This is a genomic window from Amycolatopsis sp. NPDC004169 (genome assembly GCF_040610315.1).
Lineage (GTDB): Bacteria > Actinomycetota > Actinomycetes > Mycobacteriales > Pseudonocardiaceae > Amycolatopsis.
Window position 1 is genome coordinate 172,435 of the sequence record NZ_JBEXMD010000010.1, and the last position, 57,671, is coordinate 230,105.

Here is a 57,671-nt window from a genome sequence, read left to right on the forward strand (position 1 = left end):
CATCGTCGAGTTCCTCACCCAGAGCCTCGGCAACGGCATCATCACCGTGCACCACGCAGCTCAGCCCGAGATCGACGTCGACGGCGACACCGCGACCGGGCGGTGGTCGTTCACCGACAAGGTCATCGTGCCCGAGCACAAGGTGATCATCGAAGGCGCCGCCTTCTACGAGGACACCTACCGCCGCGAGGGCGACGGCGCCTGGCGGATGTCGCACATCGGGTACGTCCGGACCTACGAGACGCTGACGAGCTTCGACGGCATCCCGGGCTTCAAACTGCTCGCGAACCGCTGGGCTGTCCCGGCATGATCGAGAACGAGTTCTCGTTGACCCGGTCGTTCGCCGACGCCATCGTCGAGGCCGAAAAGCTGATCGCCGGAGCACCGCCGGCGCAGACCGAGCAGGGTCTCCTGGAGGGCTACGACTACCTCGCGGGCAGCATCCGGGCGTCGCTGCAGATGGCCTGGGCCTACCAGCGCGACTTCCCGTACTTCACCGCGTCCACCGGGCCGTACACGAAGATGGGCCTGGACAACCCGGACACGCTGTACTTCAACGCGAACATCCGGGCCGACCGCGAGTACCTCGTCACCGGGGTCCGGGGGACCACCGCCGACCTGAGCTTCCAGATCCTCAACGGCGACTACTCGCCGGTGGAGGTGCCCGACAGCCTCGCCGCGTTCGACGACCGGGCGATCGAAATCGACGAAGACGGCCGGTTCGAGCTGCGCTTCGGCCCCGCTCGCGACAACCCGCCGCCGAACTACTTCGTCCTCGGCGAGGGCTCGTCGATGCTCGTCGTGCGTGAGGTCTACAGCGACTGGGCCACCGAACGGCGGGGAGAAATCCGGATCCAGTGCGTCGACACGGCGGGCCAGGCGCCGCCGGTGCCGGACCGGTCCGGGCTGGCCAAGCGCTACGGCGTCACCGGCAAGATCCTGCTCAGCCGGCTGAAGACGTTCCTGGCCTTCCCGAAGTGGTTCTACGACGACCTGCCGGTGAACACGCTGACCGAGCCGCGCTCGACGCCGGGCGGGCTGACCACCCAGTTCTCCTCGGCCGGGCACTACGAACTCGGCCCCGAAGAGGCGATGATCGTCACCGTGCCGCGCTGCGCGGACGCGCCCTACCAGGGCATCCAGCTCGGCAGCCTCTGGTACGTCTCGCTCGACTACATCAACCACCAGACGAGCCTCACCGCCGACCAGGCCCGTGTCGACCCCGACGGCAAGATCCGGTTCGTGCTCGCCGAACGCGACCCCGGCCTGGCGAACTGGCTCGAACTCACCGGCCACGACCGCGGGTACCTGCAGATCCGCTGGCAGCGGCTGGCCCGCGACCTCGGCCCGGAAGACGGCCCGGTCGTCGAGGTGGTCAAGGCCGACGAGCTGCCCGACCGGCTGCCCCACTACGAGGACGCGCGGGTGACGCCGGAGCAGTGGGCGGCGCGGATCGCGGCCCGGCAGGACGCCGTGGCCGCCCGGATGCTGGGGTGAGCGTGGAGAACGTGTTGCAGGGCAAGGTGGTCGTCGTCTCGGGCATCGGGCCCGGGCTGGGCCGGTCGATCGCCGTGCGCAGTGCGCAGGCGGGCGCGGACGTCGTGCTCGCCGCGCGCACCGAGTCGCGGCTGAGCGAGGTCGCGAAGGAGGTGACCGACCTCGGCCGCCGGGCGGTCGCGGTCCGCACCGACATCGACGACGCGGACTCCGCCGAGAACCTGGTGCGTGCGGCGGTCGAGGCGTTCGGCCGGGTGGACGCGGTGGTGCACAACGCCTTCGCCGTCCCGCCACTGACCGATCTGGCCACTGTGGACTTCGACGCCGTCCGCGCGGGGTTCGAAACCGCGGCGATCTCCGTGCTCCGGCTGACCCGGCTCTTCCTGCCCGCGCTCAAGGAGAGCAAGGGCTCGCTGGTGATGATCAACTCGGCGGTGCTGCGGCATTCCCGGCGGACGTTCGGTGCCTACAAGATGGCGAAGTCGGCACTGCTGTCGCTGTCCCAGAGCCTGGCCAGCGAGCTGGGCCCGGACGGCGTGCGCGTCAACACCGTGGCGCCCGGGTACATCTGGGGGCCCAACCTCAAGTGGTACTTCGCCTACCTGGCCAAGGAGCGCGGCATCACGCCCGAAGACGTCTACGCCGAGACAGCGTCCACAATAGACCTTCGCAAGCTGCCCGAGCCCGACGAGATCGCCGACGCGGTGGTGTTCCTCGCCTCGCCGATGGCGCGCGCGATCACCGGGCAGTGCCTCGACGTCAACGGCGGCGAGTACCACCACTAGGAGGTTCCATGCTCCCCGGCCGCGAAGACGTGGGCACCGTCGAGGACCTGCACGCGTCGGCGTCGAAGCTCACCGGGCTCGACGACTTCGGTGCCGACGAGTACGTCGAAGGCCTGCGCGTGCTGCTGGAGTCCTACGAAGGGGACGCGGAACTGACGCCGTACGGCAACAAGGTGCACCGGGCGTTCCTGCGCGGTGCTTTGGTGGCGCGGCTGCTGAGTGAAGCTTCGTGGAAGCAGAACCCGGCGTACGCGGACGTCCGCATCGAGCGGCCGATCTTCGTCACCGGCCTGCCCCGCACCGGTACGACGGCGCTGCACCGGCTGCTCGCCGAGGACCCCGCGCACCAGGGCCTCGAGGTGTGGCTCGCCGAGGTCCCGCAGCCGCGGCCGCCGCGCTCGTCGTGGGCGGGCAACCCGATCTTCCAGGGCATCCAGGCCGGGTATGAACGCCACCACGTCGAGCACCCGGAGTTCATGGGCGTGCACCACATGTCCGCCGACCAGGTGGAGGAGTGCTGGCAGCTGCTGCGCCAGTCGATGCGGTCGGTCTCCTTCGAGTGCCTGGCGCACCTGCCGCGCTATTCGCGCTGGCTGGCCAAGCAGGACTGGACGGACGCGTACGCGCGGCACAAGCGCAACCTGCAGCTGATCGGGCTGCCCGACGCGGGCAAGCGGTGGGTGCTCAAGAACCCGAGTCACCTGTTCGCCCTGGACGCGCTGATGGCGAACTACCCGGACGCCCTGGTGATCCAGACCCACCGGGCGCCGCGCACGATCATGGCGTCGATGTGCAGCCTGGCCGAGAAGGCCGCGGACGGCTGGTCGGACAAGTTCCGCGGCGAGGTGATCGGCCGCGGTCAGCTGGACCTGTGGGCGCGCGGAGCGGACGAGTTCGGCTGGGCCCGGGAGCGGCACAACCCCGCGCAGTTCCACGACGTCCGGTACGAGGACTTCGTCGCGGACCCGATCGGCACGGTGTCCAGTGTGTACGACCACTTCGGACTGGAGTTCACCCCCGAAGCCCGCGCGGCCATGACGGCGGTGCACGAGGTGAGCCGGACCGGGGACCGGAAACCGGTGCACCGCTACAGCTTGGCGGACTTCGGCCTGACACCCGAAGAGGTCGACGAGCGGTTCGCGAGCTACCTCACGTCCCTGCCGTGATCAGCTCGACGACTTCGGTCATCGACGGGCCGGCGGCCATCTCGGCGGCCAGTTCGCGCGCGCGTTCGCGGTAACGCGGGTCGGTCAGCACCTCGCCGACGGCTCGCCGCAGCGTCCGCGGTGCGGCCTTCGCGCGGGCGTGGCCGATCCCGGCCCCGGACCAGGTGACCCGGGCGGCGACCTCGCGCTTGTCCTCGCTGGCCCCGATCACGACCAGTGGCACCCCGTAGCGGAGGGCGTGGTTGACCCCGCCGTAGCCGCCGTTGCTGACCACGGCGGCGCAGCGGGGGAGCAGCTCGTCGTACGGGAGGAAATCGGCGACCCGCACGTTGTCCGGCAGCGGGCCCGGCCGCAGCGGCGTCCCGCACGTCGTCGCGACGACCAGGACGTCCTCGCCCGCCAGCGCGTCGATGGCCGGCTCGACGAGCCGGCCGAGGTCGTCGTTCGCGACCGTCCCCTGGGTCACGTGCACCACCGGACGGCCGCCGTCCAGGTCGGCCCACCACGGCGGCAGCGGGTGCTCGCTCGCCGCGCTGACCGTCGTCGGCCCGATGAAGTGCAGGGGAGCGCCCGGCCGCGGGTACTCGAAGCCGGGGCAGGTCATCTGGAGCACGCCGTCGCTGTGCAGGGGCCAGTCCGTGAAGAGCATGCCGGGGTCGCCGAGGAGGTCTTTCGCCAGGTCCTGCGCCGGCCCGGTCACCCACGGCACGAGCGCCTTGAAGATCGCGCCGCTGACCGGGTGGCCGGGCGCGGCGGTCGGGACCGGCGGCAGGAACGGCAGGAAGCCGAGGGTGAGCAGGCGTGGCCGGGCTGTGCGCCGGACCAGGGCCAGCCCGGCCATCATCAGCGGATCGCACAGCACGACGTCGGCCGGGTGCTCGTCGAGGACGCGCAGCTGCGCGGGCATGGCGCGGACGAAGTGGGTCAGCTCGAACCGGGCGAGCTTCAGCCCGCTCAGCCCGGCGCGGCCGGGGATCGAGCCGTTCAGGTCGGTCTCGTCGAAGTCGGCCTCCGCCGGCAGCACGCCGACGGTCGCCCCCAGCTCCTCGAACGCTTCCCAGTAGCGCGCGCCGGTGACGACGGTGACCTCGTGCCCGGCGTCGACGAGGGCTGCGACGACCGGCTTGGTCGGCCCGACGTGACCGCGCGCGGGCTGCACGCCGACGAGGACGCGGGTCATGGCTCTCCTTTTGACCGATACGCTGTACCATCCAATTGATGACGATACCCGAAGGCGGGCGGCGCCGGTACGCGTCGCCGGTGCGCGAGGCCCGGGCGCGCCGCACCCGGGCGCACGTGGTGGCGACGGCGGGGAAGCTGTTCGCCGCGCGGGGTTACGCGGGCACGAGCATGCGGCAGATCGCGGCGGAGGCGGGGGTGAGCCTGGAGACGGTGACGCAGACGGGCCGCAAGCCGCAGCTGCTGCTGGCCGCGTTCCGGGCCGGCTTCGCGGGCGATCCGGACGCGAGGAACCTGGACGCGCTGGCGGGCCCGGCCGGCCCGGCGGACCTGCCCTCGGTGGTGCCACGGGTGGCCGAGGGGATCCGCGGATCGCTGCCGATCTGGCGCGCGTTCACGACGGCGGCCGCGGCGGACGCGGAGGTGGCGGCGGTCCGCGCGGAGCTGGTGGTGGTGCGCCGGGCGGAGATCGCGGAGCGGCTCTCGGCGGCGGGCCTGGCCTCGGGAGGTTCGCTCGGGCGCTTGGCCGACGCGATCGGCTTGATCATGTCCCACGAGGCGTACGACCACCTGACGGCGGTGTGCGGCTGGCCGCACGAGGACTACGTCACCTGGGCGGCCTCGGCGATCCGGGCGCAGCTGGCCCTCGGCTGGTCAGCCGGCGGCGGCCTGTAACCCGCGGCTTCCGATGCCGCGCAGCACCTCCACCCGGTCCGAGCCGGGCCGGCTGAGCACCCAGCTCGACCCCGGCACCGCCTTCGCGCGCTTCTTCAACGGCGCCAGCAGCCGCGAAACCTCGTGGTACGACCCGATCGCCCCGCTCGCGCAGACCAGCGTCGCCAGCGACACCGTCACCGGCAGGCCGTCGGCCGACCAGGCCCGGTCCAGCAGTGCGCCCGCCACCGTCGCGATCTCGTCGACGTCGCACACCACCAGGAAGTCGTCGCCGCCGACGTGGCTCACCCGCATCCGCCGCAGTTCGCCCGCCTGTTCCGTCAGGGCCGCGCCCAGCTCGCGGATCAGGTTGTCGCCCGCCGCGAAGCCGGCGGTGTCGTTGACCGCCTTGAAGCCGTCGATGTCCAGCCAGGCCGCCACGAACGGCTCGCCGATGGTGATCCGGCGGGCCACGTCGCGGGCGACCGTGTCGCTGCCCGGCAGGCGCGTCAGCGGGTTCAGCGCCGCGGCGGCCTCGACCTTCGCCTCGGCCACCCCGCGGACCACCTCGGTCACCAGCACCACGCCGAGGCAGCGGCCGAGCTCGTCCACCACCACGACGTCGTCGCCGGTGCGGCCCCAGTCCGCGTCGGTGACCAGCTCCAGGAACTCCATCGCGCCGGCGCGGGCCTCGATCGTGTGCGGGGTGTCCGCGAGCCGGGCCGCCGGGCGCTTCGCGTGCAGCGCGTGCCCGTACGGCCCGGTGACCGCGACCAGGAACCGGGTCCGGTCGACCGACCAGCGCGGCCGGTTCAGCTCGTCCACCCCGACGACGCCGCTCGGCGCGTCGGCCGCGGCCAGCACCGCGCGGACTTCGTCGCAGGTCGCCGTTTCCGGCAGGGTCGTCGCCGGGCGGAGGAAGTCGCCGACGCACGGTGCCGGCGCCCCGGTCGAGGGACGGGCGCGGGTGAGCAGCGCCGGCGCGGGCCCGGCCGCGGTCGGCGGCGCGAGCAGGTGCCCCTGCGCGATCCGGACGCCGAGGCCGCGGACGGCGTCGAGCTGGGCGCCGGTCTCCACGCCGGTCGCGACGAGCCGGGTGCCGGTGCGGTTCGTGTAGTGCAGCAGCGCCTCGACCACGGCGACCGACGCCGGGTCGTCCGGCAGGCCGCGCAGCACGGTCCGGTCGAGCTTCACCAGGTCGATCGGCGCCTCGACCAGCAGGCCCAGCGGCAGGTCGCCGCGGCCGAGGCCGTCGAGCGCGATCCGGAAGCCGAGCTCGGTGAGCTCCCGCATCCCCGCGAGCGCGCGGCCGGCGGGCAGCGGCGCGAACGGCGGCCCGATCTCCAGGACGACGTCACGGGTGCGGCGGCCCGCGTCACCGAGGGCTTCGAGGAGGTCCTCGTACATCGACGGCGGTGCGGCCAGGGTGCGGGCGGACAGGTTCAGGTGCAGGGGGAGCGCCGTCGGCTGTTCGGCGTCCTGCCGGACGGCGGCGACCGCGAGCCCGAGGTCGGCCTCGGCGAGCCTGCCGTCGCGGCGGGCCTGCGCGAGCAGCTCGGGGACGGTTCCGCGGCCGGGCTTGGCCAGCGCCTCGTGCGCCACGACGCCTCCGGTGTGGAGGCTGTACAGCGGCTGGAAGGCGAAGCGGACCGCGCGTGGCGACTTCACGGCCCCGATCGTCGCGGGTCTCGCGGCGAAGGGGAACCGATGTCGACTGATGTTCACCGTCGGTTACCCCCATCGGCGCAACTGTTTCAGTGTTGACTTATATAAGTCAGTGCTTGTAACTTGGCCGGGTGCACGCGTTCGACGTCCTCGGCGACCCGGTCCGCCGCCGGATCCTCGAGCTGCTGGCCGACGGCGAACGCGCCGCCGGCGCGGTGACCGAGGTGATCCGGGCCGAGTTCGGCATCTCGCAGCCCGCGGTGTCGCAGCACCTGAAGGTGTTGCGGGACAACGGCTTCGCGGTCGTCCGCCAGGACGGGACGAGGCGGCTGTATGCGGTTGGGCACGCCCCGCTGCGCGACGTCGACGTCTGGCTCGACCGGTTCCGCCGGTACTGGACGCCACCGCTGGACGCGCTGGCCACCGAAATCGCCCGCGGCAAGCGTGCCCGGCGCCTCGATGAAGGAGAACGTTCGTGATCGACGTCAGCCACCAGATCAGCGCTGTCCGCCGGACACTCGGTGACCGGGTGCTCGAGGGGAAGGAGGCCCGCGTCCTCACCATCAGCCAGGTCTACGACACCGACGTCGAAGACCTGTGGGACGCGGTGACGAACCCCGAGCGCATCCCGCGCTGGTTCCTGCCGGTGAGCGGGGAGCTGAAGGTCGGCGGGAAGTACCAGCTGGAGGGCAACGCGGGCGGCACGGTCGAGCGCTGCGACCCGCCGAAGAGCTTCGCCGCGACGTGGGAGTTCGGCGGCAACGTCAGCTGGATCGAGGTCCGCCTGAAGCCGGAGGGAACGGGCACGCGGTTCGAACTGGAGCACGTGGCGCACGTCGACGACCGCTGGGACGAGTTCGGCCCGGGCGCGGTCGGCATCGGCTGGGACAGCGCGCTGGTCGGCCTGGTCCTGCACCTGTCCGCACCGGGCACGACCGTCGACCCGGAGGCGGCGATGGCCTGGATGATGTCGCCGGAGGGAATCCGCTTCATGACGGCGTCGAGCGAGGCCTGGTACGAGGCGGACGTCGCCGCGGGCGCGGACCCGGCCCAGGCCCGCGCGGCGGCGGACCGCACGCTGAAGGCGTACACGACCCCGCCGCAGGCCTGACCCCGCCGTGTCGTCCTCCCGATCACGCGTGATGCCCCCTCAATCACCTGTGATGCCCGCTCAATCACGCGTGATGCCCGCTCAATCACGCGAGATGCCTCCCTGATCACCGGCGTGGCCCCTCGCCGCACGGTCCGCGGCGGAAGAGGCAGCGTGCGTCGCGGGGCATCACGCGTGACCGAAGGGGCATCACGTGTGATTGGAGAGGCATCACTCGTGATTGGAGGGGCGACACGGTCAGCGGTCGGTGTACTTGACCGCGGTCAGGGTGATCACCGTGTCGGGCGGGACCTCGGTGCCCGCGGCCGGGTCCTGGCCCGTCTGGCGCCAGTTGCGGTCGATCACCAGCGCGCGGCCCTGGCCGGTGCCGTCGACCTCGCGCAGGTTGTAGAGGCCGGCTCGCTGCATCGCGTTCTGGGCGTCCTGGTGGTTCATGCCGGAGACGTCCGGGACCTTGATGAGTCTCGCCGAAGCCGAGGGCGGAGCCGGGGTCGAGGTCGTCGTGGCGGGTGGGGCGCCGCAGGCGGCCGTGGCGAACGCGAGCGCGGTCAGGGCTGTGACCATCCGTCGGGACATGCCCCTGAAGTACCCACGCGCCCGGCCGCCGTTCAGGTGAACCTGCGGATAAGGTCGGGCGCATGGATCAGGAGACCGACCCGCGGGCCGCGCGGCGCGATCCCGTGGCGAACGTCGGCGGGTTCACCGACCTGGCGACCAGCCCGTTCCGGATCGACCGCGACCGGATCGCCGCGTCGCCGTTCTTCGCGCGGCTCGGCGGTGTCACGCAGGTCGTCAGCGCCGGCGGGGCCGGGCTGCTGCACAACCGCCTCACCCACAGCCTCAAGGTCGCGCAGGTCGCCCGCGCGATCGCCGAGCGGATCACCGGCGGGCCCGACGCCGGACTGGCCGACAAGCTCGGCGGCTGCGACCCCGACGTCGCCGAGGCCGCCGCGCTCGCCCACGACCTCGGGCACCCGCCGTTCGGGCACCTCGGCGAGCAGACGCTCGACCGGATCGCCCGCCACCGCTTCGGCCTCGCCGACGGCTTCGAGGGCAACGCGCAGACCTTCCGGATCATCACCACGACCGACGTCCGCGGGCCGTCGGCGATCGGGCTGGACCTGACCGCCGCGGTGCGGGCCGCCGTGCTCAAGTACCCGTGGCTGCGGCTGCACCACCCCGCGCCGCACCCGTCGGAGCTGGCCGTGCCGCCGCGCGGGGCCGCCGAGCCGGGCGACCTGCCGGGCACCGGCGCGGCCAAGTTCTCCGCCTACGCCACCGAACTCGACGACTTCGAGCAGGCGCGCGCGGCCTTCGCGGGCCGCGTCGAGGGCTGGCAGCAGACAGTCGAAGCGTCCGTGATGGACACCGCCGACGACATCGCCTACGCCATCCACGACCTGCAGGACTTCCACCGCATCGGGGTCCTGCAGCACGCGCCGGTCGCCGCCGAGCTGGGGCAGTGGCTGGAGCACGCGGGGGAGCTGGCGTCGCTGGACGACGAGACGCTGAACGCGGACCTGCGCCGCCCGGGCCGGTCCCTGGAGCGCCTGCGCCGCCGGATGCACGCCAAGGACGCGTGGATCGTCGACGACGACGCCTTCGCCGCGGCGGTCGCGCGGGTGCGCGCGGAGCTGGTCGACGGCCTGCTGGCGGGCGAGTTCGACGGTTCGATCGAGGCCGAGCAGGCGACGGCGGCGTTCTCCGCGAACTGGACGGCCCGCCTGGTCGACGGCGTGTTCCTGCTGGCGGCACCGTCCACCCGCACCGGGCACGTGTCGCTGCGGCCGGCCCAGTGGCACGAGGTCCAGGTGCTCAAGTTCGTGCACCGCCGGTTCGTTCTCCTGCGGCCGGACCTCGCGCTGCACCAGCGCGGCCAGGCGGGCGTGGTGTCGAGCCTGGTCGACGCGCTCGACGCGTGGCTGCTCGACCGCGACGAGGTGTCCCGCCTGCCCCGCCGGCTGCACGACCTGGTCGAGCTGGCCCGCGCGGAGTACGCCGGGCTGGCCCGCACGGCACCGGAACTGCTGGTGGGCGCGACGGGCGAGCCGGTGACGGGGCCGGACGCGGTGCGCGGGCTGGCCCGCGGCCGGGCGGTGGTCGACTTCGTGGCTTCGCTGACGGACAAGCAGGCGGTGACGCTGCTGGACGCGCTGTCCGGCCGGGCCGCGCAGCCGTGGTCGGATTCGTTCGTGCTCTGACCGGGCGCGCGGCCGAGGGGCCGGGACGGCGAGCCGCTGACCGGTGCGGGCGGGCCGCCCGCACGGCGTGCGTCTCAGCCGGGCGGCCGCGCGGCCGTCGTCGGGTTCCGTCCTCTGGGCGCGGTAACGCGCTTCCCCCGCCACCCCGCCGATTGCACGCCCGTGTGTTGCTTGTGGACATCCCACTCCGTGGTCGGGGTGGCGGGCAATCATTTGTCCGGTGCGTGTCCGGTGACCGGTTCACCGCTGCGCTGAACGGCCTACGACATCCGGCCCCTTCGGGAAATTATCCGTCCTTTGTCACTCGAACGGCTGATGTTTACGGAGAACTCGCGGTACTTAGCTGGATCCAGCCGGTGATCACCGGCGTCGGTCAGCGTGAGTCGGGGCACGCGCCTGGAGAATCGGAGGGCGCGCATGCGTCGTACCCGTTCCACGAGATCGAGATCCACTGTGTTCACCGCCTCAGCCGCGGCACTGCTCGCCGCGCTGGGGCTCGTTTCCCCGCCCGTCGCGGGGGCCGCACCCGCGTCCGGTCCGGACGCGTTCAGTGAAACCGCTCAGCAGCAGATCGCCGCGCTGCAGGCGGTCAAGGCGGGCCGCACCGCCACCGAGTCCAAACTGGACAGCAAGCTGCTCGTCGCCGAAAAGGGCGTGGGGAAGCAGCTGAACGCACTGCAGTCGGGGGTCACCGTCTCCGCCGCCGGGACCGTCCTGGTCGACCTCCGCGTGAGCAAGGTCTCGCCGGACCTGCTCGCCGGGCTCACCAAGGCCGGTGCGGGCATCCGCGCCGTGTCCGACCGCTACGCCAGCGTGCGCGCCGAGGTGCCGCTGGACAAGGTCGCCGAGATCGCCGCGCGCGGCGACGTCAAGCGCGTCGAACAGGCCGACCAGGCGATGACCGCCCGGGAACTGGCCACGCCGGCGACGACGCCGGAAAAGACCGAGACCAAGCAGCAGAAGGCCGACCGCATCGCCGGTGAGCTGCAAAAGGCCGTCAGCGCCAAGAGCCAGCGCAGCGCCGCCGCTGTCGCGCCGCTGGTCAGCGAAGGCGACCGCGCCCACAACGCCGACATCGCCCGCCAGCAGTTCGGCGTCACCGGCGTCGGCGTCAAGGCGTGCGCCCTGTCCGACGGCGTCGACTCCCTCGCCGCTTCGCAGGCCAAGGGCGAACTGCCCCCGGACGTCGACGTCATCGCCGGTCAGGAGGGCGAGGGCGACGAGGGCACCGCGATGCTCGAGATCATCCACGACCTCGCGCCCCGCGCCGCGCTCGGCTTCGCGTCGGCGTTCAACTCGGACGCCAGCTTCGCCGACAACATCCGCAAGCTGCGCTTCGAGTCGCACTGCGACGTCATCGTCGACGACGTCATCTACTTCAAGGAATCGCCGTTCCAGGACTGGATCATCGCCCAGGCCGTGAACGATGTGACCGCCGACGGCGCGCTGTACTTCTCGTCCGCGGGCAACGAAGGCAACGTCGCCAGCGGCACCGCCGCGCACTGGGAAGGCGACTTCGTCGACTCCGGCAAGTCGGTCGGCAAGTTCGCCGGCACCGCGCACAACTTCGCCGGCGCCGCGGGCACGCAGATCTACGAGCCGATCTCGAACGCGTCCTCCGCCGGTGTCCCGGTGACGCTGCACTGGTCGGACCCGCTCGGCGCGTCCGCGAACGACTACGACCTCTACCTGCTCAACTCCGCGGGCGCGGTCGTCAGCTACAGCCAGGACGTCCAGACCGGCACCCAGGACCCGTACGAGCGGGTCACCACGCCCTCCTTCGGCGGCACCGGGCTGCGCCTGGCCATCGTCAAGTTCTCCGGCCAGAACCGCTACCTGTCGCTTTCGGCGCTGCGCGGCCGCTTCTCCGACTCGGCCGACGGCCTCAAGGCCTACAACACCCCGGGTGTGACGGTCGGCCACTCGGCCGCGCGGGACGCCTTCAGCGTCGCGGCGGCCCCGGCGGCCAAGGCGTTCGGCCGGGCCCTCGAACCGGGCGACCCGGCCAACCCGGCGGGCCCGTACCCGGGCGCGTTCAGCGGCGCCACCAAGGCCGAGCGGTTCACCTCCGACGGCCCGCGCCGCGTGTTCTACGAGGCGAACGGCACGCCGATCACCCCGGGCAACGTGTCCTCGACCGGTGGTGAGGTCCGGAACAAGCCGGAGATCACCGCGGCCGACGGCGTGCAGACCAGCGTGAGCGGGTTCAACCCGTTCTTCGGTACCTCGGCCGCCGCTCCGCACGCGGCCGCCATCGCCGCGCTCGTGCTGTCCGGCAACCCCGGCCTGCCGCCGTCCGAGGTCCGGGAAGCGCTGATCAACACCGCGATCGACATCGAAACCCCGGGCCGCGACAACTTCACCGGGTCCGGCGTCATCCTCGCGGACAAGGTGCTGGCCTACACCGGCGCCAGCCCGCAGCCCCTCGCGGTGGCCAAGCAGCCGACGGTCACCCCGGCCGACGGCGGCTCGGCGCTCGACCCGGGCGACACCGCCAAGGTGACGCTGCCGGTGACCAACGACGGTGACGGCACCGCGGTGTCCACCAGCGTCGTGCTCACCAGCCCGACCCCGGGTGTCACGGTGGCGCCGCGGTCGAAGTCCTACGGCACCATCAGCCCGGGACAGACCGGCGTCAACGACTTCACCATCACCGTCCCGGCGACGCAGCAGCTCGGCGCGCCGGTGGTGCTGAACGCCCGCGTCACCTTCGCCGGGGCGCACTCGCCGACGACGACGTCGTTCTCGCTGCCGGTCGGCACCCCGTCGCCGGTCGCGCAGGACTTCGCCTACGCCGGCGAGCCGGTGGCGATCCCGGACAACAGCCCGGTCGGGGCGTCGGTGACCATCCCGGTCACCGGGGTCGGCCGCGCGTCCAAGGTGTCCTTCTCCGTGGACGGCACCACGTGCAGCACCGATCCGACCTCGACGGCGGTGGGGCTCAACCACTCGTACGTCGGTGACCTGATCGGCACGCTGACCGCGCCGTCCGGGGCGAAGGCCACGGTGTTCCAGCGCAACGGCGGTTCGGGCAAGAACCTGTGCAAGGTCGTCTTCGCCGACAACGCAGCCGCCGCGTTCAGCACGGTGACCTCGGCCAACGCGCCGTTCACCGGCTCGTGGCGGCCGACGCAGGCCCTGACCGGCAACCTCACCGGTGCGGCCGTCGACGGCGCGTGGACGTTCTTCGTGGTCGACGCGGCCGGCGGCGACGCCGGGTTCATCCGCTCGGTCGCCCTGCACATCAACGGGTTCGTGCAGCCCCCGGCGGCCGGCGCGCCGTCGAACGTCCGGGGCGTGACCAACAACGGCCCGGTGCACCCGCTGTAACCGGACACGATCGGTACGGGGCCGTCGCGGTGATCGCGGCGGCCCCGTACCGTTTCCCCGTGAAGCCGAAGGAAGCCGCGGGCGGCGGCCGCACCGTCGAGGTGCCGCCCGAGCGGCTGGCGGGGTTCTTCGCCCGGTTCGCCGAGCGGCACGGCGGCACCACCGCCACCGAAGCGACACCGGACCGGGTGAGCGTGACCGCGGCCGACGGCACCACCGCGACCGCCGCCGTCCCGTTCGGGCCCCTCGCCGAGCCGTCCGTCGACGCGCTCGTCGCGCACGCGCTCCGGCCGCGGCGGATCGCACTGGTGCTCGTGCGGCGCGGCGGCCACAGCGTCGGCATCGCGCGCGGCGGCCGGATCGAGGTCTCGCGCACCGACCGGCACCTCGTCCAGGGCCGCTCGGCGGCCGGTGGCTGGTCGCAGCAGCGGTTCGCCCGGCGGCGCGCGGGCCAGGCCAGGCACGCGCTCCAGGACGCGGCGAAGGACGTCTTCGAAGTGCTCGTCCCGCGGTTGTCCGAAGTGGACGCCGTCGTGCTCGGCGGCGACCGGCGGGCCCTCGACGAGCTGCGCGACGACCGCCGGCTGGCGCCGCTGTTCGCCCGCGCGGAACCCCGGGTGCTCGACGTCGGCGAACCGAGCCGGGCCGTGCTCGAGGAGGCCGCCGTCCGCGCGCTGTCCGTGCAGGTCACGCTGCGCGACGGGTGAAACCGCACACGTCCGGAAAATCCCGTGGACGACGGCCCGTACACTGGGCTTCGTGGATATCCAGCTGGAGTGACGCCGCGGCCCGAGCGGGCCGCCTGCCGCTGTCCTCCGTACGCCCCCTTTCCACGGGAGTTCCCCTTGATCACGGCCACCGGCCTTGAGCTGCGCGCGGGTTCGCGCATCCTGCTCAACGGCGTCACCCTCCGCATCCAGCCCGGCGACCGCATCGGTCTCGTCGGCCGCAACGGCGCGGGGAAGACCACCTCGCTGAAGGTCCTCGCCGGCGAAGGCGAGCCGCACGCGGGCGAGGTGCGCCGCACCGGCGAGCTCGGTTACCTGCCGCAGGACCCGCGCGAAGGTGATCTTTCGGTCACGGCGAAGGACCGCGTGCTCTCCGCGCGTGGTCTGGACAAGCTGATGCGCGACATGGAAAAGGCGCAGGCTTCGATGGCCGAGCTGGTCGACGACGCCGCGCGCGACAAGGCCATCAACCGCTACGCGCGGCTCGAAGAGCGCTTCGCCTCCCTGGGCGGGTACGCGGCGGAGAGCGAAGCCGCGCGGATCTGCTCCAACCTGGGCCTCGCCGACCGCATCCTCGCGCAGACGCTGGGCACGCTCTCCGGTGGCCAGCGCCGCCGCGTCGAGCTGGCGCGGATCCTGTTCGCCGCGGCCGAAGCGGGCGCCGGCGGCAAGTCCGAGACGATCCTGCTGCTCGACGAGCCGACCAACCACCTCGACGCCGACTCCATCAACTGGCTGCGGAGCTTCCTCAAGCAGCACGACGGCGGCCTGGTCGTGATCAGCCACGACGTCGAGCTGCTGGCCGACGTGGTCAACAAGGTCTGGTTCCTCGACGCCACCCGCGGCGAGCTGGACCTGTACAACATGGGCTGGCAGCGCTACCTCGACGCGCGCGCCACCGACGAGAAGCGCCGCCGTCGTGAGCGAGCCAACGCCGAGAAGAAGGCGTCGGCGCTGCAGCAGCAGGCCGCGAAGCTCGGCGCGAAGGCGACGAAGGCCGTGGCGGCCAAGAACATGGCCCGCCGCGCCGAGCAGATGCTGTCCTCGCTCGAAGACACCCGCCAGGCCGACAAGGTCGCCCGGATCAAGTTCCCCGAGCCTGCGCCCTGCGGCCGCACCCCGCTCACCGCCGAAGAGCTCTCGAAGTCCTACGGCTCACTGGAAATCTTCACCGGCGTCGATCTCGCCATCGACCGCGGTTCGAAGGTGGTCGTACTCGGGTTGAACGGCGCGGGAAAGACGACTTTGCTCCGGCTGCTCGGCGGAATGGAAACCCCGGACACCGGATCCGTCGTTCCGGGTCACGGATTGCGTTTGGGCTATTACGCACAGGAACACGAAACTCTTGATCATGAAGCGTCGGTGTGGGAAAACATCCGACATCTCGCTCCGGACACCGGAGCGCAGGAGTTGCGGAACCTGCTCGGCTCCTTCCTGTTCACCGGCGAACAACTCGACCAGCCGGCAGGCACGCTTTCCGGCGGCGAGAAGACCCGGCTCGCGCTGGCCGGCCTGGTCTCCAGTGCTGCCAACGTGTTGCTGCTCGACGAGCCGACGAACAACCTCGACCCGGCGAGCCGGGCGCAGGTCCTGGACGCCTTGCGCAGCTTCGCCGGCGCCGTCGTCCTGGTGACCCACGATCCGGGCGCGGTCGAGGCGCTGGAGCCCGAGCGGGTCATCCTGCTGCCCGACGGAACCGAGGACCACTGGTCGGCGGACTACCTCGAACTTGTCCAGCTCGCGTGAGCCGTGCGTCCATTCGGGTGCAAGATCACTCGCCGTAGAGCACTGGAATGGCCCAATGTGATCGCAATTTCGGCTGTTTCGCGGCTGTCGTCTGGCATTCCGGCGCTCAGTGTTCGATCATTGCCCCGGCAGGGGCCGATATGTGGCCCAGAACACTCTCGGCGGGAAGGCGATCGACGTGGCTGATCTCAAGAAAGGCGCGCGGATCACCGGCAACACGCGCGACAAGCTGGCCGCTGACCTGAAGAAGAAATACGAGAAGGGCTCGAGCATCCGGGCTCTCGCGGAGTCGACGGGGCGGTCCTACGGCTTCGTGCACCGGGTGCTGTCGGAGTCCGGCGTCCAGCTGCGGGGGCGCGGCGGGGCCACCAGGGTCAAGAAGAAGTAGTCGCGGACTGCTGCGCGGGGGGCGCAGCGGGAACTTCGGCCACGCGGAACGCCAGGTGGGCCCCGAGCAGGACCAGCGGGTACACCAGGTAGCCGTACCGGGTGGCCGGGGTGAGCAGGATCAACGCGCCGAGTCCGACGGCGATGCGCAGCAGTGCGGCGGAGCCGTTCGCGGGGGGCCGGCGCACCAGCCAGACGGCGACGGCCACGGCCGCGGCGCCGACGAGCACGAACGCCGTGACCTGCCCGGCCGGCCCGGTCTCGGCGATCAGGTGGCCCGGCAGCGGGCTGGCCGCGGGCGACCGCACGACGCCCATCCCGAGCGGGAACCGGAAGACGTGCTCCACGAACGCCGCCGGATCCACCAGGTACACCGGCAGGTGCAGGGCGATCGTCGTCGCCACCAGCGCCGCCGTGAACCGGCCCAGCGCCGCCCAGTCGAGCCCACGACGGCGGCGAACCGAGCCACGGCGGACCAGCACGAGCACCGCCAGCACCGCGGCCGCGGGGGCGACGATGAGCTTCGCGCTGACGACCAGCGCCAGCACCAGGCCCGACCAGGCGACCCGCCCGGTGGCCGCGAGCGCGCAGCTGAGCACCAGCAGGCCCACGATGGCCAGGTCCGGGCCGGCCACGGCCCAGGTGAGCGCGGTGAGCGGGCAGGCCAGCGCGAGCTGCGCGGCACCGACCGGCACCCGCGGCCACTTCAGCAGCTTCAGCGTGCCCAGCACGCACGCGCAGGCGGCCAGTGCGAACATCCACCGGGCGTCGGTGAGCGCGTCCGTCACCGGGGTGCCGCCGAACAGCGCCCGCGGCAGGCCGAAGACCGCCATCACCGGGCCGTAGGGCGTGTAATCGTTTACCACGGGCACCCGGCCGAGCGCGGTGACGTCGACGTACGGGGTTCCGTGGTGCAGCAGCAGATCCGCGGACCGCTCGATCACCCAGACCTCGGGTTGCGCGGCCCAGGAGAACGGCGTGATCAGCCAGTCCACTCCGGTCAGGCGGCGAATCACCAGAAGCGCCAACGGGAGGATCATCGCCAACAGTGCGACGGCGGCGATGCCGCACCAGCGTGAACCGAGTACGCCGCGCGGAGTACGCCCGCTCCGGGCGGCCAGCAGGAGGTACGCGCTGTGCGCCGCGCCGAAGCCGTAGGCCACGGTCGCGAAGTTGCCCCAGACGCGGTAGCCGTAGAACTCCGACACCAGCGCGGTCGGCAGCGCGAAGGCCAGGCAGGCCAGGTAAAACCCGAGGTCCCACCGCAGGGGTGCGGCCTCTCCGGTGCGCGAGGGTGCGGTGAAGAGCCGGGCCGCGCGCCGCCATGCGGGCGCCTGGCCCACCTCCGTTTCCACGTCGTCAGGCTACCGAGGGCCCGCCGCCCGGTTCAGCCGACGTCGCGCAGGCGGGGAAGCAGCTTCGCGGCCGCCTCGGACGCCGCGACGACGTCTTCGCGCCCGGTGGGCATCAGCACCAGCTCGGTGAAGCCGGCATCGACGTAGCTCTGCGTGAGGCGCAGCGCGCTGTCCGCATCGGACGGCAGCCGGAACTGCACGGCCCGGCGGACGGTCGCCGGATCGCGGCCCACGGCCGCGCAGTGCTCGTCCAGGACGCGCGAAAGCCGTTGCAACTCTTCGATTCCCGTGCCCGGCAGGGCGGCGTTCAGCCAGACATCGGCGTGTTCGGCGACGACTCGCAGGCCGCGCTTTTCGCCGCTGCTGCCCAGCCACAGCGGGGGTTTCGGCCGCTGCACCGGCTTCGGATCGCTGATTGCGCGAGTCAGGGTGTAATGGCGGCCCGGGAAAGTGGTTTCCGCCTGCGTCCACAGCAGACGGAGGATTTCGCAGGTCTCGGCCAGCCGTTCGACGCGTTCGACCGGTGCCGGGGTGGGCGTGCCCATCATCGCGTCGGTCAGCGTGTCGCCGCCCGCGCCGAGGCCGACGTCCAGCCGGCCGCCGGAAAGGTGGTCGACGGTCACCGCGATCTTGGCGAACGTGCCGGGGTGCCGGTTGGCGTTGCCGGAAACCAGGCAGCCGATCCGCACCCGCTTCGTCGCCTCGGCCATCGCGGCCAGCAGGGTCCAGCCGTCGAAGATGTCACCGGTGCGGTCGGGTCCCATCGGGGCGAGGTGGTCGAACACCCAGCAGCCGTCGAAGCCGGCGTCGTCGGCGATCGCCCAGATCTCGCGGAGGGCGGCGATGCCGAGGTGCTGCTGGGGTGGTTTGAGGCCGACGGTGGTCACGGGGAACTCCTGATCGTCAGTCATCCAAATCATCAGTTAAGCTGACGATCAGCGTAGGTGTAGAGTCTCCGCATGTCCAGTGCGCCCCTCGCCGTCACCCGGCGGCTCGGCTACCTGCTCAAACACGCCCAGCTGCGGCTCGCCGAGCTGGCCGAGCCGCTGTACGCGCCCCTCGGCGTCACCGGGCGGCAGCTCGCGCTGCTCGCGCTCTTCGGTGACGGGCCGGCGCAGTCACAGCAGGACGGCGCCGCCCGGCTCGGCATCGACCGGACGACGATGGTCGCGCTCGTGGACGAGCTGGAGGCCAAGGGGCTGGTCCGGCGCGAGGTCGCGCCGGGGGACCGGCGCAAGCGTCTCGTGCTGCTGACCGCCGAAGGGGAGCGCGTCCGCGAGGCGGGCGAAGAACTCACGAGGCAGGCCGAGGCGCTGCTGCTGGAGCCGCTCTCCGCCGAGGACGCCGAGCGGCTGCGCGCCGCTCTGCACCAGGTTGTTCGCGCCGAGTGAACGGCTGCGGGAAGCAAACGGACAGCAGGGGCGTTGTCCAGGTCATATCCGCCGAAAACCTCAGCTATAGTAGAGGTTTCTGACACTGGGGGTTCCCGTGGACAACATGTGGGGGCTGTGGAGCTCGGCGATGCGCGCCGGTGACGCACCCAAGGCGCTCACCCGCGGCACGCTGAAACGCGTCGCCCGCTTCGCCCGGCCGCACTGGCGGCGGCTGCTGGCCTTCCTCGTGCTCACCGTCGTTTCGGCCGTCCTCGCGGTGTCGACGCCCGTGCTGGCCGGCAAGGTGGTCGACGCGATCGTCGGCGGCCACGACGTCACGGTGGTCGTTTGGCTCGCCGTGGTGATCGCCGTGCTGGCGATCGCCGACGCCGGGTTCGGGCTGATCGAACGGTGGCAATCCGCGCGCATCGGCGAAGGCATCATCTACGACCTGCGGCGCGCGGTCTTCGAGCACGTCCAGCGCATGCCGATCGCCTTCTTCACCCGGACCCGCACCGGCGCGCTCGTTTCGCGGCTCAACAACGACGTCATCGGCGCGCAGCGGACGTTCACCGCGACGCTGTCCGGGCTGGTCACCAACGTCATCCAGCTGGCGCTGTCGCTGGCCGTCATGCTCACGCTGTCCTGGCAGGTCACCCTGATCGCGCTGGTGCTGCTGCCGATCTTCGTCATCCCCGCGCGCCGGCTCGGCCGCCGGATGGCCGGGCTGCAGCGGGAGGCCGCGAACCTCAACGCCGGGATGACCACGCAGATGACCGAGCGGTTCTCCGCACCGGGTGCGACGCTGGTGAAGCTGTTCGGCCGCCCGGTGCAGGAGGCGGAGGACTTCGGGGTGCGCGCCGGGCGCGTGCGGGACATCGGCGTCCGGACCGCGATGCTGACCCGCTGGTTCATGACCAGCCTGACCCTGGTTTCCGCGCTGGCGCAGGCGCTCGTGTACGGCCTCGGCGGGTACCTCGCGCTGACCGGGGCGCTGGCGCCGGGCACCGTCGTCGCGCTGGCCCTGCTGCTGACCCGGCTGTACGCACCGCTGACCGCGCTGGCCAACGTCCGCGTCGACGTCATGACCGCGCTGGTGTCCTTCGAGCGAGTCTTCGAGGTCCTAGACCTCAAGCCGATGATCGAGGAGAAGCCCGGTGCGCGGGCTCTTTCCCCTTCGGGCGGGGTTTCGGTCGAGTTCTCCGACGTCCGCTTCGGGTACCCCGCGGCGGACAGGTACTCGCTGGCGTCGCTGGAGGACGTCGCCACGCTCGACCACCGCGGCGGCGAAGAGGTGCTGCACGGGATCTCGTTCCGCGCCGAGCCGGGGCAGATGGTCGCGCTGGTCGGGTCGTCGGGGGCGGGGAAGTCGACGATCGCGTCGCTGCTGCCGCGGCTGTACGACGTCGACTCCGGCGCGGTCCGGCTGTCCGATGTGGACGTCCGGGAGCTGACTTTCGCGTCCTTGCGCGAAACCGTCGGCGTGGTGACCCAGGACGGGCACCTCTTCCACGACACGATCCGCGCCAACCTGGCGTACGCGCGTCCCGGCGTCACCGACGACGAGATCTGGGAGGCCCTCGAGCGGGCCCGGCTCGGCGAGCTGGTGCATTCGCTGCCCGACGGCCTCGACACGACGGTCGGCGAGCGCGGCTACCGCCTTTCCGGCGGCGAGCGACAGCGGCTGACCATCGCCCGGTTGCTCCTGGCCCAGCCCAAGGTGGTGATCCTCGACGAGGCGACCGCCCACCTGGACTCGGAGTCCGAGGCCGCCGTCGGCGAGGCCCTCACGCACGCACTGGCCGGCCGCACGGCCCTGGTCATCGCCCACCGCCTCTCGACGGTCCGCGCGGCCGACCAGATCCTGGTCCTCGAACACGGCGAAATCGTCGAGCGCGGAACCCACGACGAGCTCCTCGCCGCAGGCGGCCGCTACGCCACCCTCCACGCAACCCAGTTCGCCGACGAAGAACCCGCCATCGCCTGACCCAGAGGGTCGGTCTGCGTACCTGGACGGTCGGTTCGCGTACCTGGAGGGTCGGTTGGTGAGCCGACCCTCCAGGTACGCAAGCCGACTCCATGGGTACGCGAACCGACCGTCCGGGTACGGGTCAGACGGTGGGGAGGGACTCGTAGAGGGCGGTGACCAGGGCCATTTTGCGGGGGTCGTCGCGGATCAGGGGGCCCAGCTGGTTGAGGGTGTAGCCGAAGGCGATGCCGTTTTCCGGGTCGGCGCCGCCGGTGGAGCCGCCGAGGCCGTCGTGGCCGAAGGCCGTGGGGTTGGGGCCGAAGCCGCGGGCGTCGCTGCCGAGGTAGAAGCCCAGGCCCCACTCGTTGGGCAGGCCGAGGACCGCGTCGACCTCCTTGCCCTGGCTCTCGCGGGCCCGGGCCAGCCCGGCCGGGGACAGCAGGGTGCCGGTCGCCAGCCCGGAATAGATGGTCGCGATCGCGCGGGCCGTGCCGTGGCCGTTCAACGCCGGCATGACCGCCTGGCGCCAGGCCGGCTCGTTGGCGTCGTGACCCTGCAGGTGCGGGTTCATCAACGCGGCCTGGGCGACCGGGCCCGCCGCGGCGAACGCCGTGGCCAGCGCGTTCGCCATCTCCTCGGTCAGCACCGGGTCGACCAGGGTCGCGCAGCGGTCGAAGTCGGCCGAAGACGTGAGGCCGATCGAGAAGTCCGCGTCCAGCGGCCCGGCGATCTGCTCGGCGAAGAACTCCCGGATGCCCTGCCCGGCGACCCGCTGCACGACCTCGCCGACGAGCCAGCCGTAGGCCAGTGCGTGGTAGCCACCCGCCGACCCGGGCTCGTACAGCGGTTCCTGGGCCGCGAACAACGACGTCATCAGGTCCCAGTCGTAGAGCTCCTCGACCGTCACCGGCCGGTCCAGCCCGATCCCGGGCACGCCGGAGCGGTGCGAAAGCAGCCACCGCACCGGGATCTCCGCCTTCCCGGCCGCGGCGAACTCCGGCCAGTACTTCGCGACCGGCGCGTCGACGTCGAGCTCGCCCGCGTCGGCGAGCTTGTGCGCGCACAGCGCGGTCATGCCCTTGGTCGTCGACCAGACGTTGGCCAGGGTGTCCGCCTGCCACGGCCGCGCGCGGTCGGGACCGGACCAGCCGCCCCACAGGTCCACCACCACCTCACCGTGGCGGACGGCGGTGAACGCGGCCCCCAGTTCACCACGCGAGCGGAAGTTCTCTTCGAAGGCCTCGCGCACCGGTTCGAAGCCGGGAGCGCATTCGCCGCGCGCCGTCACCGTGGCACTGTCCATCGGACCTCCTCCGGGTGCGACCGATCCACACCGACCAGTCGGTATGTCGACGCTAGAACCGCCGGGCACGCGGAGTCAAGACGTGCCCGGCCGGTGCTCTTTCACCAACTAGCGCAGGCGGGGGACGATTTCGCCGTACTTCGCCAGCAGCCCGGCGTTCGCTTCGTCCCCACCCTCCACATTGGAGCTTCGCCACAGCGGGACGTCCAGGCCCTCGGCCGTTCCGCGGTCGTAGACCTGGGCGAGCACCAGGTTCCACAGGAACGCGTTGACCACAGTGGACAGCGGCGCGGTGCGCGGCGCGTCCGCCGGGTAGCTCGCGTCACCCGGGACGACCAGCGAGTCCAGCACGACCGTGCCCTGCTCGACCAGCGTGCTCGACGACCGCCTCGGCGCCGCCGCCACGCACGCCCGCGACGTCACCGCGATCACCGCCGCGCCCCGCTTGCGCGCCTCGATGCACAGCTCGACCGGGTACGGGTTGACGCCGGAGGTCGAGAACACCACCAGCACGTCGTCCGGCCCCGGCGCGCGCTCGGCCAGCACTTCGGCGGCCAGGCCGCTGCGCCGCTCGGTCCGCGTGCTGGCCACCGCGCCGTGCAGCGGGAGCAGCTCGGGGTGGTAGAGCGGGTAGACGCAGGCCAGCCCGCCGGCCCGGTAGAACGTCTCGGCGACCGCGGCCAGCGAGTGCCCGGCGCCCGCGGTATAGACCAGTGCGTCGGCCCGGATCACCCCCAGCACCAGGTCCGCCGCGGCCCGCACCGCTTCGGCGTTGGCCTGCTCGACGTCCGCCAGCTGCTTGGCGACGCTGCCTGCGATGTCCGTGGCGCTCACCACACCCACCCTTCCGTCGGGGATCGGGCGCCGAATCTACCGTGCAGACCACTTCCCGCGGTGGAATAGCCGGGCGGGGGACCGAGGTTGACCCGGATGCGGGGGAATGAGGAGGACGCGGGTGGTCGAGGTGGATCCGGCGGTGTCCGTGTGGCGGGCACGCGGGCGGGCCCGGGCCGTCGTGCTCGTGCTGCACGGCGGCGCGGAGCGGGGGACGGGCCGCGTGCCGCCGTGGAAGCTCGCTTACCTGCGGATGGTGCCGATCGCGCGTGCCTTGCACCGGGCCGGCCGCAAGGACGGCGTCGAGGCGCGGCTGGTGCGCAACCGCCGTTACGGCTGGAACGCGCCCGCCGAGGACCCGGTCGACGACGCCCGCTGGGCCCTCGACCGCATCCACGCCGAGCACCCCGGCCTGCCGGTCGTGCTGGTCGGTCACTCGATGGGGGCACGTGTCGCACTGCGCGTGGCCGACGACCCGGCCGTGCGCGGGGTCTGCGCGCTGGCCCCGTGGACGCCGAGGGGCGAGCCGGTCGAGGCTGTCGCCGGGCGGTCGGTGCTCATCGTGCACGGCACCCGCGACCGGATGACCAGCCCGGCGGAGTCGCACGCCTTCGCCGAGCGGGCCGCGGGCGTCGCCGCGCGCGTCGCCCGGTTCGAGATTGCCAACGAGGGCCACGCGATGCTGCGCCGCGCCCGGGTCTGGACCCGGCTCACGGTGGCGTTCACCCTGGACGTGCTGGCCGGGGACGACGGCGGGACGCTCCGCCGCGCGTGGGCCGCGAACGGCCCCGACCGGCTGCGGATCCCGGTGTGAAAACGCCACGAACAGGGCATTCGGCGAAACGCGCCGCGGGGGTGCGGCGACTAGGATCGATCACCGGCGAACGTGGCCGGCCGGAGGGAGTACCCGTGACCACTTCGAGCGCTGACCGGGCGGCGGCCCGGGACGTCCCGGACGAGAACCGGTGGCCGGGCCTGGCGAGCCCGCCCCACTCCGCGCTGCGCGCGCGGATCGCCGCCGCGCTGTTCCGCCGCGCGGTCCGCCCGCTCGACGTCCGGGTGAGCTTCCCGGACGGCACCGTGCTGGGCGCCGGTGGCCCCGAAGCACCGGAGATGCGAATCCTGCGGCCCGAAGCGTTCTTCCACCGCCTCGGCGTCGACGCCAAGATCGGCTTCGGCGAGTCCTACATGGCCGGTGACTGGACTGCCTCCGACCTGGCCGAGGTACTGACGCCGTTCGCCGAGCGGATGGCCACGCTCGTCCCGCCGACGCTGCAGAAGTTCCGCCGGCTCGTCGAGCGGACGCAGCCGCCGTCGGAGGAGAACACCCTCGAGGGCGCGCGGGCCAACATCCACCGGCACTACGATCTGTCCAACGACCTGTTCGGTGCCTTCCTCGACGAGTCGATGATGTACTCGTCCGCGTTGTTCGCGCCGGGCGACGACGACCTCACCGCCGCGCAGCACCGCAAGATCGACAGCGTGCTCGACTACGCCGGCGTCCGCGCAGGCAGCGAGGTCCTGGAAATCGGCACCGGATGGGGTGAACTCGCCATCCGGGCCGCCGCCCGCGGCGCGCACGTCACGTCGCTGACCATTTCGGAGGAGCAGCGTTCGCTGGCCACCGAACGCATCGCCGCGGCCGGGTTCTCCGACCGCGTCGAGGTGAAGCTGTGCGACTACCGCGAGTCGAGCGGCCGGTACGACGCCGTGGTCAGCGTCGAGATGATCGAGGCGGTCGGCGCGTCCTACTGGCCGGAGTTCTACCGGGTGATCGGCGAGCGGCTGCGCCCGGGCGGGCGGTTCGGCCTGCAGGCCATCACCATGGACCACGACCGGATGATGGCGGCGTCCCGGGCCTACAGCTGGGTCCACAAGTACATCTTCCCGGGCGGGCTGATCCCGTCGGTGCGCTCGATCGAAGACGGCGTCAAGGCGAACACCCGGCTCAAGCTGGCCGGGATGCGCGAGTTCGGCCAGGACTACGCCCGCACGCTACGGTGGTGGCGCGAACGGTTCCTGCACCGCTGGGCCGACATCGCCGGGTTCGGGTTCGACGACGTCTTCCGCCGGATGTGGGAGTTCTACCTGGCCTATTCCGAGGCCGGGTTCCGGTCCGGGTACCTCAAGGTCCACCAGTTCGGCTACGAGGCGACCGGCCGGTAACCGCAACCCGACCCCGGTCCCGGGCGTCCTCCTTCCGAGGACGTGCGGTGTACTGACCGCCGAGAAGATTTGTCCGGATCGGGATTGGGTGATGGGTGATGACCTACCGTGGCGACGACGGCGGGCGCCGGATGCCGCCGCCTGCCGGCCGCTCCCGGGACCACCAGCGCGCGCAGATGATGCCGCTGCCCGGGCGGGGCCGCAGCCCGTACGACGAGCGCACCCGCCCGATGGGCACCCGTGAGCCCGAGTACGCCCCGCCACCGCCGCCGCGGCAGGACCCGCCCCGCCGCCCGGCCGACGACGGCTACCCGCCGTCCCGGCCGCCGCGCCGGCGCCGCTGGAGCGTCGGCAAGGTCCTGGGCGCCCTGGTGCTGGTGTTCGTCGTGTTCCTGGCCGGCATCTGGGTCTACCTCGAGTTCTCGATCAAGCGCGTCGACGCGCTGGCCGACTACTCCGGCCGCCCGGTGGCCGCGTCCGGCACCAACTGGCTGATCGTCGGCTCGGACAGCCGCGAAGGCCTGACGGCCGAGGACGAGGAACGGCTCGCCACCGGCGACGTCGCCGCCGCGGGCGGCGGCCAGCGCACGGACACGATCATGGTCGCGCACCTGCCGGACAACAGCACCAAGCCGACGCTGCTGTCGCTGCCGCGCGACTCGCAGGTGTCGATCCCCGGGCACGGCAAGAACAAGATCAACGCGGCGTTCTCGCTCGGCGGCCCGAAGCTGCTCGCGCAGACCGTCGAAGGCGCCACCGGGCTGCACATCGACCACTACGCCGAGATCGGCTTCGGCGGCTTCGCCAAGATCGTCGACGCGATCGGCGGGGTCGAGATGTGCATCGACAAGGACATGAACGACACGATGACCGGCATCAACATCAAGGCCGGCTGCCCGCAGACGCTCGACGGCCGCGAAGCGCTCGGCTTCGTCCGGATGCGCCACAGTTCGGCGACCCCGCGGTCGGACCTCGACCGCGTGGCCAACCAGCGCAAGTTCATCGGCGCGCTGGTCAGCCAGATCGCCAGCCCCGGCACGCTGCTGAACCCGTTCGACTTCTTCCCGCTGCTGTCCTCGGCGCCGGACGCGCTGACCATGGACTCGGGCGACCACGTGCACAACCTCGCCGGCCTGGCGATCGCGATGCGCGGGATCTCCTCCGGGGGCGTGGTCACCACGACGGTCCCGGTCACCAGCGGCTCGGCGGAGAACTGGGACAAGGCCAAGTCGAAGCAGCTGTTCGACGCGCTGAAGAACGACACCGAGGTCCCGGACAGCGTCATCGTGAATTAGTTCGCGTGCGGGGTCCCGGCCGGGGCACCATGAACCGCATGGAAACCCTGGCCGAGACCTACCGCGAAGACACGTTCACCCTGGCCCGCTGGCAGTTCGCCGACGAGCCGGAGCTGGTCGCGACGGTCACCGGGTCCCTCGAGCACCTCGGGGCGTGGATGATCTGGGCGACCGGCGGCTACTCCGCCGAGGACGGCGCCGAATTCCTGCGGACCACCCGGAAGAACTGGGAGAGCGGGGAAAGCCACGACTTCGCCCTCCGCGTCGACGGCGTGCTCGCGGGTTCCGTCGGCGTCATGGCGCGCGACGGCGGCGTCGAGATCGGCTATTGGCTCGCGCGCGGGTACACCGGCCGGGGCCTGATCACCCGGGCCGTCCGGTTGCTGACGGCGGAGGCGTTCCGCCTCGGCGCCGGGTACGTCGAGATCAAGCACGACGAGCGGAACGTCCGAAGTGGAGCGGTGCCCGCGCGCCTCGGCTTCACCCGGGTGCGCACGGAGCCGGCGGAGAAGCCGCTGGCCCCGGCGCGCACGGGCACCGACCACGTGTGGCGGCTCACCGCCCCGCGCTAGGACACCTTGTTCCGCTCCCGCAGCACCTTGAGCGCCTCGTCGGCGTGCACGGTGAAGTTCAGCTCGCTCTTGATCTTCGCGATGATCCGCCGGTCTTCGCCGATCACGAACGTGGCCCGCTTGGTGTGCAGCGGCAGCAGTTTCCGCCACACGCCGAACTGCTTCGCGACCTCACCCTCCACATCGGACAGCAGGGGGTAGTCGAAGCTGTTGGCTTCGGCGAAGGCGCGCTGCTTGGTGATGGCGTCCGGGCTGATGCCGACGCGGTGCGCGCCGACTGCGGCGAACTCCGCCGCCAGGTCGCGGAAGTGGCAGCTCTCCGCGGTGCAGCCGCCGGTCATCGCGGCGGGGTAGAAGAACAGCACCACGGGCCCGGTGGCCAGGAAGTCCGAGAGCGTGCGCTCCTGGCCCTGGTCGTCGGGCAGCGTGAAATCAGGGGCGAGGTCTCCGGCGTCCATGGACGTCCTTTCTCGTCGGCGGCAACACCCATCCTGCCGGGTGTTCGTCGCTGCCGGGGCGTCGGCTTGGTCCGTCTTCGCGCTCTGCCGGATCCGGGTGGTTTCCCCGCTCCTCGTCTTCGATTGTTCAACACCGGAGACCCGGCCTCAAGGGCGCCTTCGGCGTCGCTTCGCGATGAGCTTCGCTCACCCTTGACCCCGGCTCTCCGGTGCTGACTGCGGCTGGGACGAGGGCGGGGGAGGTGTAGGGCGGGTGTGCGGTTCTGCGGTCGGGTGCCGGTGGAGGTGGGGTGGTGGGGCGTCGTCGGTGGGCCTGGTTCTCCGGTCTCGGGCTCAGCGGCGCGGGTGACGGTTGATCATCTCGTCGACCTCGTCCCCGGTTGCCGAGTCCGCCACGAACGGGCCGCGGGCCGCGATCACGCCCAGCTGCCGCAGCCGTGTCGCCTGCTCGTACGTCCGGACGCCCTCGGCCCCCACGCGCAGATTCAGCTCGCGCGCCCGGGTGATGAGCTGCGTCAGGTGCCGCAGGTCGGGCTCCGCCGGCTCGTCGGTGTCCAGCGCGTCGACCACCGGCCCCGACAGGATCACGTGGCGGATCGGCAGCCGGTGCTGCGGGATCAGCTCCAGGTCCGCCGAGCCCGAGATCGTCAGCACCAGCTGCGCGCCCAGGTCCGCCAGCACCGCGAAGGAGTCCAGGACCTCGCCGCGCGGGTCGAGCATCGAGGCGCGGTCGGTGCACAGGCGCAGGGCGCGGGCGGGGAGCTCGTGCTTGTCCAGCTGCTCCTTCACCAGCAGCACCAGGTCCGGGTCGATCGCCAGCCGGGTCGGCAGCCGCACGCAGACGTCCGGGGCCGCGTCGCCCAGCTGGGCGCGCCAGCGGGCCGTCGCGGCCAGTGACTCGGCGAGCAGCCAGCGGCCCAGTGGCACCGTCATGCCCGTGGTCTGGGCGAGCGGGTAGAACTCCTCGGAGCCGAGCTCGCCCTTCTCCGGGTGGTTCCACCGCAGCCCGGCGTTGACCGCGGCCAGCTCGTCCGGCCGGGACAGCTTCACCGTCGGCTGGTAGACGAGCGAGAACTCGCCGTTCTCCAGTGCGCCGGCGATCACCGCGCCCAGCTGGTAGCGGCCGCGGTCGCGCGCGTCGAGCTCCGGGTCGAACAGCATCCACTGCGCCTTGCCGGCCTCCTTGGCCCGGTGCAGCGCGATCTCCGCGGCCCGCAGCAGCTCCGCGGCGCCGCCCTCGACGGCCGCGCGGACGACGATGCCCGCGCTCGCGCTCACGCCGATGCCGTGCCCACCCAGGTAGATCGGCTCGTTGAGGTCCTCCAGCGCGCGCTCGACCAGCGCGACGACCTCGGTCGCCGCCAGTTCGCCGCGCAGCAGCACCGCGAAGCCGTCGCCGGACAGCCGCGCGACGAACCCGTCGTGGTGGCCGGTGAAGACCGCCGACAGCTTGCTCGCGACCCCGCGCAGCACCTGGTCGCCGACGCCGGCGCCGAGGCCGTCGTTGATCACCTTGAAGCCGTCGACGTCGAGGTAGATCAGCGCGATGTCGTCGCGCGCGCCGGCGCCGAGCGCGGCTTCGAGCTTGGTGGTGAACGAGGAGGCGTTGGGCAGCCCGGTGAGCGGGTCGTGCACGTTCTGGTGCAGCAGCCGCTCCTGCAGCAGGTGCAGCTCGTTGGCGTCCGAGACCATCAGCACCGGGTAGATCGAGCCGGGCCGGTCGCCGGGCAGCCGGGCGAGCGTCACGTCGGTCCAGAGCTGCCCGTCCTCGGTGTGGTCGAGCAGCAGCCGCTCCTGGTGGCGGTCGCGGCCCGCGCGCACCTTCGCGAGGCCTTCGGCGAGCCGAGCGACGTCGTGCTCGGTCGAACCGAGGTCGGTGAGGTGCCTGCCGCGCAACCGGTCCGGCGAGCAGCCCAGCAGCTGCCCGAGGGCCAGGTTCGCCTCGACGATGGCGCCGTCGGGGTCGGCCAGCGCGATCCCCATCGGCGATGCGGCGTACAGCGCGGTGAACCGCAGCAGCGCGCCGTCGTGCTGCGAGCCGGCCTGGTCGACCGCGTCGTGCGCGACCTCCAGCAGCAGGGCTTCGAGCTCTTCCGGGGGAAGCGTTACTCCTTTGGTGTCGGCCAACGTGGCCGCCCACCTCCGCGCCACGTCCAGTAGCCCTGACGCGGCACCGGGTTCAGGCACACTCCACCTCTTCACGCACAGGTATGGCCAGGTCGGACACGGTGTCGGGGATCGTGCAGCCGCCCAGGGCAGCCCTCGCCCACGATCGATGCCACGCCATCATGTGCGTCACGGGGTGTCTACCGGCTGAACGAGTGAACGAATCTCCACAACCGGTAACTTTTCGTTACCTAGTGTATGCGGTGTATGCCCTGGTGGACGCGCACCGGGTCAGCGCGGGGTCAACCGGACCGGCAGACCGTCCGCGGGCACCGGCAGGGAGACGTAGTCCCAGCGCGCGGTGTAACTCTCCGGAACCGTCCAGCGGTGGGCTCGCAGCAGTTCGTGCATCAGCAACTTCACCTCGAGACCGCCGAAGTGCAGCCCGATGCACTTGTGCGCGCCGCCGCCGAAGGGCATCCACGCCATCCGGTGCGACTTGTCCTCGCGCCGCGGTTCGGCGAAGCGCTCCGGGTCGAACGCGAACGGGTTCGTCCAGCACTCGGGCGCGAAGTGGTTGACGGTCGGCGAGACGCCGACGAGCGTGCCCGCCGGGATGTAGTGGCCGAGCACCTCGGTGTCCTTGACGGTCTGCCGGGCCAGCGACGGCACCGGCGCCACCAGCCGCAGCGCCTCCTTCATCACCAGGTCGAGCGTTTCGAGCTTTTCGACGGCGTCGATGTCGAGGAGGTCGTCGCCGAGGGCCAGCGACTCCGCGCGGGCGCGCTCCTGCCACTCCGGGTGCTTCGCCAGGTAGTAGGCCATGGCGCTGCTGGTGATGGTGGTCGTGTCGTGCGCGGCCATCATCAGGAAGATCATGTGGTTGACGATGTCGGTGTCGGAGAACCGGTCGCCGTCCTCGGTGGTGGCCTGGCAGAGCGCGGCGAACAGGTCGTCGCCGCCCGAACGCCGTTTCGCGGGCAGGGTTTCGCCGAAGTAGCGTTCGAGGACCCGGCGCCCGTGCAGCCCGGCCGACCAGCGCCCGCCCGGCACCGGGACGCGCACGAAGGCGGTGCCGGCCCGCACGCAGCTGACGAACGCGCGGTTGATCCGGGCCGCGTCGGCACCGCTGTGCATGCCCATGAACACGCGGGTCGCGACGTCGAGGGTCAGCTGCTTGAGCGCCCAGTACAGCCGCGGCCGCTCGTTCGCGCCCCAGCCGGCGACGCCTTCGCGCAGCGCGGGCGCCATTTCGCCGACGTAGCCGGCCAGCCGCGGGCGGGTGAAGGCCTCCTGCATGATCCGGCGGTGCAGGTGGTGCTCGCCGAAGTCCATCAGCATCAGGCCGCGCTCGAAGAACTTCTCGATGAAGAACTTCCAGCCTTCCTGCGAGAACGCCTTGTCCTTGTTGACCAGCGCGATCCGGGTGGCCTCCGGCCCGGACAGCGCGACGATCCGGCGGCCGAACCCGCCGGTCCACGACACCGGACCGTAGAGTTCGTGGCGGCGCAGGCCGAAGGCCGGGCCGAACCGCATCATCTCGAGCATGTGCCCGACGACGGGCGGCCCTTCGTCGCCCAGCACGGGCTTGAGGCCGCTGCCCGCGGGCGGCGGCGCGAGTTCCTTGACGGGCCAGCGCGAGGCCAGCCACCGTTCGTCGACCCGGTGCGGCAGGGGGAGTGCGGTCAGGGGCGGCACGCGCTCGCGCAGTGCCTCGGCGGCTCGGCTCACGGTGCTCGGCAAACTGACCATCTCCCCGTCGAGATCGGCTGGCCCCTACACCATGCCCGCTTGTTGACAGTCTGACAACACCTGGGTCGCCGTCCTTTCGGGTGGTGCCGGTCGCCGGTGCTCGCTCGGCGTGACACCGCGGACCCGCTTGAACGCCGCGCTGAAGCCGAAGGCGTCGGCGTACCCCACCTGCCGGGCGACCTCCGCGACGGTGGCGGCGGGCCGCTCGAGCAGCAGGTCCGCCGCGAGCGCCATCCGGCGCCGGGTGAGGTAGGTCAGCGGCGGTTCGCCGACCAGCTCGGCGAACCGCTTGGCCAGCGTCGACCTGGCCACCCCGGCTTTCTCGGCCAGTAAGGCGACCGTCCACGGCGCGGCGGGTTCCTCGTGCAGCAGGCGCAGCGCGGGACCGGCCACCGGGTCGCGCCGGGCCGTCCACCACGACGGCGGTTCGCCGCCGGGGCGGTCGAACCACGCTCGCAGGGTGCAGACGAGCATCCAGTCCAGCAGCCGGTCGAGCACCACCTGCTGGCCCGGGGCATCGACGGAGACTTCGGCGGCGAGGTGGTCCAGGACGGCGTCCCCGGTCCCGCCGCCGGCGACGCGCAGCACGACGGGCAGGGCGTCGAGCAGCGGACGGCCGACCTCGCTGCCGATCGGGTAGGCGCCGACGATCAGCGTGGTCGGGCCCGCCCCCTCGGCACGCCAGCCGCGCCGGTACCGCGTCCCACCGAGTTCGGGGACGGCGCAGAATTCGCCGCAGTCGACGGGTTCGGCGGCGGTGCCGACCTCGTCGACGAAGCTGAACGTGCCCGGCCCGCGCACGACGACGGTGTCGTAGGCGTTCAGCGGCTCGGGCTCGCCGTGCTCGGGGACGATCCAGCCGCCGCCGGAGAGCGCCGTGCACAGGGTCAGCGGCGGGCCGTCGGCGAAGCGCAGGGAGAACGGGGGCGAGAGGGTGGAGCTGCCGAAGAGCGAGCCGTGGGCCCGCACGTCGCGGAAGAGGTCGTCCACGCCCCCGACGTTAGACGATCGGACAGGGATTCGCGGGTTTCACCTATGGGATCGTCCGGGTGGGTCCGGTTGACTGGAGGCATGCTGACTCCCGACGACCTCGAGTTCCTCCGCCGGCCCCTGCACGGCTTCCTGACGGTGGCCGCCACCGAGCCCCGCCCGGTCTGGTTCGAAGCAGCCGACGACGGCACGATCCAGCTGTTCACCGAGCCGGACGCGCTGAAGGTCCGGCGCGCCCGCCGTGATCCGCGAGCGTCGATCGTGGTCGCGGCGCCGGTGGGGGAGCGGGAGCGCTGGGTGTCGATCGCGGGCCGGGTCTCGCTCGAACCGGACGGCGCCCACGAACTGGCGTCCCGGCTGGCGGCCCGCTATTGGGATCTGGAAGATCCGACGCGGAGGGCGGACTCGGAGGCGATCCTGAAGAGCGACCTGCTGCGGCTGGTGATCCACCCGGAGTCCGTGCGCCGCTACACCTATTGAGACGCGGGGGAGAGGTGGCCGGACTGCCGTTGCGCGACCGGGCGGGCAACGCGCTGCTCGCCGTGCGCCGCGTCGCCGAAAGCGAGCTGCCGCCGGTGGCCGCCTCGCTGGTCGTCGTCGGCCACGCCGGTGCCGTCCTGCTGATGCTGGACAAGCGCCGCGGGCAGTGGGAACTGCCCGGCGGGATGCGGGAAGCCGGGGAAACCGCCCGGGAAGCCGCGGTGCGCGAGCTGGGGGAGGAGACCGGCATCCACGGCGTGGCGCTGGCTTTCGCCGCCGTCGCCGAGTTCGACCTGGTCGATCCCGGGCGCCGGGAATTCCTGGCCGTCTACCGGGCCGAGGTGACAGCCGTGCCCCGGCTGACCCTCGGCGAGGAAGGACTCGGCTTCCGGTGGTGGTCGCCGCGCGAGCCCGTCGACCCGGACACCAGCCCGCTCGACGCGGAGATCGCCGCGCGAACGCTGAGGTGAAGCGGCCCCGCCCTGGCGGACCAGGGCGGGGCCGGGTTTCCCCGGGACCTCAGTCCCAGTCGAGGGCGCCGCCCGACTGGTACTCGATCACGCGGGTCTCGAAGAAGTTCTTCTCCTTCTTCAGGTCCATCGCCTCCGACATCCACGGGAACGGGTTCTCCGTCTCCCCGAAGATCGGCGCGAGCCCGATCTGCTGCGCCCGGCGGTCGGTGATGAAGTGCATGTACTGCTCGCACAGCTGCGCCGACAACCCGAGCATGCCGCGCGGCATCGTGTCGCGGGCGTACGCGACCTCCAGCTCGCACGCTTCCTTCAGCATCCCGCGGACCTCTTCCTGGAACTCGGGCGTCCACAGGTGCGGGTTCTCGATCTTGATCTGGTTGATGCAGTCGATGCCGAAGTTCAGGTGGATCGACTCGTCGCGCAGGATGTACTGGTACTGCTCGGCGATGCCGACCATCTTGTTCCGGCGGCCCAGCGACAGGATCTGCGCGAAGCCGGTGTAGAACCACATGCCCTCGAAGATCACGTAGAACGCGACCAGGTCACGCAGGAACGCCTGGTCGGCCTCCGGCGTACCCGTCTCGAAGTCCGGGTTCTCCAGGTTCTGCGTGTACTTCAGCGCCCACGCGTCCTTGTCCGAAATGGACGGGACCTCGCGGTACATGTTGAACAGCTCGCCCTCGACCAGGCCGAGGCTTTCGCAGATGTACTGGAAGGTGTGCGTGTGCACGGCCTCCTCGAACGCCTGGCGCAGCAGGTACTGGCGGCACTCGGGGTTGGTGATCTGCCGGTACACCGCGAGCACGATGTTGTTGGCCACCAACGACTCCGCCGTGGCGAAGAAGCCGAGGTTGCGCTTGAGCATCTGCCGCTCGTCCTCGGTGAGGCCGTCCGGCGACTTCCACAGGGCGATGTCGGCCTGCATGGCGACCTCGGTCGGCATCCAGTGGTTGTTGCAGCCGGCCAGGTACTTCTCCCACGCCCACTTGTACTTCATGGGCAGCAGCTGGTTGACGTCGGCGCGCGCGTTGATCATGCGCTTGTCGTCGACGTTGATCCGGGCGGCGCCGACCTCGATCTCCCCGAGGCCGGTCGCGTCCGTCGTCTCCACGTTGGTCATTTCTGCAGGGATTCCTTTACTGGCAGGCTTCGCAGTCGGGGTCGTCGATGCGGCAGGCGGCGCCTTCGGTGGCCACGAAGTCGACGTCCGGCTCGGGCTTCGGCGAAGGCGACGGCGACGGCGAGGGAGCAGGCGCCGGCGTGGGAGCCGGGGCGGGGGCCGGAGCCGCCGCGGCCGGAGCCGGGGTGGCCGAAACGGCGTTCAGCTTGCCGTCGGTGCCGCGCAGGGTGCTCTTCTCCACGTGCGTCGCGGACTGCGCCCGCAGGTAGTACGTGGTCTTGAGGCCCTTGTGCCACGCGTAGCGGTACAGCTGGTCGAGCTTGCGGCCGCTCGGCGCCGCGATGTACAGGTTCAGCGACTGCGCCTGGTCGATCCACTTCTGGCGCCGCGAACCCGCGTCCACCAGCCACTTCGACTCGATCTCGAACGCCGTCGCGTACAGCGCCTTCAGGTCGTCCGGCACGCGGTCGATCTGGCCGAGGCTGCCGTCGAAGTACTTCAGGTCGCTGACCATGACCTCGTCCCACAGCCCGCGCGCCTTGAGCGAACGGACCAGGTGCGGGTTCACCACGGTGAAGTCACCGGACATGTTCGACTTGACGTACAGGTTCTGGAACAGCGGCTCGATCGACTGGCCGACGCCGCAGATGTTGGAGATAGTCGCGGTCGGCGCGATCGCCATCACGTTGGAGTTGCGCATGCCGACGGTCTTGACCCGCTCGCGCAGCGGCGCCCAGTCCAAAGTGGTCGACAGGTCGACGTCGAGGTTGTCACCCTGGCGCGCATCGATGAGCAGCTGCATCGAGTCGATCGGCAGGATGCCCTTGCTCCACAGCGACCCCTCGAACGACTGGTACTGGCCGCGCTCCTCGGCGAGGTCGGTCGACGCCGAGATCGCGTAGTAGGAGATGTGCTCCATGCTCGTGTCGGCGAACTGCACGGCGGCTTCCGACGACAGCGGCAGGCCCAGCTCGAACAGCGCGTCCTGGAAGCCCATCAGCCCCAGCCCGACCGGGCGGTGGCGCAGGTTGGAGCGGCGCGCCTCCGGGATCGTGTAGAAGTTGATGTCGATCACGTTGTCCAGCATGCGGACGGCGGTGCGCACGGTCTTTTCGAGGCGCTGGGTGTCCAGGCCCTCGGGGGTGACGTGCTTGAGCAGGTTCACCGAGCCGAGGTTGCAGACCGCGACCTCTTCGCTGTTGGTGTTCAGCGTGATCTCGGTGCACAGGTTGGACGAGTGCACCACGCCGACGTGCTGCTGCGGCGAGCGCAGGTTGCACGGGTCCTTGAAGGTGATCCACGGGTGGCCGGTCTCGAACAGCATGGTCAGCATCCGGCGCCACAGGTCGACCGCGCGGACGCGGCGGAACACCTTGATCTCGCCGCGGTCGGCGGCGGCCTCGTACTCGCGGTAGCGCTGCGCGAACTCGTTGCCGTAGAGGTCGTGCAGGTCCGGCGTCTCGTTCGGCGAGAACAGCGTCCACTGCGCGTCGGCCTCGACGCGGCGGAGGAACTCGTCGGGCACCCAGTTCGCGGTGTTCATGTCGTGGGTGCGGCGGCGGTCGTCACCGGTGTTCTTGCGCAGGTCGAGGAATTCCTCGATGTCGACGTGCCAGGTCTCGAGGTATGCGCAGGCCGCGCCCTTGCGCTTGCCGCCCTGGTTGACCGCGACGGCGGTGTCGTTGGCGATCTTGAGGAACGGCACGACACCCTGCGACTGGCCGTTGGTGCCCTTGATGTGCGCGCCGAGGCCGCGGACCGGGGTCCAGTCGTTGCCGAGGCCGCCGGAGTACTTGGCCAGCAGCGCGTTGTTCTTGTACGCCTGGAAGATCGAGTCCAGGTCGTCGTCCACCGTGGTCAGGAAGCAGGACGACAGCTGCGGGCGCGTGGTGCCCGAGTTGAACAGCGTCGGCGTCGAAGCCATGAAGTGGAAGCTCGACAGCAGCTCGTAGAACTCGATGGCACGAGATTCCCTATCGTCCTCGCGGATGGCGAGACCCATGGCGACGCGCATGAAGAACGCCTGCGGCAGCTCGAACCGGGTGCCGTCGTGGTGCTGGAAGTACCGGTCGTACAGCGTCTGCAGGCCGAGGAAGCCGAAGTCGAGGTCGCGCTCGGGGCGGATCGCGGCGGTGATCTTGTCCAGGTCGAAGCGCTGCAGCTCGCCGTCGACCAGTTCCAGCTCGATCGCGCGGCGCAGGTAGGCGCGGAAGTACGCGGGGTACTCGGCCGCCATCTCGTCCTGGCTGGCCTGGCGCGGCTTCTTCGCGAGGTAGCTCAGCGCCTCGCCGCGCAGCTTGTCCAGCAGCAGGCGGGCGGAGACGTAGGAGTAGTTCGGCTCCTGCTCGACCAGCACCCGGGCGGCCATGATCTGGGCCAGGGCGAGCTCGTCGGCGCTGATGCCGTCGTAGAGGTTGCGCTTGGTCTCGGCCAGCACCGGCTCGGCGGTGACGTCGTCCAGGCCGGCGACGGCCTCGCCCACGACGTGGGAAACGCGGGCCCAGTCGAGCGGGCGCAGGACGCCGTCGGTGCCCTTGACGTTCAGCGCGACCTCGGCGGCGGCCGGCTTCGCGGCCTCGCGGGCCTTCGCGCGCTCCTCGCGGTAGAGGACGTAGGCGCGGGCGACCTTGTGGTGCTCGCCGCGCATCAGCGCGAGTTCGACGAGGTCCTGGATCTGCTCGATGTGCAGGGCGGTCTCGGGGCCGGCGTGGCGCAGCAGGGACGCCTCGACCTGCGTGGTCAGCTCGGCGACGACGTGGTGCACGCGGGAGGACGCGGCGGCGTCGCCGCCCTCGACCGCGAGGAACGCCTTGGTCAGCGCGACCGAGATCTTGCCGGCGTCGAACGGCGACACGCTGCCGTCCCGCCGGATGACCCGGATCGCGGTGGGTGAGGCGGTCCCGGAGGGCCGCTGACCGGTATCGACTGACATGCGTGTCTCCAAGTTTTCGGGCGCGTTCGATCGCCGCACGACCTCGCGAGGCCGTGCGCTGCAGGTTCTTCAAAGCTGCCCGGCGACCCTCTGCAGCGGTCTCCCCGTCGCTGGGGGCTGCCGGTGTTGAGAGACTACATGTTGGGGTGATCGCCCGCACGGGCCCCTAAATGGCGTGTCGCGAGCCCTCACCCTGCCGGGTTACGTGATCACCCAGAGGTGCTGCTCACGGCCCGGGCAGGCCGCTTCGGGGACCGCCGGGAGCGCACGCTGGAAGACGGCGCTCAGGCGCCGAACCGCAGCTCGCTGGCGGGCAGGGCGAGGCTCAGGAACGGCCGGCGGCCGGCCAGGTAGCCGAGCGGGCCGCGGGCGTTGACCGTCCAGTCCGCCGCGGCGAGCGCGGGCCGGATCTTCGCGCCGACGGGGGTCCGCACGGGGGTGCCGTCGCGGTCCTGGAGGACGTCGAACCGGCCGGGCAGGGCGAGCGGCGAGCCGGGCCGGGGCGTGAAGGCCGCGGTGGCGATCCAGTCGTCGCCGGTGGCGGCGGTGAAGGTGCGGTCGGTGAACTGCAGGGCGGCGAGGTCCTTCGGGATGGCCCAGAGTTCGCGGCCGCCGGCGAGGGAGACTTCGGAGTCGACCCAGATCTGGGTGATCGTGCAGGTGGTCCGCGGCCCGCGCACCGGGACGGCGGCGAGCAGCTCGTGGTAGCTGAGCTGCCCGGGCTCGCGGTAGGCGATCCAGGCGGTGAAGACGCTGGTGTACCCGGCGACCGACAGGGCGCCCGGGTGCACCTCGCGCGCGGGGACCCGCCAGATCGACACGTGCGCGTCGGCGACGAGGTTCCAGGGCTGCGGTGGGTACGGGGTCATTTCTCCAGCCAGGGCAGGTGGTCGGGCAGGTCCTTGTCGACGCGCATGCCGAAGGACGGCGGCCGCTTCTGCAGGAAGGACAGCACGCCCTCGACGGCGTCCGGGCTGGCGCCCAGGCCGCCGATCAGCTTCGAGTCGACCCGGTGCACCGGGAACGGCGACTCGGCGCTGGCCATCCGGTAGAGCAGCTGCCGGGTGACGGCGACCGAGACCGGCGCGGTCGTCTCGACGATCTCCCGGGCGATCCGGTAGGCCTCGTCGAGCACGGTTCCGGTGGGGAAGACCTTGTGCACCAGGCCTTTTTCGAGGGCCTCGGCCGCGGTGAAGACGCGCCCGCTGATCATCCAGTCGAGCGCGGTCCCCATCCCGACGAGCCGGGGGAGGAACCACGCGGAGGCGCCTTCGGGGTAGATGCCGCGGCGGGTGAACACGAAGCCGAACCGCGAGTCCTCCGAGGCGAGCCGGTAATCGCACGAAAGCGTGATGGTGAGCCCGCCCCCGACGGCGGCCCCGTGCAGGGCGGCGATCACGGGTTTGTTCATGGTGAAGATCCGCTTCGAGCACCGGCCGGCGGGCTCCTGCCATGCGCTGCCGGGCCCCTCGTCGGGGTCGAAGTCGAAGCCGCCCTGGGAGAGGTCCGCGCCGACGCAGAAGTCCTTGCCCGCCCCGGTCAGCACCACGACGCGGACGTCTTCGTCACGATCGGCGCGGTCCATGGCGGCACCGAGCTCGTCGGCCATCCGGATCGTGTAGCCGTTGCGCGCCTCGGGCCGGTTCAGCGTGACGGTGGCAACCCGATCCGCCACGGCGTAGGTGATCTCGGCGTAGTCGGCCATGCGACGAAGCTATTGCAGCGCGACGCTACTGGCAAGATGTCAATAGTGGGTACCCAGCGTCCGCGGCGAAACAATCAGGCGTGCTTGATTTTTCTGTCGGCCGGTGCCACGCTGGCGGCCAGGACGCAAGGAGGCGGGCGATGGCGGACCTCGGCGTGATCCTCGGGGATCTCGACGCGGAAGCACGGACGATCGACGACGTGGTCGCGGGCCTGCCCGCGGCGGACTGGGCGCGCGCGACACCCGCCGAAGGGTGGACGATCGCGCACCAGATCGCGCACCTGGCCTGGACCGACCGGAAGTCGCTGATCGCGGCGGCGCACCCGGAAGACTGGCAGGCCGAGGTCGAGGAGCTCCTCAAGACCGGGGAGACGTACGTCGACGACGGCGCCGCGGCCGGAGCGCAGCGGCCGCCTCGGGAGATTCTCGAAGACTGGCGCGAAGGCCGCGCGCTGCTGGCCGAAGCCCTGGCGGCCGTGCCGGACGGGCAGAAGCTGCCCTGGTACGGGCCGCCGATGAGCGCCGCCTCGATGGCCACCGCGCGGATGATGGAGACCTGGGCGCACGGCCAGGACATCTTCGACGCCCTCGGCCTGACCCGCGAGCCCACCGCGCGCCTCTGGCACATCGCCCGCTTCGGCACGCGCACCCGCGACTTCGCCTACAAGGTCAACTCCCTCGCTCCGCCGACAGAGGAATTCCGCGTCGAACTGACCGCGCCGGACGGCTCCACCTGGGCGTTCGGGCCCGAGGACGCCGAGCAGAAGCTCACCGGCAGCGCGGTCGGCTTCTGCCTGGTCGTCACCCAGCGGCGGCACCCGGCCGACACCGACCTGGTCGCCCACGGCGCCGACGTCGAGGAGTGGCTGGGCGTCGCGCAGGCGTTCGCAGGGCCGCCCGGAAATGGCCGGAAGCCGGGGCAGTTCACATGACCTACCGCATCGGCAACGCCTCGGGCTTCTACGGCGACCGGTTCTCCGCCGTCCGCGAGATGCTCACCGGCGGCCCGCTCGACGTCCTGACCGGCGACTACCTGGCCGAGCTGACCATGCTGATCCTCGGCCGCGACCGGATGAAGGACGCCACCCGCGGCTACGCCAAGACGTTCCTGCGCCAGATGGAGGAGAACCTCGGGCTGGCGCGGGAAAAGGGTGTCAAGATCGTCGCCAACGCCGGTGGGCTCAACCCCGCCGGGCTGGCCGACGCGCTCCGGGAACTGGCGGCGAAACTGGGCCTCGACGTGAAGATCGCGCACGTCGAAGGCGATGACCTCGTGCAGCGCGCCGAGGAGCTGGACCTCGGGAAACCGCTGACCGCCAATGCCTACCTCGGCGCCTGGGGCATCGCCGAGTGCCTGAACGCGGGCGCCGACGTCGTCGTCACCGGCCGCGTCACCGACGCCTCCGTCATCGTCGGCCCGGCCGCCGCGCACTACGGGTGGGCCCGCGACGACTTCGACGCGCTCGCCGGCGCGGTCGCCGCCGGGCACGTCATCGAGTGCGGTGCCCAGGCCACCGGCGGCAACTACGCCTTCTTCACCGAGCACAGCCTCGGCGTGCCCGGCTTCCCGATCGCCGAGATCGAGGCCGACGGCTCCAGCGTCATCACCAAGCACCCCGGAACCGGGGGTGTGGTGAACGTCGGCACGGTCACCGCGCAGCTGCTCTACGAAATCACCGGCGCGCGGTACGCCGGACCCGATGTGACGACCCGGTTCGACACGCTGACGCTGGCCGAAGACGGCCCCGACCGCGTCCGCATCTCCGGCGTCCGCGGTGAAGCGCCGCCGCCGACGCTGAAGGTCGCCCTCAACACCCTCGGCGGGTTCCGCAACGAGACCACGTTCGTCCTCACCGGACTCGACATCGAGGCGAAAGCCGCCCTGGTGCGGGAACAGCTCGAAACGTCCATGAAGGACCGGCCGCCGGCGGACGTCCGGTGGACCCTCGCCCGCACCGACCACCGCGACGCCGACACCGAGCAGACCGCCAGCGCACTGCTGCACGTCGCCGTCAAGGACGCCGATCCGAAGGTGGCCGGGCGCGCGTTCACCGGCGCGGCCGTCGAACTCGCGCTGGCGAGCTACCCCGGCTTCCACGTGACGGCGCCGCCGTCGGACGCCTCGCCCTACGGCGTCTACACCGCGGCCTACGTGGACGCGGCGAAGGTGCCGCACGTCGCCGTGCTGCCCGACGGCATGCGAGTCGACATAGCGCCTTCGGCGTCCACTCAGGACCTGTCCGAAGTGGATGAACCGGCGCTGCCCGAACCCCTGGACCACGGGCCGGTGCGGCGGGTGCCGCTGGGCACGATCGCCGGCGCCCGCAGCGGCGACAAGGGCGGCAACGCCAACGTCGGCGTCTGGGTGCGCTCGGAGCAGGCGTGGCGGTGGCTGGTGCACCGGCTGACCGTCGCCGAGTTCAAGCGGCTGCTGCCCGAGACCGCGGACGTGCCGGTGACCCGCTTCCTGCTGCCGAACCTGCGGGCCATGAACTTCGTCGTCGAAGGCATCCTCGGCGAGGGCGTCGCCTCGCAGGCGCGGTTCGACCCGCAGGCCAAGGCCCTCGGCGAGTGGCTGCGGTCGCGGGAGATCGACGTCCCGGAGGTCCTGCGGTGACCGACCTCTTCCGGACGCCCGAACGGGCCGAGCTGCGCAAGACCGTCCGCAGGTTCGTCGAGCAGGAGGTCCTGCCGCACCTCGACGACTGGGAGCGCGACGGCGAGCTGCCGCGCGACCTGCACCGGAAGGCCGGGGAACTCGGCCTGCTGGGTGTCGCGTTCCCCGAGGAGATCGGTGGCGGCGACGGCAACTACCTCGACGCGCTGGTCGTCGCCGAGGAGATGCACTACGCAGGTGGCTCCGGCGGCCTCTTCGCCTCCCTGTTCACCTGCGGCATCGCCGTCCCGCACATCGCCGAGGCCGGCGACCCGGTGCAGGTCGAACGCTGGGTGCGGCCGACGCTCGAAGGCGCCAAGATCGGCTCGCTCGCCGTCACCGAGCCCGACGGCGGCTCCGACGTCGCCGGCATCCGGACCACCGCCGTCCGCGAGGGCGACGAGTACGTCATCAACGGCGCCAAGACGTTCATCACCTCCGGCTGCCGCGCGGACTTCGTGACGACCGTGGTCCGCACCGGCGGCGACGGCGCGCACGGGCTTTCGCTGATCGTCGTCGAACGCGGCACACCCGGGTTCACCGTGAGCCGCAAGCTCGACAAGATGGGCTGGCTCTGCTCCGACACCGCCGAGCTGTCCTACGTGGACGTCCGGGTGCCGTCGGAAAACCTGGTGGGGGCCGAGAACAGCGGCTTCGCGCAGGTGGCCACCCAGTTCGTCACCGAACGGCTGTCGCTGGCCGTGCAGGCCTACGCGCACGCCCAGCGGGCGCTCGACCTGACGCTGGACTGGTGCCGGCTGCGCGAGACGTTCGGCCGCCCGCTCATCTCGCGGCAGGTCGTCCAGCACAAGCTCACCGAGATGGCGCGGAAGGTCGACGTGGCCCGCACCTACACCCGGCAGGCCGCGATCCGGCACGTCTCGGGCGAGGAAGTCATCGCCGAAGCCTGTTTCGCCAAGAACACCGCCGTCGAGGCCGCCGAATGGGTGGTCAACGAGGCCGTCCAGCTGCACGGCGGGCTCGGCTACATGCGCGAGTCCGAAGTGGAGCGCCACTACCGCGACGTCCGGATCCTCGGCATCGGCGGCGGCACCACCGAGATCCTCACCGGCCTGGCCGCGAAGCGATTGGGATACACCTCGTGACTGCTCTGAGGTCCACAGTGGACACGCGGGCCGCCGAGTTCGGCGCGAACCGCGAGGCGATGCTGGAGAAGCTCGCCGAGATCGACGCCGAGCACGCCAAGGCCGTGGCCGGCGGCGGCGAGAAGTACGTCGAACGGCACCGCAAGCGCGGCAAGCTCCTCGCGCGGGAACGCGTCGAGCTGCTGCTCGACGAGGACTCGCCGTTCCTGGAGCTGTCGCCGCTGGCGGCCTGGGGCACCGACTACCGCGTCGGCGCGAGCCTGGTCACCGGCATCGGCGTGGTCGAAGGCGTCGAGTGCCTGATCTCGGCCAGCGACCCGACGGTCAAGGGCGGCGCGAGCAACCCGTGGACGACCAAGAAGAGCTTCCGGGCCGCGGACATCGCCGCGCAGAACCGGCTGCCGTCGATCAACCTGGTCGAGTCCGGCGGCGCCGACCTGCCGACGCAGAAGGAGATCTTCATCCCCGGCGGCCGGATCTTCCGCGACATCACGCGGGCCTCGGCCGCGGGCTGCCCGACGATCGCGCTGGTCTTCGGCAACTCGACCGCGGGCGGGGCGTACCTGCCGGGCATGTCGGACTACGTCGTGATGGTCAAGGAGCGCGCCAAGGTGTTCCTCGGCGGGCCGCCGCTGGTCAAGATGGCCACCGGCGAGGAGTCCGACGACGAGTCGCTCGGCGGCGCCGAGATGCACGCGCGGACGTCGGGCCTGGCCGACTACCTGGCCGTCGACGAGGCCGACGCGATCCGCCTCGGCCGGAACATCGTCAAGCGGCTGAACTGGACCAAGCAGGGGCCGACGCCCAAGCCGGACTACGCCGAGCCGCTGTACGACGCCGAGGACCTGCTCGGCATCGTGCCGACCGACCTCAAGGTGCCGTTCGACCCGCGCGAGGTCATCGCCCGCGTCGTCGACGGCTCCGACTTCGACGAGTTCAAGCCGCTGTACGGGTCGAGCCTGGTCACCGGCTGGGCGAGCATCCACGGCTACCCGGTCGGCGTCCTCGCGAACGCGCAGGGCGTGCTGTTCGGCGAGGAGTCGCAGAAGGCCGCGCAGTTCATCCAGCTGGCCAACCAGATCCACACGCCGCTGGTGTTCCTGCACAACACGACCGGCTACATGGTCGGCAAGGAGTACGAGCAGAGCGGGATCATCAAGCACGGCGCGATGATGATCAACGCGGTGTCGAACTCGAAGGTGCCGCACCTGTCCGTCCTCATGGGAGCGTCATACGGCGCCGGCCACTACGGCATGTGCGGCCGTGCCTACGATCCCCGGTTCCTGTTCGCCTGGCCGAGCGCGAAGTCCGCGGTGATGGGCCCGGCCCAGCTGGCCGGCGTGCTGTCGATCGTGGCTCGCGCGGCCGCCGAGAGCCGTGGCCAGGAGTACAACGAGGAGCACGACAAGGCCATGCGGGCCATGGTCGAGGGGCAGATCGAAGCCGAGTCGATGCCGATGTTCCTCTCCGGCATGCTCTACGACGACGGCATCATCGACCCGCGCGACACCCGTACCGTGCTGGGCCTGAGCCTGTCCGCGATCCACAATGGACCAGTGAAGGGCGCCGAGGGCTTCGGCGTCTTCCGGATGTGAGCGAGCGATGATCCAGAACCTGCTGGTCGCCAACCGCGGCGAGATCGCCCGCCGCGTCTTCCGCACCTGCCGCGACGCCGGGATCGGCACGGTCGCGGTGTTCTCCGACGCCGATGCCGCCGCGCCGCACGCCCTCGAAGCCGACGCGGCCGTCCGGCTGCCCGGCAACGCACCGGCCGAGACGTACCTGCGGGCCGAACTGCTGGTCAAGGCCGCGGCCGAAACCGGCGCCGACGCCGTCCACCCCGGTTACGGCTTCCTGTCCGAGAACGCCGCCTTCGCGCGAGCCGTGCTCGACGCGGGACTCACGTGGGTCGGGCCGCCGCCGGAGGCCATCGAGACCATGGGTTCCAAAGTGGAGTCCAAGCGGCTGATGGCCGCCGCGGGCGTCCCGGTGCTGTCCGAACTGGACCCGGACTCGGTCACCGAAGCCGACCTGCCGTTGCTGGTCAAGGCGTCGGCCGGCGGCGGCGGCCGCGGCATGCGCGTGGTGCGTTCGCTCGACGAGCTGGCCGAAGCGGTGGAAGGCGCGAGCGCCGAGGCCGGGTCCGCGTTCGGCGACCCGACCGTGTTCTGCGAGCGGTACCTGGAGACCGGGCGGCACATCGAGGTCCAGGTGCTGGCCGACACCCACGGCACGGTCTGGGCGGTGGGGGAGCGGGAGTGCTCGATCCAGCGCCGGCACCAGAAGGTCGTCGAGGAAGCGCCCTCGCCGTTCGTCGACGCGGCCATGCGCGAGGAGCTGTTCGACGCCGCGCGCAAGGCGGCCGAGGCGATCGACTACGTCGGCGCGGGCACGGTCGAGTTCCTCGCCGGGCCGGACGGCCGGTTCTACTTCCTCGAGATGAACACCCGGCTGCAGGTCGAGCACCCGGTCACCGAGAACGTCACCGGCCTCGACCTGGTCGCCCTGCAGCTGCGGATCGCCGAGGGCGAGCGCCTGCCGGCCGACCCGCCGCCCACGGTGGGCCACTCCATCGAGGTCCGGCTCTACGCCGAAGACCCGGCCGCGAACTGGCAGCCGCAGAGCGGCACGCTCCACACGTTCGCGGTGCCCGATGCGGACCGGTCGTTCACCCACGGCCCCGGCCTGCGGCTCGACTCCGGCTTCGAGACCGGCTCGGTGGTGGGCGTCCACTACGACCCGATGCTGGCCAAGGTGATCACCTGGGCCCCGACCCGCGCCGAGGCGGCCCGCCGGCTCGCCAAGGCCCTGGCGGCGACGAAGATCCACGGCGTCGTCACCAACCGCGACCTCCTGGTGAACATCCTGCGCCACGAAGCCTTCTTGGCCGGCGAGACCGACACGGCGTTCTTCGACCGCCACGGCCTCGACACCCTCGCCGCGCCGCTGGCCACGCCCGACACCGAACGGCTGTCCGCCCTCGCCGCGGCCCTCGCGGACGCGGCGGCCAACCGGGCGCGAGCCACCACGCAGGGCCGTTTGCCCAGCGGCTGGCGCAACGTCCGTTCGGCCGGGCAGCGCAAGGTCTTCACGGTGGCCGATCGCGAGTACGAAGTGGTCTACTCGCTGACTCGCGACGGACTGAGGGCCGACGGGTTCGAGGCCGGTTTGGTGAGCGCCGAGCCGGGCCGGGTCGTGCTCGAGGTGAACGGCGTGCGGCGCACTTTCGACGTCGCCCGCCACGACGGTGTGTCCTATGTGGACTCCGCGCTCGGCTCGGTGGCGCTCGAGGCCGAGCCGCGGTTCGCCGACCCGGACGCGGCTCTGGCCGCCGGGTCGCTGGTCGCGCCGATGCCCGGCACCGTCGTGCGGCTTGCCGTGCAGGCCGGGGACCCGGTGAAGGCGGGCGACCCGCTGCTGTGGCTCGAAGCGATGAAGATGGAACACCGGATCGCCGCCCCCGCCGACGGCGTGGTGGCGGAACTGCCGGTGACAGTGGGACAGCAGGTCGAAGTGGGCACGATCCTCGCGGTGGTGGGAGAAGCAGAATGAACGCGATGAACTTCATCGAGCCGGAGGAGCGGATCGCGCTTCGCAAGGCCGTCGCCGAGCTGGGCGCCAAGTACGGGCACGAGTACTACGCCCGCAAGGCCCGCGCGGACGAGAAGACCCACGAGCTCTGGGACGAGGCCGGGCGGCTGGGCTACCTCGGCGTCAACATCCCGGAGGAGTACGGCGGCGGGGGCGCGGGCATCGCCGACCTCGCCGCGGTGCTCGAAGAACTCGCCGCCGCGGGCTCGCCGCTGCTGCTCATGGTGGTCTCGCCGGCCATCTGCGGCACGGTGATCTCCCGCTTCGGCACCGACGAGCAGAAGAAGCAGTGGCTGCCCGGCATCGCCGACGGCAGCAAGCGGATGGTCTTCGCGATCACCGAGCCGGACGCCGGGTCGAACTCGCACAAGATCACCACCACCGCGCGGCGGGACTCCGGCGGCTGGGTCCTCAACGGCCGCAAGGTGTACATCTCCGGCGTCGACGAGGCCGACGCGGTGCTCGTCGTCGGCCGCACCGAGGACGCGAAGACCGGCCGCCTCAAGCCGGCGCTGTTCATCCTCCCGACGAACACCGAAGGCTTCGAGCACACGAAGATCCCGATGGACATCGTCGCGCCGGAGAACCAGTTTTCGCTGTTCCTCGACGACGTCAAGCTCCCGGCCGAGGCGCTGGTCGGCGAGGAGGACGCGGCGATCGCGCAGCTGTTCGCGGGCCTGAACCCGGAACGCATCATGGGGGCGTCGTTCTCGCTCGGCATCGCCCGGTACGCGCTGGCCAAGGCCGTGGGCTACGCCAACGAGCGGAAGGTCTGGGGCGCGCCGATCGGCACGCACCAGGGCCTCGCGCACCCCCTGGCCGAGATCAAGATCGAGCTGGAGCTCGCGAAGCTGATGACGCAGAAGGCGGCGTCGCTCTACGACTCGGGCGACGACTTCGGCGCGGGGGAGTCGGCCAACATGGCCAAGTACGCCGCTGCCGAAGTCGCGATCCGCGCGACGGACCAGGCCGTCCAGACCCACGGCGGCAACGGCCTGGCCACCGAATACGGCCTCGGCACGCTGGTCACGGCGGTGCGGCTGGGCCGGATCGCCCCGGTCAGCCGCGAGATGGTGCTCAACTTCGTCGGCCAGCACAGCCTCGGCCTCCCGAAGTCCTACTAGGAGGGTCACTTTGGCTACCTTGGCGGGAAAGACGATCCTGATGTCGGGCGGAAGCCGCGGAATAGGCGAGGCAATAGCCCTCCGCGCGGCGGCCGACGGCGCGAACGTGGCACTCCTGGCGAAGACGGCCGAGCCCCACCCGAAACTGCCCGGCACGATCCACACGGCGGCCGAGGCGATCGAAAAGGCGGGCGGCCACGCACTGCCGCTGGTCGGCGACGTCCGCGACGACGACGGTGTCGCGGAGGCGGTGGCGAAGACGGTCGAGCGGTTCGGCGGCATCGATGTGGTGGTCAACAACGCGAGCGCGATCGACCTGACCCCGACCGAGCAGGTCAGCATGAAGCGGTACGACCTGATGCAGGACATCAACGCCCGCGGGACGTTCCTGCTGTCCAAACTGGCCATCCCCCACCTCCGCCGGTCGGCGAACCCGCACATCCTCACGCTGTCCCCGCCGATCAGCCTCGACGAGAAGTGGTTCACCGCGGGCCACCTCGCGTACAGCATCGCCAAGTACTCGATGAGCTTGGTGACGGTAGGCCTGGCGGCCGAGCTGAAGAAGGACGGCATCGCGGCCAACTCCCTGTGGCCCCGGACAACGATCGACACGGCGGCGATCCGCAACGTGGTGGGGGCGGAGCTGGCGTCCCGAAGCAGGACACCGGAGATCATGGCCGACGCGGCTCACGCAATCCTGACGAAGCCGAGCCGCGAAGCGACCGGGAACTTCTTCCTCGACGACGAGGTATTGAGGGCCGAAGGCGTCACCGACTTCGCGAAGTACCGCATCGGCGACACGGCGGAGGAAGACCTCCAGCTCGACTTCTGGGTGGAACGCGCTTGACGGGCATCCGCGAACCCCAGCAGGAGCGCAGCCGGACAACAAGGCGCCGCTTGATCGAAGCGGCCCTGGACAGCTTCGGCGAGCGAGGCTGGCACGGCGTGACGGTGGCCGGGATCGCCGAGCGAGCGGGCGTCTCCCGAGGAGCGGCCCAGCACCACTTCCCGGCCCGAGAGGACCTGGTGGTGGCGGCGGTGGACCTCCTGGGTGAGGCCCAGATCGACGAGCTCCGAGCCCAGGCGGCCGACCTCCCGAGCGGAGCATCCCGCATCGAGCGAGTGGTCGAAATGGTCCTGAACTTGTACACGGGCCCCCTGTTCCGAGCGGCCCTGCAGCTGTGGTCAGTGGCGGCGACCGACGAAGCCCTACGTGACGTGCTGGTCCCCCTGGAGGCCCGGGTGGGCCGCGAGGCCCACCGGGTAACGGTGGAACTCCTGGGAGTGGACGAGTCGAAGCCCGGGGTACGAGAGCTGGTCCAGGCAACACTGGACCTTGCCAGAGGCCTGGGCTTGGCGAACCTGTTGACGGATGACACCCGCAGAAGACGCCAGATCGTCCGAGAGTGGGCAAAGACGCTGGAGCTCCGGTTGGCCTGAGCCAACCAGCCAAAGGAGCGGCGAGGTCATCCCGTCGCCTGAGGCCCCAAAATCACTTTGAGCCGGGCCCGCAACCAGCAGCGCAAGGCGACAAGACAACGCAAGCTTGCGGGCCCGGCTCAAAGTGATAGGCCTCAATCAGGCGACGGGATGACCTCCCGCGGCCCACCCACTCAAGGCGACCCGACAACGAGAGCCAGGGGCCATCCCAGAGCCTGCCCGTCCGGCGAGGACAAGCCCGAGAACCCCGGCAGACTCGGCAGTCTCTTGCAGCTGAGCCACGGCAGACTCGCGAGTCTCCTTCAGCCGAACCCCGGCAGAGGAGCAAGTCGCCGAGAGGGAAGAGTAACGGAACCCGACCCACCCCTCAAACGTCATAGTGCCGTAAGTAACACAATCGGCCCATCGGGCGAATAACCCGGTGTAGCGACGAACGAGGAAGGCGATCCCGGTGTCCGGTTCACGAGTCGAGCTCACCCACCGCGCAATGGCGATGCTGAAGGCGGTGGCCGCGGGTCGCGCGCAGATGTCGTGCAGCTGCGAGCCCGATCTCTTCATCGACGGATTCGCCTGTTGCGATCAGGTCACCGCGCACGCCCTCGCCCACGGCGGCTACCTGCGGCCCGCCGTCGAAGGCGGCACCGGGCGCGTGGCCGCCGAGCTGACCGAGGCCGGGCGGGCCGCGCTGGAGATCACCGCCGCCGCCTGAGCGTCACCGAGCGTCGCCGGGTCGAACAAGTGTTCGGACTCCCGTGCGTGACCCCGACCTGGCAGGCTTGTCCCCATGGCGGAGCACCCACCACCGGTGGACGACGAGGCGACGGTCTTCCTCCCGAGCGAGCTGCGTGGCCCGCACTGGCCGACCCGTGACCTCGACGTTTCGCGGCGGCCGTACGACGAGTTCGCCGGCCAGATCGTCGCGCGGCCGCCCGCGTCGCCGGTCAGCGCCGGGCGTGGGGAGGGTGCCGGCTCGTCGCTGGCCCGGTCCAGCGGGCGGATGGCGGTCGCCTCCGCCGTCAGCCGGGTCACCGGGTTCGTCGCGAAGCTGCTGCTCGCCGCCGTGGTCGGGACCGGGGTGGTCAACGACTCCTTCACCGTCGCGAACACCCTGCCCAACATCGTCTTCGAGCTGCTGTTCGGCGGTGTCCTGGCCAGCGTCGTGGTGCCGCTGCTGGTCCGCTCGCACGACGACCCGGACGGCGGCCGCGCCTACACGCAGCGGCTGATCACCATGGCACTGGTGCTGCTCGTGGTCGGCACGGCCGTCGCGGTGGCGATCGCGCCGCTGTTCACCGCCCTCTACGTCGACAAATCGTCCCCGACCGCGAACCCGGCGCTGACCACCGCGCTGGCGTACCTGCTGCTGCCGCAGATCCTCTTCTACGGCCTGTTCGCGCTGCTGTCGGCCATCCTCAACGCGCAGAACGTCTTCGGCCCGCCGGCCTGGGCGCCGGTGCTGAACAACGTCGTGGTCACCGGCACGCTCGTCGTGTTCGCCGTCGTACCGGGGGAGCTGACCCTCGACCCGGTGCGGATGAGCGATCCGAAGCTGCTCGTGCTTGGCCTCGGCACCACGCTCGGCATCGTCGCGCAGGCCGTCGTGCTGATCCCGGCGTTGCTGCGCACCGGGTTCCGGTTCCGCTGGCGCTGGGGCTTCGACCCGCGGATCAGGGAGTTCGGCGGGCTCGCCGCGTGGATCCTCGGTTACGTCGTGGTCAGCCACGTCGGATTCGTGATCACCACCCGGGTGCTGACCGGCGGCAACAGCGGCGGCGTCACGGCCTACAGCTACGCGTCCCTGCTGTTCCAGCTCCCGTACGGCATCCTCGGCGTCTCGCTCCTGACGGCGCTGATGCCCCGGATGAGCCGCGCGGCCGCGGACGGCGACACGGTCTCGCTCGTCGGTGACCTCTCGCTCGCCTCCCGCATCTCGACGGTCCTCTTCGTGCCGATCTCGGCGGTGCTGGCGGTGGTCGGCACGCCGATCGGCATCGCGATCTTCACCTGGGGCCGCGGCACCCTCGAAGACGCCGAACGGCTCGGTCAGACCCTGGCCGTGTCGGCGGTCGGGCTGCTGCCGTTCGCGCTGGTGATGCTGCAGCTGCGGGTGTTCTACGCGATGAAGGACGCCCGCACGCCGACGCTGATCATGCTGGTGATGACGGCGGTGAAGATCCCGCTGCTGCTGCTCTGCCGCGGCCTGCTCGACGGCGAGCACGTGGTCTACGGCGTGATGCTGGTCAACGGGGCCGGGTTCGTGGTCGGGGCGGTGCTCGGCCAGGTCTGGCTGTGGGTCCGGCTCGGGCACCTGCGCAGCAAGCGGTCGCTGCGGGTCGGGCTGATCACGCTTTCGGTGAGCGGGCTCGGCGTGGTCGCGGCGGTGCTGGCGGGGCACGCCGTGCCGGCGTCGCTCGGGGTCATCCCCGGGGCGTGGGTGAAGCTGCCGGTGCAGGGGCTGCTCGGGATGGCCGTGCCGTTCGGGTTGCTGGCGGTGCTGAAGCTGCCGGAGTTCGCGCCGGTGACGCGCCGCGTGGCGGGGTTGCGGCGGCGGTTCGCGGCTCGTTGACGGCTACGGCCGGGAACCCGATCCGGATGTCTCGAGACGGTAACGAGACCGCGGCGATCAGCGCGTTTACAAATGCCCGCAACGGTTTCTACTATCCACCGGGATCAGGCCGCCGCCGGTGGACGTGGCGGCGGGTGTAGCGGGTGGAGGTCGTGCATGACGCGCAGTGCGCGCAGGCGGCGGGACCGGGTCACGGTCGACGAGCTGCTCAGGCAGACCGGGACGCGCCCGCGCAAACCGGGTTCGCGGGCGGCCGAGCTGGCCGCGCGCCGGGGTGGCGAGCCCGAAGCCGGGGCACGCGGGGTGGCGCGGGTGGCGCTGGCTTCGGCGGTCGTCGTCGTGCTGGGCGGGCTGGTGATCGTGCTCGCGACCCGGCCGGACGCGGTTCCCGGCGACCGGCAGTTCCCGCAGCTGCAGCCGGCCACCGCGGTGCCGACGTCGACCGCGCTCGCCGCCGTCCCGACCGAGACCACCACGCCGTCGCCGGTGGTGATGCACGCGCGCCCGACGCCGAGCCCGACGCCGACCCCGACGGTCACGGTCGACCTGCCGCCGCCGTCCCCGACGACGAAGACGCGCACGCCGCCGCCCACCTGGAACCCGCCGCCGTACTACGGGTGCTATCCGTATTACTGCGGAGGTGGGTACGCCTCCGGCGTGCCGGTGCGCTGACGGCGGAGCAGGAGGTACGTGCCGGCGGCGAGGGCGAAACCGGCGGCGAAGGTCAGATCGCCGGTGCCGGGAACCGCTTTCGGAATCGGCCCGGTGTAGAGCGCCTGGTTCGCGAACAGGCCCACGGACACCACCAGCCCGACGAGGAACGCGGTGAACCCGGCGGTGTTGCGATGGCTCCGGTCGGCGAGCAGGTCGCCGAAGCCGGTGCCGCGGCGGAGGTGGTGATCGGCCAGCAGCACGCCGAGCCACGGGCCGATCCAGTAGGCGATGACCAGCAGGAAGTTCTCGTAGGCGTGTCCGGCGTCGGCGAGCCCGAGCCAGGCCAGCACGAACCCGACCGCGCCGAAGGCCACCGCGACGACCGCTCGGCGCCAGGCCAGCGGCAGCCGGACGCCGAGGGCGAGGAAGGCCAGCGCTCCCGAGTAGACGTTCAGGACGTTCGCGGCGACCGCGCCGAGCGTGATGGCGAGCAGCGTCGCGGCGGCGAGGAAGCCGGGCAGGTGCCCGGTGAACGCCGTCGCCGGGTTGGCGTCGGCCGGGCCGCCGATGGTCGCCGAGGCGGCGCCGGCGAGCATCAGGACGGTGGTGGAGAGAAACATTCCGCCGCCGGCGTACAGGCCGATCGCGCGTTTCGACGCGGTCTTCGGCAGGTAGCGCGTGTAGTCGGCGGCGTACGGGTTCCAGCCTGCCGTGTAGCCGAACGCGGTGCCGACGGCGAGGAGGAACCCGCCGGGGCTGCCTTCGTTCGCGGTGGGCCCGGCCTTCGTGAAGACGACGACGCTCGCGACGGCGAACACGACGGCCAGGACGGCGAAGACGTACTTTTCGTACGCCTGGACGAGGTTGTGCCCGAAGAAGGCGATCACGATCTGCACCGCGACGACGAGCACGAGGCACGCGAGCACGGGCAGCCCGGTCAGGCTGGTCAGCGCGAAGGCGCCGCTGACGCTGTTGACGGCGAACCAGCCGATGCCGGCCATCACCGACATCAGCGCGGCCGGCAGCAGGTTGCCGCGGTACCCGAACGCGGCCCGCCCGAGAACCATCTGCGGCACGCCGTAGCGCGGGCCGCGCGCGGACAGGACACCGTGCGCCAGCGCGCCGAGCCCGTTCCCGACGACGGCGGCGAGCGCGGCTTGGGTGAAGGAGAGCCCGAAGGCGGTGACGGCGAGGACGCCGACGAAGACGGTGGCGAACTCGAGGTTGGGCGAGGCCCAGGTCCAGGCCAGCTGCCGCGGCCGTCCGTGCCGGTCGGCGTCGGCGACGGGTTCGATCCCGCCGGGCTCGACGGCCACGACTTTGTCGCGGTAGCCGGCCGCTTCGGTGCTCGTCATGCGAAGACGGTAGGTGACCCAGATTGCGGCCGTGTGACAGTTCGTGAGCCGCGGGCTTCCGCGCTGACGGCCAGCCCCCGCGAAGGCCCCCTCACCGACCCCGATGCCGGTGAGAGGGCCCCCGACAGCCCCACTACGGGTCCGGGACGTCAGCCGGTGTAGCTGGCGACGATCTTGGTGAACGCGTACTTGTCCTGGGAGATGCCGCTGCACTCGCCACCGCCGCTGCAGTCGCGGTTGGTGGCCCAGAACGTGAAGCGGGCCAGGTGGTGGCTCGCCGCGTAGCCGCGGATGGAGTTGAAGTTCGCCACCGTGACCGTCTCGCCCGCGTTGTCGGTCTTGCCGTTCATCGAGGAGAGGCCGCTGTGCCGGTAGGCGGTGTCGTCGCTCCAGCCGAAGGTGGTCTTGAGCTGGTTCTTCAGCCCGTCGACCGCGGACTTCGTCAGCGCGGCCATGTCACCGCCGCTGGAGAAGTCGAACGGCATGACCGACCAGACGTCGACCGGCGCGCCGATCGCCTTGGCCTGGTTGATCAGGCGCTTGCCCCACGAGTCCGGGCCGGTCGTGGTGGTGCCGATGGTGATGACGACCTTCAGGTTCGGGTTCTTCTGCTTGGTCAGCTTGACCGCGCCCAAGATCCGGTCCTGCACGGTGTTGTTCTGGAACTCGTCGGTGTTCTCGATGTCGAGGTCGATCGCCTTGAGGCCGTAGGCGTCGATCACCTTCTGGTAGGCACCCGCCAGCGCGGAGGCCGACGTGCACTTCGAGCCCAGTTTGGTGCCGGACCAGCCGCCGAAGGAGGGGATGACGTCCCCGCCCGCGTTGCGGATGTTCTGGATCATCGTCTTGTCCGAGCCGGTCAGCGACCGGCTGCCGTCCCACTTCGGGTTGCAGGTGCCGTCGGACAGGACGAAGGCGAGCGTAAACGCTTTCACGCCGGTCGCGGACATCGCGGCGGTCGGGCTGGTCTGCCCGCCCCACTGGTACAGGTACGGCGAGGCGAGCACGGGGTCGACCGCGGCCATGGCCTGCGGGGCGAGCCCGACCGTCGTCGCCAGCGCGGCCGAAGCCGCGGCCGCGAGGGTGAGGAGACGGCGCACTGATTTCATGGGGGTCCTCCATACGTGCCGGTGGAGCACCTCCGGTTTGAGGCGGCGGGATCAACCCGGGAGGAGTGCTGTGTGCCACCACACAGTGGACTAGACCAATAATGTGTGTCAACCCTCCACCGGTCGGAAAATGACCGACGGCGACCGTCTCGGTCAGCGTTGTTAAATTCCCCTGAAGGCGGAGTGACACGGGCCCGCATTCCGGCTACTTTGCCGAGATGGTGGGGGATTCCACGGTCGCCGCCGGCGGGGGACGCCGCCCGGGCCGGTTCCTGCCCGCCCTCCTCCCGCAACGCTGGGCCCTGCGGCGCTGGGCGCTGTGGCGGCTGCCGCGCCGCGGCCAGGTCTGCTACTTCGTCGGGGTCGACGCCCTCGCCGTCGCCGCCGTCGTGCTCGCCGCCGTCCGGTTCCCGCCGCTCGCCGCGCTGCTGCCGCCGTTCGCGCTGCTCGCGGGTGGGATGCTGGTGTCGGCGGAGCTCGCGCGGCCGGTGGAACGCCACCGCGAGGACACCCTCCTCGGACCCGGCGTCGACACACCGTGGATCTTCGCCGGGGTGCTCGTGCTCCGGCCCGCACTGGCGGCCGCGCTGGTGGTGCTCTCGGCACTGCACCAGTGGTTCCGGGTCCGCAGAAAACCCGTCCACCGGCAGGTGTTCGGCGTCGCGGCGACGGCGCTGGCCGGGCTCGCCGCCGGTGCCTTCCTCGCCGCGACCCGCGTCCGGCCGCTCGGCGGGGTCCTCGACGGCCGGACCGTCCTCCTGCTCACCGCCGCCGGGCTGGTGTTCCTCGCGGTCAACGCCGCGCTCGTGACCGGCGCCGACGGGCCCCGCCGGCCGCGCGAAGCCGGGCCGGGACACGCCTTCGACGCCGCGATGACGGCGTTCGGCCTCCCGCTCGCCTGGGCCGCCGTCGCCGCGCCGCTGCTGGTCCCGGTGCTGGCCGGCGCCACCGTCGTGCTGCACCGCGGCGGGCTGGGGGCCGGCCGCCGCGACCACGTCACCCTCGATCCCGGCACCGGCGTGCTGACCGCCGCGTCCTGGCGCGGCGCCGCCGAAGCCCGGCTGGACCGCCTCGGCGGCCACGGTCCCGGCCCGGCCGTGCTGGTGCTCGACCTCGACCACTTCCGCCTCCTCAACGACCGCTACGGCGTCCGCATCGGCGACGCCGTCCTGCGCGCGGTCGCCGGCACCCTCCGCGACGAGGTCCGCTCGGCGGACCTGGTCGGCCGCTCCGGCGGCGAGGAGTTCGCCGTGCTGCTGCCCGGCACCGGCGCCTTCGACGCGATGGCGATCGCCGAACGCATCCGGCTGCGCATCGCCTCGACACTGGTGGCGCTGAAGGCTTCGGGTGACGGCCCGCAGTTCGTCGGGGTGACGGTGTCGATCGGCGTGGCGGGCTGCGCGGCCGGGCTCGACGACGCCCTGCTGGCGGCGGAGACGGCGTTGCTGCGCGCGAAGGCGGCGGGCCGGAACCGGACGGTCTGCGCCGAGCCGGAGCCGTGACCTTTCCGTGAGGAAAGGCGGGCAACCGGCAATCGCCCGTGGCGTCTTGATGGCTGTGCAGACGGTGAGGGGCCGTCGATGACGCAGGGGGAAAACAAATGTATTCGAGGGGTTGCTTCGCGTGGGCCGGAACCGCCGTTGCGGCGGCATTCTTCCTTTCGGCCTGCAGCGGCCGGCAGGATCCGGCGACCGCCGGCGGAGCCACGCCGACGGCACCGGCCACGACGGTGACGGCGACGACAGCCACCAAGGCAGCCGCTCCGGTGCAGGTGGCGGAGCCGGCGCCGGCCACGGCGAGCACGACGGCGAACGCTTGTGCCTCGGCGACCAAGGCCACGCTGGAAGCCGCGTTCAAGGCGAACAAGAAGGCGTCCGAGGCGCTGGCGGTGGACAGCCGCGGTCTCCAGCGCATCAAATGCGCCGCGCCGTGGGCGTTCGCGCATTTCACCAACGAAATCGACGGCGGCCGCATGCTGTTCGCCAACCAGAACGGGAAATGGGTGATGCTGCACGGCGGCACCGGGCAGATCTGCGAGGAAGTCCCGGCCGCGATCGCCCGGCAGATCTGCGACTGAATCAACTCATGGTGATCGCGTCCAGTTTCTCCTTGAGGTACTGCGACGCGATCACCTCGGGGTAAGTCCGGGTGCCCAGCGGCGGCGCCAGTGACGTGATCCGCGCGTCGTGATCGGTTTCGTAGAAGAAGATCAGCGACACGAGGTCCTCGTCCGGTGCCGTCGCGGCCGGGGGCAGCACGCGGTGGCGAGTGGAGCGCCAGCGGTCGCCCGTCCAGCGGGCCATCAGGTCGCCGATGTTCACCGTGAACGCCTCCGGGTGGAACGGCGCGTCCTCCCACTCGCCGTCGGCCGTGCAGACCTGCAGGCCGCCGACGCCGGCCTGGCGGTCGAGCACGGTGACCGTGCCGAAGTCGGTGTGCGGGCCGATCCGGAACTGGTCGGGCGCCGGCGGGCCGACCCGGGTCAGCGGCGGGTACCAGTTGATGTTGAACGTGTACGTGGGGTGCCCGGTGTGCCGGGTGAAGTGGCTCTGGGCGAGGCCGAGCGCGGCGGCGAAGATCTCCAGCAGGTGGTCGGCCAGCGCCCGCATCCGGCGCATGTACTCGGTGGCCGCCTCGCCCAGTCCGGGCACCTCGTGCGGCCAGACGTTCGGCTGGAACCAGAACCCGTCGACCTCGGCGACGCCGGTCCGGGTGTCCGCGCCCGCCGAGTAGGACTC

Annotated in this window: 51 protein-coding genes (2 of these 51 only partly in view); 33 read left to right on the forward strand and 18 right to left on the reverse strand. The window is 71.5% G+C overall.

Annotated elements, in window-relative coordinates; genetic code table 11:
• The 4 genes in view from ABZX11_RS16455 to ABZX11_RS16470 are tightly spaced (at most 8 nt apart) and all read left to right on the forward strand, a layout consistent with a single transcriptional unit that may run on beyond the window.
• A protein-coding gene (locus tag ABZX11_RS16455; RefSeq protein WP_354913696.1) for a nuclear transport factor 2 family protein crosses the window boundary here: on the forward strand, positions 1-310 show its 3' portion. Its footprint begins 170 nt before the window's first position; 310 of the gene's 480 nt are visible here — the last part of the coding sequence; its start codon lies beyond the left edge, outside the window; the stop codon is at positions 308-310.
• Complete coding sequence (locus ABZX11_RS16460) at positions 307-1,497, forward strand: hypothetical protein (protein WP_354913698.1); 1,191 nt, start codon at positions 307-309, stop codon at positions 1,495-1,497. The genes ABZX11_RS16455 and ABZX11_RS16460 overlap by 4 nt, the downstream gene beginning before the upstream one ends.
• Positions 1,494-2,282 (forward strand): SDR family oxidoreductase, encoded by a 789-nt coding sequence (locus ABZX11_RS16465; RefSeq protein WP_354913700.1) that lies wholly within the window; start codon positions 1,494-1,496, stop codon positions 2,280-2,282. The genes ABZX11_RS16460 and ABZX11_RS16465 overlap by 4 nt, the downstream gene beginning before the upstream one ends.
• 8 nt (positions 2,283-2,290) lie before the next feature.
• Positions 2,291-3,448: a sulfotransferase gene (locus tag ABZX11_RS16470; protein WP_354913702.1), complete on the forward strand. Its 1,158-nt coding sequence runs from the start codon at positions 2,291-2,293 to the stop codon at positions 3,446-3,448.
• Here the strand turns inward: ABZX11_RS16470 and ABZX11_RS16475 are convergent.
• A complete protein-coding gene (locus ABZX11_RS16475) occupies positions 3,432-4,628 on the reverse strand; it encodes a nucleotide disphospho-sugar-binding domain-containing protein (protein WP_354913704.1) in 1,197 nt (398 codons plus the stop codon). The genes ABZX11_RS16470 and ABZX11_RS16475 overlap by 17 nt on opposite strands.
• A 38-nt stretch (positions 4,629-4,666) precedes the next feature.
• Between ABZX11_RS16475 and ABZX11_RS16480 the strand changes: the two genes are divergently transcribed.
• Positions 4,667-5,302, forward strand: a complete 636-nt coding sequence (locus ABZX11_RS16480) for a TetR/AcrR family transcriptional regulator (protein ID WP_176176314.1) — start codon at positions 4,667-4,669, stop codon at positions 5,300-5,302.
• Here the strand turns inward: ABZX11_RS16480 and ABZX11_RS16485 are convergent.
• Complete coding sequence (locus tag ABZX11_RS16485) at positions 5,282-6,949, reverse strand: GGDEF domain-containing protein (protein ID WP_354913706.1); 1,668 nt, start codon at positions 6,947-6,949, stop codon at positions 5,282-5,284. The two genes, ABZX11_RS16480 and ABZX11_RS16485, sit on opposite strands and share 21 nt — an antisense overlap.
• 128 nt (positions 6,950-7,077) lie before the next feature.
• On the opposite strand from ABZX11_RS16485, the gene ABZX11_RS16490 reads away from it, so the two are divergent.
• A complete protein-coding gene (locus tag ABZX11_RS16490) occupies positions 7,078-7,425 on the forward strand; it encodes a metalloregulator ArsR/SmtB family transcription factor (RefSeq protein WP_176176316.1) in 348 nt (115 codons plus the stop codon).
• Positions 7,422-8,057, forward strand: coding sequence for an SRPBCC family protein (locus ABZX11_RS16495; RefSeq protein WP_354913708.1), 636 nt, complete (start codon positions 7,422-7,424; stop codon positions 8,055-8,057). The genes ABZX11_RS16490 and ABZX11_RS16495 overlap by 4 nt, the downstream gene beginning before the upstream one ends.
• Positions 8,058-8,294: 237 nt before the next feature.
• Here ABZX11_RS16495 and ABZX11_RS16500 read toward each other — a convergent pair whose 3' ends face one another.
• A complete protein-coding gene (locus tag ABZX11_RS16500) occupies positions 8,295-8,621 on the reverse strand; it encodes a PASTA domain-containing protein (protein WP_176178297.1) in 327 nt (108 codons plus the stop codon).
• A 74-nt stretch (positions 8,622-8,695) separates the two neighbouring features.
• Here ABZX11_RS16500 and dgt point away from each other — a divergent pair, with 74 nt between their 5' ends.
• From dgt to ABZX11_RS16525, 5 genes are all read left to right on the forward strand, one after another.
• The gene (gene dgt, locus ABZX11_RS16505) at positions 8,696-10,258 is read left to right on the forward strand and encodes a dGTP triphosphohydrolase (RefSeq protein ID WP_176176318.1); all 1,563 of its coding nucleotides are present in this window, start codon (positions 8,696-8,698) and stop codon (positions 10,256-10,258) included.
• A gap of 453 nt (positions 10,259-10,711) precedes the next feature.
• A complete protein-coding gene (locus ABZX11_RS16510) occupies positions 10,712-13,588 on the forward strand; it encodes a S8 family serine peptidase (protein WP_176176319.1) in 2,877 nt (958 codons plus the stop codon).
• A gap of 59 nt (positions 13,589-13,647) precedes the next feature.
• The gene (locus ABZX11_RS16515) at positions 13,648-14,295 is read left to right on the forward strand and encodes an acVLRF1 family peptidyl-tRNA hydrolase (RefSeq protein ID WP_354913711.1); all 648 of its coding nucleotides are present in this window, start codon (positions 13,648-13,650) and stop codon (positions 14,293-14,295) included.
• A 138-nt stretch (positions 14,296-14,433) separates the two neighbouring features.
• Positions 14,434-16,062 carry an ABC-F family ATP-binding cassette domain-containing protein gene (locus ABZX11_RS16520; protein ID WP_176176321.1) on the forward strand — a complete coding sequence of 543 codons (1,629 nt, stop codon included), beginning with the start codon at positions 14,434-14,436 and terminating at the stop codon, positions 16,060-16,062.
• 178 nt (positions 16,063-16,240) lie between these two features.
• Positions 16,241-16,450: a helix-turn-helix domain-containing protein gene (locus ABZX11_RS16525; RefSeq protein WP_003071237.1), complete on the forward strand. Its 210-nt coding sequence runs from the start codon at positions 16,241-16,243 to the stop codon at positions 16,448-16,450.
• On the opposite strand, the gene ABZX11_RS16530 is transcribed toward ABZX11_RS16525, so the two are convergent.
• Positions 16,437-17,804, reverse strand: coding sequence for a glycosyltransferase 87 family protein (locus tag ABZX11_RS16530; RefSeq protein ID WP_354913713.1), 1,368 nt, complete (start codon positions 17,802-17,804; stop codon positions 16,437-16,439). The genes ABZX11_RS16525 and ABZX11_RS16530 overlap by 14 nt on opposite strands.
• A gap of 32 nt (positions 17,805-17,836) precedes the next feature.
• On the reverse strand, positions 17,837-18,691 hold the full coding sequence (locus tag ABZX11_RS16535; protein WP_354913715.1) for an LLM class flavin-dependent oxidoreductase: 855 nt from the start codon (positions 18,689-18,691) through the stop codon (positions 17,837-17,839).
• 72 nt (positions 18,692-18,763) lie between these two features.
• On the opposite strand from ABZX11_RS16535, the gene ABZX11_RS16540 reads away from it, so the two are divergent.
• Both ABZX11_RS16540 and ABZX11_RS16545 read left to right on the forward strand, forming a co-directional pair.
• The gene (locus tag ABZX11_RS16540; RefSeq protein WP_354913717.1) at positions 18,764-19,195 is read left to right on the forward strand and encodes a MarR family transcriptional regulator; all 432 of its coding nucleotides are present in this window, start codon (positions 18,764-18,766) and stop codon (positions 19,193-19,195) included.
• 97 nt (positions 19,196-19,292) lie between these two features.
• Positions 19,293-21,164: an ABC transporter ATP-binding protein gene (locus tag ABZX11_RS16545; protein WP_354913719.1), complete on the forward strand. Its 1,872-nt coding sequence runs from the start codon at positions 19,293-19,295 to the stop codon at positions 21,162-21,164.
• Between the two features lie 124 nt (positions 21,165-21,288).
• Here the strand turns inward: ABZX11_RS16545 and ABZX11_RS16550 are convergent, their stop codons facing one another.
• Both ABZX11_RS16550 and ABZX11_RS16555 read right to left on the reverse strand, forming a co-directional pair.
• A complete protein-coding gene (locus ABZX11_RS16550) occupies positions 21,289-22,449 on the reverse strand; it encodes a serine hydrolase domain-containing protein (RefSeq protein WP_354913721.1) in 1,161 nt (386 codons plus the stop codon).
• Positions 22,450-22,557: 108 nt separating this feature from the next.
• Positions 22,558-23,286 carry an SIS domain-containing protein gene (locus tag ABZX11_RS16555; RefSeq protein WP_176176327.1) on the reverse strand — a complete coding sequence of 243 codons (729 nt, stop codon included), beginning with the start codon at positions 23,284-23,286 and terminating at the stop codon, positions 22,558-22,560.
• Between the two features lie 118 nt (positions 23,287-23,404).
• Between ABZX11_RS16555 and ABZX11_RS16560 the strand changes: the two genes are divergently transcribed.
• From ABZX11_RS16560 to ABZX11_RS16575, 4 genes are all read left to right on the forward strand, one after another.
• Complete coding sequence (locus ABZX11_RS16560) at positions 23,405-24,097, forward strand: alpha/beta fold hydrolase (RefSeq protein ID WP_354913723.1); 693 nt, start codon at positions 23,405-23,407, stop codon at positions 24,095-24,097.
• Between the two features lie 95 nt (positions 24,098-24,192).
• Complete coding sequence (locus ABZX11_RS16565; RefSeq protein ID WP_176176329.1) at positions 24,193-25,449, forward strand: cyclopropane-fatty-acyl-phospholipid synthase family protein; 1,257 nt, start codon at positions 24,193-24,195, stop codon at positions 25,447-25,449.
• Positions 25,450-25,547: 98 nt separating this feature from the next.
• Positions 25,548-26,744: an LCP family protein gene (locus tag ABZX11_RS16570; protein ID WP_176176330.1), complete on the forward strand. Its 1,197-nt coding sequence runs from the start codon at positions 25,548-25,550 to the stop codon at positions 26,742-26,744.
• Between the two features lie 38 nt (positions 26,745-26,782).
• Positions 26,783-27,316, forward strand: coding sequence for a GNAT family N-acetyltransferase (locus ABZX11_RS16575; protein WP_354913726.1), 534 nt, complete (start codon positions 26,783-26,785; stop codon positions 27,314-27,316).
• Here ABZX11_RS16575 and ABZX11_RS16580 read toward each other — a convergent pair.
• From ABZX11_RS16580 to ABZX11_RS16595, 4 genes are all read right to left on the reverse strand, one after another.
• On the reverse strand, positions 27,313-27,774 hold the full coding sequence (locus tag ABZX11_RS16580; protein WP_176176332.1) for a peroxiredoxin: 462 nt from the start codon (positions 27,772-27,774) through the stop codon (positions 27,313-27,315). The two genes, ABZX11_RS16575 and ABZX11_RS16580, sit on opposite strands and share 4 nt — an antisense overlap.
• Positions 27,775-28,107: 333 nt before the next feature.
• Positions 28,108-29,925 (reverse strand): diguanylate cyclase, encoded by a 1,818-nt coding sequence (locus tag ABZX11_RS16585; protein ID WP_354913728.1) that lies wholly within the window; start codon positions 29,923-29,925, stop codon positions 28,108-28,110.
• Positions 29,926-30,171: 246 nt separating this feature from the next.
• Positions 30,172-31,632 carry a cytochrome P450 gene (locus ABZX11_RS16590; protein WP_176176334.1) on the reverse strand — a complete coding sequence of 487 codons (1,461 nt, stop codon included), beginning with the start codon at positions 31,630-31,632 and terminating at the stop codon, positions 30,172-30,174.
• A 24-nt stretch (positions 31,633-31,656) separates the two neighbouring features.
• A complete protein-coding gene (locus tag ABZX11_RS16595; RefSeq protein WP_354913730.1) occupies positions 31,657-32,622 on the reverse strand; it encodes an AraC family transcriptional regulator in 966 nt (321 codons plus the stop codon).
• An 81-nt stretch (positions 32,623-32,703) separates the two neighbouring features.
• Between ABZX11_RS16595 and ABZX11_RS16600 the strand changes: the two genes are divergently transcribed.
• The gene (locus tag ABZX11_RS16600) at positions 32,704-33,102 is read left to right on the forward strand and encodes a pyridoxamine 5'-phosphate oxidase family protein (protein ID WP_354913732.1); all 399 of its coding nucleotides are present in this window, start codon (positions 32,704-32,706) and stop codon (positions 33,100-33,102) included.
• Positions 33,103-33,116: 14 nt separating this feature from the next.
• Complete coding sequence (locus tag ABZX11_RS16605; protein ID WP_354913734.1) at positions 33,117-33,572, forward strand: NUDIX hydrolase; 456 nt, start codon at positions 33,117-33,119, stop codon at positions 33,570-33,572.
• A gap of 49 nt (positions 33,573-33,621) precedes the next feature.
• Here ABZX11_RS16605 and ABZX11_RS16610 read toward each other — a convergent pair whose 3' ends face one another.
• The 4 genes from ABZX11_RS16610 to ABZX11_RS16625 form a co-directional block, all read right to left on the reverse strand.
• Positions 33,622-34,695: a ribonucleotide-diphosphate reductase subunit beta gene (locus ABZX11_RS16610; RefSeq protein ID WP_176176337.1), complete on the reverse strand. Its 1,074-nt coding sequence runs from the start codon at positions 34,693-34,695 to the stop codon at positions 33,622-33,624.
• A 16-nt stretch (positions 34,696-34,711) separates the two neighbouring features.
• Positions 34,712-37,627, reverse strand: coding sequence for a ribonucleoside-diphosphate reductase subunit alpha (locus tag ABZX11_RS16615; protein ID WP_354913736.1), 2,916 nt, complete (start codon positions 37,625-37,627; stop codon positions 34,712-34,714).
• Positions 37,628-37,911: 284 nt separating this feature from the next.
• Positions 37,912-38,496 (reverse strand): acetoacetate decarboxylase family protein, encoded by a 585-nt coding sequence (locus ABZX11_RS16620; RefSeq protein ID WP_354913738.1) that lies wholly within the window; start codon positions 38,494-38,496, stop codon positions 37,912-37,914.
• Positions 38,493-39,332 carry an enoyl-CoA hydratase-related protein gene (locus tag ABZX11_RS16625; RefSeq protein WP_354913740.1) on the reverse strand — a complete coding sequence of 280 codons (840 nt, stop codon included), beginning with the start codon at positions 39,330-39,332 and terminating at the stop codon, positions 38,493-38,495. Before ABZX11_RS16625 ends, ABZX11_RS16620 begins: the two co-directional genes overlap by 4 nt.
• Before the next feature lie 140 nt (positions 39,333-39,472).
• Between ABZX11_RS16625 and ABZX11_RS16630 the strand changes: the two genes are divergently transcribed.
• From ABZX11_RS16630 to ABZX11_RS16680, 11 genes are all read left to right on the forward strand, one after another.
• The gene (locus ABZX11_RS16630; protein WP_176176341.1) at positions 39,473-40,264 is read left to right on the forward strand and encodes a TIGR03084 family metal-binding protein; all 792 of its coding nucleotides are present in this window, start codon (positions 39,473-39,475) and stop codon (positions 40,262-40,264) included.
• Complete coding sequence (locus ABZX11_RS16635; RefSeq protein ID WP_354913742.1) at positions 40,261-41,949, forward strand: acyclic terpene utilization AtuA family protein; 1,689 nt, start codon at positions 40,261-40,263, stop codon at positions 41,947-41,949. The genes ABZX11_RS16630 and ABZX11_RS16635 overlap by 4 nt, the downstream gene beginning before the upstream one ends.
• Positions 41,946-43,094 (forward strand): acyl-CoA dehydrogenase family protein, encoded by a 1,149-nt coding sequence (locus ABZX11_RS16640; protein ID WP_354913744.1) that lies wholly within the window; start codon positions 41,946-41,948, stop codon positions 43,092-43,094. The genes ABZX11_RS16635 and ABZX11_RS16640 overlap by 4 nt, the downstream gene beginning before the upstream one ends.
• On the forward strand, positions 43,091-44,689 hold the full coding sequence (locus ABZX11_RS16645; protein ID WP_354913746.1) for a carboxyl transferase domain-containing protein: 1,599 nt from the start codon (positions 43,091-43,093) through the stop codon (positions 44,687-44,689). Before ABZX11_RS16640 ends, ABZX11_RS16645 begins: the two co-directional genes overlap by 4 nt.
• A 7-nt stretch (positions 44,690-44,696) precedes the next feature.
• Positions 44,697-46,646, forward strand: a complete 1,950-nt coding sequence (locus tag ABZX11_RS16650; protein WP_354913748.1) for a biotin carboxylase N-terminal domain-containing protein — start codon at positions 44,697-44,699, stop codon at positions 46,644-46,646.
• Complete coding sequence (locus ABZX11_RS16655; protein WP_354913750.1) at positions 46,643-47,809, forward strand: acyl-CoA dehydrogenase; 1,167 nt, start codon at positions 46,643-46,645, stop codon at positions 47,807-47,809. The genes ABZX11_RS16650 and ABZX11_RS16655 overlap by 4 nt, the downstream gene beginning before the upstream one ends.
• Positions 47,810-47,819: 10 nt before the next feature.
• Positions 47,820-48,656: an NAD(P)-dependent oxidoreductase gene (locus tag ABZX11_RS16660; RefSeq protein WP_354913752.1), complete on the forward strand. Its 837-nt coding sequence runs from the start codon at positions 47,820-47,822 to the stop codon at positions 48,654-48,656.
• Complete coding sequence (locus ABZX11_RS16665) at positions 48,653-49,249, forward strand: TetR family transcriptional regulator (RefSeq protein WP_176176348.1); 597 nt, start codon at positions 48,653-48,655, stop codon at positions 49,247-49,249. Before ABZX11_RS16660 ends, ABZX11_RS16665 begins: the two co-directional genes overlap by 4 nt.
• A gap of 451 nt (positions 49,250-49,700) precedes the next feature.
• Positions 49,701-49,958 carry a hypothetical protein gene (locus tag ABZX11_RS16670; RefSeq protein WP_176176349.1) on the forward strand — a complete coding sequence of 86 codons (258 nt, stop codon included), beginning with the start codon at positions 49,701-49,703 and terminating at the stop codon, positions 49,956-49,958.
• Positions 49,959-50,033: 75 nt separating this feature from the next.
• Positions 50,034-51,815, forward strand: coding sequence for a murein biosynthesis integral membrane protein MurJ (gene murJ / locus ABZX11_RS16675; RefSeq protein ID WP_354913755.1), 1,782 nt, complete (start codon positions 50,034-50,036; stop codon positions 51,813-51,815).
• A gap of 156 nt (positions 51,816-51,971) precedes the next feature.
• Entirely contained in the window at positions 51,972-52,487 is a 516-nt protein-coding gene (locus tag ABZX11_RS16680) for a hypothetical protein (RefSeq protein WP_176176350.1), read from the forward strand.
• On the opposite strand, the gene ABZX11_RS16685 is transcribed toward ABZX11_RS16680, so the two are convergent.
• Positions 52,445-53,824: a cytosine permease gene (locus tag ABZX11_RS16685; RefSeq protein WP_354913757.1), complete on the reverse strand. Its 1,380-nt coding sequence runs from the start codon at positions 53,822-53,824 to the stop codon at positions 52,445-52,447. The genes ABZX11_RS16680 and ABZX11_RS16685 overlap by 43 nt on opposite strands.
• A 149-nt stretch (positions 53,825-53,973) precedes the next feature.
• Positions 53,974-54,933, reverse strand: coding sequence for a chitinase (locus tag ABZX11_RS16690; protein ID WP_354913759.1), 960 nt, complete (start codon positions 54,931-54,933; stop codon positions 53,974-53,976).
• Between the two features lie 218 nt (positions 54,934-55,151).
• On the opposite strand from ABZX11_RS16690, the gene ABZX11_RS16695 reads away from it, so the two are divergent.
• Both ABZX11_RS16695 and ABZX11_RS16700 read left to right on the forward strand, forming a co-directional pair.
• Complete coding sequence (locus ABZX11_RS16695) at positions 55,152-56,435, forward strand: GGDEF domain-containing protein (protein WP_176176353.1); 1,284 nt, start codon at positions 55,152-55,154, stop codon at positions 56,433-56,435.
• Between the two features lie 227 nt (positions 56,436-56,662).
• Entirely contained in the window at positions 56,663-57,010 is a 348-nt protein-coding gene (locus ABZX11_RS16700; protein WP_354913761.1) for a hypothetical protein, read from the forward strand.
• 1 nt (position 57,011) lies between these two features.
• Here the strand turns inward: ABZX11_RS16700 and ABZX11_RS16705 are convergent, their stop codons facing one another.
• Positions 57,012-57,671 carry the 3' portion of a 2-oxoglutarate and iron-dependent oxygenase domain-containing protein gene (locus ABZX11_RS16705; RefSeq protein ID WP_354913763.1) on the reverse strand. The gene runs 303 nt beyond the window's last position, so the window shows 660 of its 963 coding nt (coding positions 304-963); its start codon lies beyond the right edge, outside the window; the stop codon is at positions 57,012-57,014.

Bases quoted from the DNA above. Each gene is read 5' to 3' on its own strand.
- ABZX11_RS16575 (WP_354913726.1), top strand. From the start codon at position 26,783: ATGGAAACCCTGGCCGAGACCTACCGCGAAGACACGTTCACCCTGGCC.
- ABZX11_RS16695 (WP_176176353.1), top strand. From the start codon at position 55,152: ATGGTGGGGGATTCCACGGTCGCCGCCGGCGGGGGACGCCGCCCGGGC.
- ABZX11_RS16500 (WP_176178297.1), bottom strand. From the start codon at position 8,621: ATGGTCACAGCCCTGACCGCGCTCGCGTTCGCCACGGCCGCCTGCGGC.
- ABZX11_RS16680 (WP_176176350.1), top strand. From the start codon at position 51,972: ATGACGCGCAGTGCGCGCAGGCGGCGGGACCGGGTCACGGTCGACGAG.
- murJ (WP_354913755.1), top strand. From the start codon at position 50,034: ATGGCGGAGCACCCACCACCGGTGGACGACGAGGCGACGGTCTTCCTC.
- ABZX11_RS16635 (WP_354913742.1), top strand. From the start codon at position 40,261: ATGACCTACCGCATCGGCAACGCCTCGGGCTTCTACGGCGACCGGTTC.
- ABZX11_RS16580 (WP_176176332.1), bottom strand. From the start codon at position 27,774: ATGGACGCCGGAGACCTCGCCCCTGATTTCACGCTGCCCGACGACCAG.
- ABZX11_RS16540 (WP_354913717.1), top strand. From the start codon at position 18,764: ATGTCCAGTGCGCCCCTCGCCGTCACCCGGCGGCTCGGCTACCTGCTC.
- ABZX11_RS16690 (WP_354913759.1), bottom strand. From the start codon at position 54,933: ATGAAATCAGTGCGCCGTCTCCTCACCCTCGCGGCCGCGGCTTCGGCC.
- ABZX11_RS16475 (WP_354913704.1), bottom strand. From the start codon at position 4,628: ATGACCCGCGTCCTCGTCGGCGTGCAGCCCGCGCGCGGTCACGTCGGG.
- ABZX11_RS16590 (WP_176176334.1), bottom strand. From the start codon at position 31,632: ATGGTCAGTTTGCCGAGCACCGTGAGCCGAGCCGCCGAGGCACTGCGC.
- ABZX11_RS16620 (WP_354913738.1), bottom strand. From the start codon at position 38,496: ATGACCCCGTACCCACCGCAGCCCTGGAACCTCGTCGCCGACGCGCAC.
- ABZX11_RS16630 (WP_176176341.1), top strand. From the start codon at position 39,473: ATGGCGGACCTCGGCGTGATCCTCGGGGATCTCGACGCGGAAGCACGG.
- ABZX11_RS16460 (WP_354913698.1), top strand. From the start codon at position 307: ATGATCGAGAACGAGTTCTCGTTGACCCGGTCGTTCGCCGACGCCATC.
- ABZX11_RS16610 (WP_176176337.1), bottom strand. From the start codon at position 34,695: ATGACCAACGTGGAGACGACGGACGCGACCGGCCTCGGGGAGATCGAG.
- ABZX11_RS16550 (WP_354913721.1), bottom strand. From the start codon at position 22,449: ATGGACAGTGCCACGGTGACGGCGCGCGGCGAATGCGCTCCCGGCTTC.
- ABZX11_RS16470 (WP_354913702.1), top strand. From the start codon at position 2,291: ATGCTCCCCGGCCGCGAAGACGTGGGCACCGTCGAGGACCTGCACGCG.
- ABZX11_RS16655 (WP_354913750.1), top strand. From the start codon at position 46,643: ATGAACGCGATGAACTTCATCGAGCCGGAGGAGCGGATCGCGCTTCGC.
- ABZX11_RS16480 (WP_176176314.1), top strand. From the start codon at position 4,667: ATGACGATACCCGAAGGCGGGCGGCGCCGGTACGCGTCGCCGGTGCGC.
- ABZX11_RS16615 (WP_354913736.1), bottom strand. From the start codon at position 37,627: ATGTCAGTCGATACCGGTCAGCGGCCCTCCGGGACCGCCTCACCCACC.
- ABZX11_RS16600 (WP_354913732.1), top strand. From the start codon at position 32,704: ATGCTGACTCCCGACGACCTCGAGTTCCTCCGCCGGCCCCTGCACGGC.
- ABZX11_RS16650 (WP_354913748.1), top strand. From the start codon at position 44,697: ATGATCCAGAACCTGCTGGTCGCCAACCGCGGCGAGATCGCCCGCCGC.
- ABZX11_RS16685 (WP_354913757.1), bottom strand. From the start codon at position 53,824: ATGACGAGCACCGAAGCGGCCGGCTACCGCGACAAAGTCGTGGCCGTC.
- ABZX11_RS16570 (WP_176176330.1), top strand. From the start codon at position 25,548: ATGACCTACCGTGGCGACGACGGCGGGCGCCGGATGCCGCCGCCTGCC.
- ABZX11_RS16625 (WP_354913740.1), bottom strand. From the start codon at position 39,332: ATGGCCGACTACGCCGAGATCACCTACGCCGTGGCGGATCGGGTTGCC.
- dgt (WP_176176318.1), top strand. From the start codon at position 8,696: ATGGATCAGGAGACCGACCCGCGGGCCGCGCGGCGCGATCCCGTGGCG.